General features: G+C 41.5%; 61 protein-coding genes (2 of these 61 cut by a window edge). 36 read left to right on the plus strand and 25 right to left on the minus strand.

The genetic code is table 11. From position 1 onward, the window contains the following. The 4 genes in view from F0342_RS14555 to F0342_RS14570 are tightly spaced (at most 47 nt apart) and all read left to right on the plus strand, a layout consistent with a single transcriptional unit that may run on beyond the window. Positions 1–545, plus strand: the 3' portion of a protein-coding gene (locus tag F0342_RS14555) for a GNAT family N-acetyltransferase (RefSeq protein ID WP_149156696.1). The gene continues 10 nt to the left of window position 1, outside the view; 545 of the gene's 555 nt are visible here — the last part of the coding sequence; its start codon lies off the left edge, out of view; it ends in the stop codon at positions 543–545. Next, positions 517–1866 carry a lysine N(6)-hydroxylase/L-ornithine N(5)-oxygenase family protein gene (locus tag F0342_RS14560; RefSeq protein ID WP_149156614.1) on the plus strand — a complete coding sequence of 450 codons (1350 nt, stop codon included), beginning with the start codon at positions 517–519 and terminating at the stop codon, positions 1864–1866. Before F0342_RS14555 ends, F0342_RS14560 begins: the two co-directional genes overlap by 29 nt. 38 nt (positions 1867–1904) lie before the next feature. Further along, positions 1905–3725: an IucA/IucC family protein gene (locus tag F0342_RS14565; protein ID WP_149156615.1), complete on the plus strand. Its 1821-nt coding sequence runs from the start codon at positions 1905–1907 to the stop codon at positions 3723–3725. Positions 3726–3772: 47 nt separating this feature from the next. Beyond that, entirely contained in the window at positions 3773–5002 is a 1230-nt protein-coding gene (locus tag F0342_RS14570) for an aspartate kinase (protein WP_149156616.1), read from the plus strand. Positions 5003–5203: 201 nt separating this feature from the next. Here F0342_RS14570 and F0342_RS14575 read toward each other — a convergent pair whose 3' ends face one another. Beyond that, positions 5204–5959, minus strand: a complete 756-nt coding sequence (locus tag F0342_RS14575; RefSeq protein ID WP_149156617.1) for a sugar phosphate isomerase/epimerase family protein — start codon at positions 5957–5959, stop codon at positions 5204–5206. Between the two features lie 12 nt (positions 5960–5971). Continuing rightward, entirely contained in the window at positions 5972–6406 is a 435-nt protein-coding gene (locus F0342_RS14580) for a MarR family winged helix-turn-helix transcriptional regulator (protein ID WP_223145722.1), read from the minus strand. A 172-nt stretch (positions 6407–6578) separates the two neighbouring features. Here F0342_RS14580 and F0342_RS14585 point away from each other — a divergent pair, with 172 nt between their 5' ends. The 3 genes from F0342_RS14585 to F0342_RS14595 all read left to right on the plus strand — a co-directional run bounded on the left by F0342_RS14585 (position 6579) and on the right by F0342_RS14595 (position 9201). Beyond that, entirely contained in the window at positions 6579–7784 is a 1206-nt protein-coding gene (locus tag F0342_RS14585; RefSeq protein ID WP_149156618.1) for an MFS transporter, read from the plus strand. A 188-nt stretch (positions 7785–7972) separates the two neighbouring features. Further along, positions 7973–8422: a flavodoxin gene (locus F0342_RS14590; RefSeq protein ID WP_149156698.1), complete on the plus strand. Its 450-nt coding sequence runs from the start codon at positions 7973–7975 to the stop codon at positions 8420–8422. A gap of 17 nt (positions 8423–8439) precedes the next feature. Then, entirely contained in the window at positions 8440–9201 is a 762-nt protein-coding gene (locus tag F0342_RS14595) for a PD-(D/E)XK nuclease family protein (RefSeq protein ID WP_149156619.1), read from the plus strand. A gap of 42 nt (positions 9202–9243) precedes the next feature. Here F0342_RS14595 and F0342_RS14600 read toward each other — a convergent pair whose 3' ends face one another. Next, complete coding sequence (locus F0342_RS14600) at positions 9244–9519, minus strand: hypothetical protein (protein WP_149156620.1); 276 nt, start codon at positions 9517–9519, stop codon at positions 9244–9246. Between the two features lie 143 nt (positions 9520–9662). Between F0342_RS14600 and F0342_RS14605 the strand changes: the two genes are divergently transcribed. Beyond that, positions 9663–9818: a DUF1540 domain-containing protein gene (locus tag F0342_RS14605; RefSeq protein WP_082051198.1), complete on the plus strand. Its 156-nt coding sequence runs from the start codon at positions 9663–9665 to the stop codon at positions 9816–9818. Positions 9819–9917: 99 nt separating this feature from the next. On the opposite strand, the gene F0342_RS14610 is transcribed toward F0342_RS14605, so the two are convergent. Then, the gene (locus tag F0342_RS14610) at positions 9918–11120 is read right to left on the minus strand and encodes an MFS transporter (protein ID WP_149156621.1); all 1203 of its coding nucleotides are present in this window, start codon (positions 11118–11120) and stop codon (positions 9918–9920) included. Positions 11121–11411: 291 nt separating this feature from the next. Between F0342_RS14610 and F0342_RS14615 the strand changes: the two genes are divergently transcribed. Further along, on the plus strand, positions 11412–12479 hold the full coding sequence (locus F0342_RS14615; protein WP_149156622.1) for a nuclease-related domain-containing protein: 1068 nt from the start codon (positions 11412–11414) through the stop codon (positions 12477–12479). Here the strand turns inward: F0342_RS14615 and F0342_RS14620 are convergent. Beyond that, positions 12429–12743, minus strand: a complete 315-nt coding sequence (locus F0342_RS14620; protein WP_149156623.1) for a winged helix-turn-helix transcriptional regulator — start codon at positions 12741–12743, stop codon at positions 12429–12431. The genes F0342_RS14615 and F0342_RS14620 overlap by 51 nt on opposite strands. A gap of 151 nt (positions 12744–12894) precedes the next feature. Between F0342_RS14620 and F0342_RS14625 the strand changes: the two genes are divergently transcribed. Next, the gene (locus F0342_RS14625; protein WP_149156624.1) at positions 12895–13296 is read left to right on the plus strand and encodes a DoxX family protein; all 402 of its coding nucleotides are present in this window, start codon (positions 12895–12897) and stop codon (positions 13294–13296) included. 15 nt (positions 13297–13311) lie between these two features. Continuing rightward, complete coding sequence (locus F0342_RS14630; RefSeq protein ID WP_149156625.1) at positions 13312–14160, plus strand: VOC family protein; 849 nt, start codon at positions 13312–13314, stop codon at positions 14158–14160. Positions 14161–14280: 120 nt separating this feature from the next. Here F0342_RS14630 and F0342_RS14635 read toward each other — a convergent pair whose 3' ends face one another. The 3 genes from F0342_RS14635 to F0342_RS14645 form a co-directional block, all read right to left on the minus strand. Beyond that, on the minus strand, positions 14281–14535 hold the full coding sequence (locus tag F0342_RS14635; protein WP_395940690.1) for a spore coat protein: 255 nt from the start codon (positions 14533–14535) through the stop codon (positions 14281–14283). Between the two features lie 184 nt (positions 14536–14719). Continuing rightward, positions 14720–15262 (minus strand): DUF6944 family repetitive protein, encoded by a 543-nt coding sequence (locus F0342_RS14640; RefSeq protein ID WP_149156626.1) that lies wholly within the window; start codon positions 15260–15262, stop codon positions 14720–14722. Positions 15263–15320: 58 nt separating this feature from the next. Next, the gene (locus F0342_RS14645) at positions 15321–16403 is read right to left on the minus strand and encodes an MBL fold metallo-hydrolase (RefSeq protein WP_149156627.1); all 1083 of its coding nucleotides are present in this window, start codon (positions 16401–16403) and stop codon (positions 15321–15323) included. Between the two features lie 163 nt (positions 16404–16566). Between F0342_RS14645 and F0342_RS14650 the strand changes: the two genes are divergently transcribed. The 5 genes from F0342_RS14650 to F0342_RS14670 are packed head-to-tail and all read left to right on the plus strand — an operon-like array spanning position 16567 to position 20667. Continuing rightward, a complete protein-coding gene (locus tag F0342_RS14650) occupies positions 16567–17085 on the plus strand; it encodes a DM13 domain-containing protein (protein WP_149156628.1) in 519 nt (172 codons plus the stop codon). Between the two features lie 13 nt (positions 17086–17098). Further along, positions 17099–17806 carry a response regulator transcription factor gene (locus F0342_RS14655; protein ID WP_149156629.1) on the plus strand — a complete coding sequence of 236 codons (708 nt, stop codon included), beginning with the start codon at positions 17099–17101 and terminating at the stop codon, positions 17804–17806. Continuing rightward, positions 17796–18845, plus strand: a complete 1050-nt coding sequence (locus tag F0342_RS14660; RefSeq protein WP_149156630.1) for a HAMP domain-containing sensor histidine kinase — start codon at positions 17796–17798, stop codon at positions 18843–18845. Before F0342_RS14655 ends, F0342_RS14660 begins: the two co-directional genes overlap by 11 nt. Beyond that, the gene (gene msrA, locus F0342_RS14665) at positions 18845–19987 is read left to right on the plus strand and encodes a peptide-methionine (S)-S-oxide reductase MsrA (RefSeq protein WP_149156631.1); all 1143 of its coding nucleotides are present in this window, start codon (positions 18845–18847) and stop codon (positions 19985–19987) included. The genes F0342_RS14660 and msrA overlap by 1 nt, the downstream gene beginning before the upstream one ends. Next, positions 19984–20667, plus strand: a complete 684-nt coding sequence (locus tag F0342_RS14670) for a Crp/Fnr family transcriptional regulator (protein ID WP_149156632.1) — start codon at positions 19984–19986, stop codon at positions 20665–20667. Before msrA ends, F0342_RS14670 begins: the two co-directional genes overlap by 4 nt. 520 nt (positions 20668–21187) lie before the next feature. Here the strand turns inward: F0342_RS14670 and F0342_RS14675 are convergent. Together F0342_RS14675 and F0342_RS14680 are read right to left on the minus strand one after the other, a co-directional pair. Then, positions 21188–21604, minus strand: a complete 417-nt coding sequence (locus tag F0342_RS14675; protein ID WP_149156700.1) for a VOC family protein — start codon at positions 21602–21604, stop codon at positions 21188–21190. 132 nt (positions 21605–21736) lie between these two features. Next, on the minus strand, positions 21737–22159 hold the full coding sequence (locus F0342_RS14680) for an organic hydroperoxide resistance protein (protein ID WP_149156633.1): 423 nt from the start codon (positions 22157–22159) through the stop codon (positions 21737–21739). Between the two features lie 175 nt (positions 22160–22334). Between F0342_RS14680 and F0342_RS14685 the strand changes: the two genes are divergently transcribed. Beyond that, entirely contained in the window at positions 22335–22763 is a 429-nt protein-coding gene (locus tag F0342_RS14685) for a MarR family winged helix-turn-helix transcriptional regulator (RefSeq protein ID WP_149156634.1), read from the plus strand. 81 nt (positions 22764–22844) lie between these two features. Here F0342_RS14685 and F0342_RS14690 read toward each other — a convergent pair whose 3' ends face one another. Both F0342_RS14690 and F0342_RS14695 read right to left on the minus strand, forming a co-directional pair. Next, a complete protein-coding gene (locus F0342_RS14690; RefSeq protein WP_149156635.1) occupies positions 22845–23381 on the minus strand; it encodes a flavodoxin family protein in 537 nt (178 codons plus the stop codon). Between the two features lie 168 nt (positions 23382–23549). Further along, positions 23550–24005, minus strand: coding sequence for a hypothetical protein (locus tag F0342_RS14695; protein ID WP_149156636.1), 456 nt, complete (start codon positions 24003–24005; stop codon positions 23550–23552). Positions 24006–24095: 90 nt separating this feature from the next. Between F0342_RS14695 and F0342_RS14700 the strand changes: the two genes are divergently transcribed. From F0342_RS14700 to F0342_RS14715, 4 genes are all read left to right on the plus strand, one after another. After that, a complete protein-coding gene (locus F0342_RS14700) occupies positions 24096–25547 on the plus strand; it encodes a DEAD/DEAH box helicase (RefSeq protein WP_149156701.1) in 1452 nt (483 codons plus the stop codon). A gap of 198 nt (positions 25548–25745) precedes the next feature. Then, positions 25746–27326, plus strand: a complete 1581-nt coding sequence (locus F0342_RS14705) for a long-chain-fatty-acid--CoA ligase (protein WP_149156637.1) — start codon at positions 25746–25748, stop codon at positions 27324–27326. 183 nt (positions 27327–27509) lie between these two features. Beyond that, positions 27510–28367 carry a dimethylarginine dimethylaminohydrolase family protein gene (locus F0342_RS14710; RefSeq protein ID WP_149156638.1) on the plus strand — a complete coding sequence of 286 codons (858 nt, stop codon included), beginning with the start codon at positions 27510–27512 and terminating at the stop codon, positions 28365–28367. Between the two features lie 173 nt (positions 28368–28540). Next, positions 28541–29923, plus strand: a complete 1383-nt coding sequence (locus F0342_RS14715) for an alkaline phosphatase (RefSeq protein WP_149156639.1) — start codon at positions 28541–28543, stop codon at positions 29921–29923. A gap of 67 nt (positions 29924–29990) precedes the next feature. On the opposite strand, the gene F0342_RS14720 is transcribed toward F0342_RS14715, so the two are convergent. Further along, positions 29991–30170 carry an H-type small acid-soluble spore protein gene (locus F0342_RS14720; protein WP_149156640.1) on the minus strand — a complete coding sequence of 60 codons (180 nt, stop codon included), beginning with the start codon at positions 30168–30170 and terminating at the stop codon, positions 29991–29993. Positions 30171–30278: 108 nt separating this feature from the next. Then, positions 30279–30419, minus strand: coding sequence for a hypothetical protein (locus F0342_RS24920; RefSeq protein ID WP_188048561.1), 141 nt, complete (start codon positions 30417–30419; stop codon positions 30279–30281). Between the two features lie 189 nt (positions 30420–30608). Between F0342_RS24920 and F0342_RS14725 the strand changes: the two genes are divergently transcribed. The 3 genes from F0342_RS14725 (at position 30609) to F0342_RS14735 (ending at position 34500) form a co-directional block, all read left to right on the plus strand. After that, the gene (locus tag F0342_RS14725; RefSeq protein WP_149156641.1) at positions 30609–31607 is read left to right on the plus strand and encodes a permease; all 999 of its coding nucleotides are present in this window, start codon (positions 30609–30611) and stop codon (positions 31605–31607) included. A 14-nt stretch (positions 31608–31621) separates the two neighbouring features. Continuing rightward, positions 31622–32524 carry a TIGR03943 family putative permease subunit gene (locus F0342_RS14730; protein ID WP_188048562.1) on the plus strand — a complete coding sequence of 301 codons (903 nt, stop codon included), beginning with the start codon at positions 31622–31624 and terminating at the stop codon, positions 32522–32524. A 551-nt stretch (positions 32525–33075) separates the two neighbouring features. Continuing rightward, positions 33076–34500: an esterase/lipase family protein gene (locus F0342_RS14735; protein ID WP_149156643.1), complete on the plus strand. Its 1425-nt coding sequence runs from the start codon at positions 33076–33078 to the stop codon at positions 34498–34500. A 63-nt stretch (positions 34501–34563) separates the two neighbouring features. On the opposite strand, the gene F0342_RS14740 is transcribed toward F0342_RS14735, so the two are convergent. Then, a complete protein-coding gene (locus F0342_RS14740; protein WP_149156644.1) occupies positions 34564–34878 on the minus strand; it encodes a thioredoxin family protein in 315 nt (104 codons plus the stop codon). 124 nt (positions 34879–35002) lie between these two features. Here F0342_RS14740 and F0342_RS14745 point away from each other — a divergent pair, with 124 nt between their 5' ends. Then, entirely contained in the window at positions 35003–36043 is a 1041-nt protein-coding gene (locus F0342_RS14745) for an oxidoreductase (RefSeq protein WP_149156645.1), read from the plus strand. Between the two features lie 43 nt (positions 36044–36086). Here F0342_RS14745 and F0342_RS14750 read toward each other — a convergent pair whose 3' ends face one another. The 4 genes from F0342_RS14750 to F0342_RS14765 form a co-directional block, all read right to left on the minus strand. Then, the gene (locus tag F0342_RS14750; protein WP_149156646.1) at positions 36087–37184 is read right to left on the minus strand and encodes a Ger(x)C family spore germination protein; all 1098 of its coding nucleotides are present in this window, start codon (positions 37182–37184) and stop codon (positions 36087–36089) included. Next, entirely contained in the window at positions 37181–38269 is a 1089-nt protein-coding gene (locus F0342_RS14755) for a GerAB/ArcD/ProY family transporter (RefSeq protein ID WP_149156647.1), read from the minus strand. The genes F0342_RS14750 and F0342_RS14755 overlap by 4 nt, the downstream gene beginning before the upstream one ends. Positions 38270–38286: 17 nt before the next feature. Continuing rightward, positions 38287–39792 carry a spore germination protein gene (locus F0342_RS14760; protein WP_149156648.1) on the minus strand — a complete coding sequence of 502 codons (1506 nt, stop codon included), beginning with the start codon at positions 39790–39792 and terminating at the stop codon, positions 38287–38289. 202 nt (positions 39793–39994) lie between these two features. Further along, positions 39995–40960 (minus strand): ABC transporter substrate-binding protein, encoded by a 966-nt coding sequence (locus F0342_RS14765; protein ID WP_149156649.1) that lies wholly within the window; start codon positions 40958–40960, stop codon positions 39995–39997. A 230-nt stretch (positions 40961–41190) separates the two neighbouring features. Here F0342_RS14765 and F0342_RS14770 point away from each other — a divergent pair, with 230 nt between their 5' ends. The 5 genes from F0342_RS14770 to F0342_RS14790 are packed head-to-tail and all read left to right on the plus strand — an operon-like array spanning position 41191 to position 45111. After that, complete coding sequence (locus tag F0342_RS14770; protein WP_149156650.1) at positions 41191–42177, plus strand: FecCD family ABC transporter permease; 987 nt, start codon at positions 41191–41193, stop codon at positions 42175–42177. Between the two features lie 3 nt (positions 42178–42180). Next, positions 42181–43236: a FecCD family ABC transporter permease gene (locus F0342_RS14775; RefSeq protein ID WP_149156651.1), complete on the plus strand. Its 1056-nt coding sequence runs from the start codon at positions 42181–42183 to the stop codon at positions 43234–43236. Between the two features lie 15 nt (positions 43237–43251). Next, positions 43252–44070 (plus strand): ABC transporter ATP-binding protein, encoded by an 819-nt coding sequence (locus F0342_RS14780; RefSeq protein ID WP_149156652.1) that lies wholly within the window; start codon positions 43252–43254, stop codon positions 44068–44070. Then, complete coding sequence (fhuF, locus tag F0342_RS14785) at positions 44067–44825, plus strand: siderophore-iron reductase FhuF (protein ID WP_149156653.1); 759 nt, start codon at positions 44067–44069, stop codon at positions 44823–44825. Before F0342_RS14780 ends, fhuF begins: the two co-directional genes overlap by 4 nt. 19 nt (positions 44826–44844) lie before the next feature. Beyond that, entirely contained in the window at positions 44845–45111 is a 267-nt protein-coding gene (locus F0342_RS14790; RefSeq protein WP_149156702.1) for a DUF2573 family protein, read from the plus strand. Positions 45112–45294: 183 nt separating this feature from the next. On the opposite strand, the gene F0342_RS14795 is transcribed toward F0342_RS14790, so the two are convergent. Next, positions 45295–45642 carry a spore coat protein gene (locus tag F0342_RS14795; protein ID WP_148970081.1) on the minus strand — a complete coding sequence of 116 codons (348 nt, stop codon included), beginning with the start codon at positions 45640–45642 and terminating at the stop codon, positions 45295–45297. Positions 45643–45658: 16 nt separating this feature from the next. Further along, positions 45659–45922: a hypothetical protein gene (locus F0342_RS14800; protein WP_149156654.1), complete on the minus strand. Its 264-nt coding sequence runs from the start codon at positions 45920–45922 to the stop codon at positions 45659–45661. A 316-nt stretch (positions 45923–46238) separates the two neighbouring features. Here F0342_RS14800 and F0342_RS14805 point away from each other — a divergent pair, with 316 nt between their 5' ends. From F0342_RS14805 to F0342_RS14815, 3 genes are all read left to right on the plus strand, one after another. Further along, the gene (locus F0342_RS14805) at positions 46239–47156 is read left to right on the plus strand and encodes a proline dehydrogenase family protein (protein ID WP_149156655.1); all 918 of its coding nucleotides are present in this window, start codon (positions 46239–46241) and stop codon (positions 47154–47156) included. An 85-nt stretch (positions 47157–47241) separates the two neighbouring features. Next, positions 47242–47757 carry a GNAT family N-acetyltransferase gene (locus F0342_RS14810; RefSeq protein ID WP_149156656.1) on the plus strand — a complete coding sequence of 172 codons (516 nt, stop codon included), beginning with the start codon at positions 47242–47244 and terminating at the stop codon, positions 47755–47757. A 164-nt stretch (positions 47758–47921) separates the two neighbouring features. Further along, complete coding sequence (locus F0342_RS14815) at positions 47922–49385, plus strand: potassium/proton antiporter (protein ID WP_149156657.1); 1464 nt, start codon at positions 47922–47924, stop codon at positions 49383–49385. A 136-nt stretch (positions 49386–49521) separates the two neighbouring features. On the opposite strand, the gene F0342_RS14820 is transcribed toward F0342_RS14815, so the two are convergent. From F0342_RS14820 to F0342_RS14830, 4 genes are all read right to left on the minus strand, one after another. Then, entirely contained in the window at positions 49522–50148 is a 627-nt protein-coding gene (locus tag F0342_RS14820; protein ID WP_149156658.1) for a YczE/YyaS/YitT family protein, read from the minus strand. Positions 50149–50360: 212 nt separating this feature from the next. Continuing rightward, on the minus strand, positions 50361–50501 hold the full coding sequence (locus F0342_RS24925; protein ID WP_188048563.1) for a hypothetical protein: 141 nt from the start codon (positions 50499–50501) through the stop codon (positions 50361–50363). A 68-nt stretch (positions 50502–50569) separates the two neighbouring features. Further along, a complete protein-coding gene (locus F0342_RS14825) occupies positions 50570–50707 on the minus strand; it encodes a YuzL family protein (RefSeq protein WP_148970075.1) in 138 nt (45 codons plus the stop codon). Between the two features lie 71 nt (positions 50708–50778). Further along, positions 50779–52380 (minus strand): bifunctional metallophosphatase/5'-nucleotidase, encoded by a 1602-nt coding sequence (locus F0342_RS14830; RefSeq protein ID WP_149156659.1) that lies wholly within the window; start codon positions 52378–52380, stop codon positions 50779–50781. Positions 52381–52624: 244 nt separating this feature from the next. Between F0342_RS14830 and F0342_RS14835 the strand changes: the two genes are divergently transcribed. From F0342_RS14835 to F0342_RS14845, 3 genes are all read left to right on the plus strand, one after another. Next, entirely contained in the window at positions 52625–55009 is a 2385-nt protein-coding gene (locus F0342_RS14835; RefSeq protein WP_149156660.1) for a 3-hydroxyacyl-CoA dehydrogenase/enoyl-CoA hydratase family protein, read from the plus strand. Between the two features lie 37 nt (positions 55010–55046). Next, entirely contained in the window at positions 55047–56225 is a 1179-nt protein-coding gene (locus F0342_RS14840; RefSeq protein ID WP_149156661.1) for an acetyl-CoA C-acetyltransferase, read from the plus strand. Between the two features lie 69 nt (positions 56226–56294). Further along, positions 56295–57671 carry the 5' portion of an acyl-CoA dehydrogenase family protein gene (locus tag F0342_RS14845; RefSeq protein WP_149156662.1) on the plus strand. It continues 408 nt past the right edge of the window, so 1377 of the gene's 1785 nt are visible here — the first part of the coding sequence; it begins with the start codon at positions 56295–56297; its stop codon lies off the right edge, out of view.

Below are 57671 nucleotides of genomic sequence, written 5' to 3' on the forward strand. Positions count from 1 at the left end.
AGATCCAATTCAAGAAAATAGATTTTGACAAAGATGTAAAACGTATTCACAAATGGATGATGGAGGAGCATGTCCATCCATTCTGGAATTTAAATTTACCATTTGAAAGATTTCAAGACCATTTGAAAAAAGCTTTGTCTGATTCACATCAAACCCTGTACGCAGGGTATCTTGACGGCGTGGCAATGAGTTACTGGGAGGCCTATTGGGTAAAAGGCGACGTGGTGGAGGAAACGTATGCTCCTGCTCCTTTCGATCAGGGTGTGCATCTGTTAATTGGAGAGAGGGAGTATCTTGGTAAAGGACTTTCCCTGCCATTATTACGAGCGATGGTTTCGTATCAGTTTCAAGTAAAGATGACTACTAAAGTCGTAGCGGAGCCGGATATTCGTAATGACAAAATGATCCATGTTTTTGAAAAGTGCGGTTTTAAACCGGTTAAACCGATCACTCTCCCAGACAAAACCGGACTGCTAATGTTTTGTGAGAGAAGCGAATTTGAAAAGAGGTGGCTGAATGAAGGACTTCACGAACACATCAAATGAATTATATGACGTCATCGGAATAGGATTGGGTCCGTTTAATCTAGGGTTAGCCGCCTTATTGGACTCTGTACCCGAAGTGAAAAGTGTATTTCTGGAGAAAAAGAAAACCTTCAATTGGCATCCGGGAATGTTGATTGACGGAACGACCTTACAAGTGCCGTTCTTTGCTGATTTAGTCAGTATGGCAGATGTACGAAGTGATTACAGTTTTCTCCGCTACCTGGAGGCTCATAACCGCTTATATCACTTTTATTTCCTGGAAAAATTTCACATCCCAAGAAAAGAATATAACCATTATTGCCAATGGGTGAGTGAGCAGTTGGATACTTGCCGATTTGGAATGGATGTTCAAGGGGTTGTTCCAGTCCAATTGGGAAGTGGGGACAGTGTATATGAAGTCACCGTATGGAATGATGCCCTTCAACAAACAGAGACTATGTTTACGAAACATCTCGTACTTGGAATTGGTTCTGTTCCTTCCGTACCTGAAGCATTTCAGGAAATGCTGGGGAAAACCGTATTTCATAGTGCCGATTATTTATCCAATAAGGAGATATGTGCAAATGCTGAATCCGTTGCCGTGATTGGATCCGGCCAAAGTGCAGCCGAAGTGTTTCTCGATGTAGCCAAAGAGCAGGAGAATCAAGGATTTTCACTGCAATGGTATACACGTTCAAAGGGATTCTTCCCGATGGAATATTCAAAACTGGGCCTTGAGTATTTTTCGCCCGATTATACCCGGTTCTTTTATCAGCTTCCACAGGAAAAGAAGGATTGGCTCCTAAAGGAACAAGATCTTCTTTATAAAGGCATCAGTTCAGAGACGATAGCCGATATATATGATTATTTATATGATCGATCCGTTGGGAACGAGGAGCCGAACATCGCCTTGCAGGCCATGACAGAGATCGTCGGCATCGAAAAGACGGAAACGTGCTTTGAGCTGCTTGGCTATCATCGGATCATGGATGAACATTTCGTTGATAAGGCAGATATCATCATTCTTGGAACGGGCTACAAGCCTGCATTCCCGGGATTCCTTTCGAAAATGAAAGAATGGATTGCCTGGGATGAGTGTGATAGATACAAAGTCAAGGAAGATTATCGATTAGAAACCTTTGTAGAAGGTCCGAGTGAAATCTTTGTGCAGAACGGTGAAATGCATACTCACGGAGTCGGGGCACCTGATCTTGGACTCGGTGCACACCGTAATGCGATCATCATCAATACCATAACAGGAAGAGAAGTATATCCGGTTCAAAACAAAAATGTGTTTCAAACCTTTGGAACGAAAGCAGCGCACATTCCGGTTCCTCTCTGATACAAAGAAAATATAGACTAAGTGAAAGAAGGGATAATATGTTATTCAGTGAAGAAATTCAACGTGTTTTTAAGAGTGATAGCTGGAAGAAAGTAAACAAGAAATTGATAGGTAAAATGCTGTCTGAGTATATGTATGAAGATATGATCCGACCAGAAATCCTCTCAGAAGAAGGAGAGGATATTGAATATTCCCTGCAGGTCACAGATTCCAAGCACTATCACTATATCGCACAAAAACGATTGTTTGATAGTTTCGATGTGAAATGGATGACGGTATATATCGTTGAAAATGGAGGAAGAAAGGAAGCTGATAGTGCAATAGAGCTATTGGTCGATCTCCAGGAGGTAATCGGGATGTCATCTGAGACGGCAGGGCATTTAATCAAGGAAATGAACAGTACGTTAATAGCGGATGCCCATCTTCTTGAAAAAGAAACCAAAACATCGGACGAACTGATTCTTGAAGACTACGCTACCCTCGAAGGTTATATGACAGGGCACCCATGGATTACATATAACAAAGGGAGAATCGGGTTCGGATATGATGATTACCTTGCCTTTGCTCCTGAACATCAGAAAGAGGTCAAGCTTTCCTGGATTGCTGTTCAAAACGACCTTGCATCTTTTCAATCGGTGGAAGGATTGGATTATCAAACGTTGATCGCTGGTGAACTGAGTGAGGAAGATCGAATCCGTTTTGATGAGATCGTCAAACAAAATGGAAGCGAACCATCGGAATACTATTTCTTGCCGGTGCACGAGTGGCAATGGAAAAACACACTGATTCAGAATTTCCCCGAGGAACTGGCCATGGGCCGAATCATTCCTTTAGGAGAAGGAGAAGACCGCTACCTTCCTCAGCAGTCGATCCGCACATTTGTGAATCGAACGAACAAAGATAAGCATCATGTGAAGCTTCCGATGAGTATATTGAACACCCTTGTATATCGGGGATTGCCATCTGAACGAACCGTGATTGCTCCTAAGGTGACAGAGTTCATTAAAGGAATGGCTGAAAAGGATCCATTTTTAAAAGATGAATGCCGGGTCATCCTGCCAGGGGAAAATGCCAGTATGAATGTAAATCACCGCTATTATACACAATTAAAGCAGGCTCCTTACCAATACTTGGAAATGCTTGGAACCATATGGAGAGAAAGCATCTATACGTATTTAGAAGACGGCGAACAAGCGATTACACTGGCTGCCTTATTGTATGAAGATCATAACAATAAACCGTATGTTGTCAGTTTAATTGAACAATCAGGTCTGGACTCAGAAGAATGGATGAAGCAATTTTTCAAAGTCGTAATGGATCCTCTCCTTCATTACCTCTACCAATACGGAACGGTATTCTCTCCTCATGGACAAAATACGATTGTCGTGTTGAAGGAGGCAAAGCCTCACCGTTTAGCGATTAAAGATTTCGTTGATGATGTCAATATTTCAGATCAGGATTTTCCGGAGCTGCAAGGGCTATCAGCTGAATTTAAAGCGGTCCTCCGAACAGAGCCGCCTGAAGGGCTTACACAGTTCATCTTCACAGGTCTCTTTATTTGTCACTTGAGATACTTGAGCAACCTGTTAAAGAACAATGAAGTGATGGAAGAAGAAACATTCTGGGGTCTCCTTGCTGACTCAATAATCAACTATCAGGAACGATTCCCGCAATTACAAGAACGTTTCAAGCTATTTGACTTCTTTAAACCTGAGCTTACGAAATTATGCCTGAACCGGAACCGTATGGTGGACTACGGATACTCTGATGACGATGACCGCCCACATGCTTCCGAATTCGGGAAAGTAACAAACGCTTTGGCTGCATTTAAAATAAACCCGACTGTTGGGTCAATCTGATCCTCTAATCAATAGCGATAATTTTTAAATAGAAAGGCGGCTCACCTTTGAGTACAGTTGTTGTGCAGAAATTCGGTGGAACCTCTGTTGGTTCTACCGAGAGAATAAAACGAATGGCAGACAGAGTCATACAGGAGAAGGAAAAAGGTCATGACGTCGTTGTAGTCGTTTCTGCAATGGGGAAAACCACCGATACACTTGTAAAGTTAGTTAGTGACATCACAAGTGAACCAAGTAAGAGAGAGATGGATATGCTACTGTCAACAGGTGAACAAGTAACGATTTCCTTACTGACAATGGCTCTTCAACAACAAGGGGTGGAGGCCATTTCTTTCACAGGATGGCAGGCTGGCATCCGAACGGATTCCATCCTTGGAAATGCTCATATTCAATCCATTGATACAGGTCGCATTCTAAACGAATTGGAGAATGGTCAAGTGGTGGTGGTCGCAGGTTTCCAAGGAGTCACGGAGGGTGGGGACATTTCCACTTTGGGAAGAGGAGGATCCGATATCACGGCAGCTGCTCTTGCGTCCGCGTTAAAGGCAGATAGGTGTGACATCTATACGGATGTCGACGGAGTATACACCTCAGATCCAAGGTATGTTCCCAATGCTTCGAAAATCCCTTCCCTTTCCTATGAAGATATGCAGAATTTAGCCTCCATGGGAGCAGGTGTACTACATCCAAGGGCGGTTAAACACGCGAAAAAATATGGAATTCCTCTCTATATAAAATCCAGCTTTGAAAAGGGAAGGGGGACCATGATTCATGGAAAGGCAAAACAGACTGGATTCCCCCCTGTGATTGGTGTCACATTTGAAGTGGATATCAATCGATTAGAGGTCTTTGATTGTAAAAATATTGAGGGTTTCCAAGAAGCAATAATGTGTGAACTGGCCTCACATCACATTCAGGCCGATGTTTATAAACAAAGCTGTAGAGACTCATTATCCTTATTGGTCAAGGAACAAGAGCATCAAGAGGTATTAACGATTTTGGAAAGAGAGAAAGAGAATTGGAAGTACTCACGAATTGAACGAAAAGGAGGTCTATCTAAGGTCTCGGTAATCGGGCAAAATATTAAATCACAGCCGGCCATAAAAATGGAAATGTGCAAAGTTTTATTGGAAAATGCCGTGAGAGTGAAATTAGTAGGTGAATCTGCTATTAGCGTTACGGCAGTCGTTGAGAGAAGCCAGGTCCAGCTGGCGGCAGAACGTTTGCACACCGGGTTTGGATTGGATTATGAAGCCGTGATGATGGCTTCAGTGTGAATCAAAGGCACTTGTAACCACTATGTTAGGAGCCATGTACTGGTCAAATTAAAAGATGGAGTTCCTTCTTTATAATATTTTTAGTGAAAAAGGGGAAAAAATCGAGTTCATCAAAACCGATTTTTCCCTCTTTTTTCACGTGGATAAGATAAGATTCAACATCATTTCCTGGGAAAAGATGTTGAACCTTGTCAGTTGAGATCAGATTTTGTTATGTCGCAGGTATTCAAGACTCATCCTGACGCTGTCAAAGGGAGGAATCCTGGACTCGTCCTGTTCGACGATCCACCAGTCCACATCATTATGTACGCCATTGTCTAAGACAGAAACAATGTCCACACCACCCGCACCTAATTCAGCAAAAAATCGTTCTCCGTCCGTCGTCATATCTTTTAAATGAACCAGAGGGGTCCTTCCCTGGTAGCGTTTCAGCCAATCAACCGGACTTTCACCAGCATAGGTCAGCCAATAAATATCAAACTCCGCTTTGACCCAATGGGGATTGGTTTCAGAAAGAATCATGTCAAGTGCTGTTTTCCCGTTGGACAGTGTGGATAATTCGAATTCGTGATTGTGATAGCACAGGGTAATCCCTTCTTGTAAACACCTTTCACCAAATGAGTTAAGGTCATCGACTAATTGCACATAATGTTCCTCAGTTCTTTCTTCAGGTAGCAAATACGGACACACAATAAAGCTACTCCCAAGCTCGTGCTGATCGTGAATCACTTTGCTCACATCACTTCTTAGGTCCTTTAGCGGTATATGACTGGAAGCGACCCGCAGTTCCAACTGATCAAGTGTTTTTTTTAGCTCTTTAGCTGATAGCCCACCATATCCTGCCAGTTCTACCCCTTCATAGCCTATTTCGGCCACCTTTTGAAGTGTTCCTGTAAAGTCTTTTTCCAACTCATTTCGCAATGTATACATTTGCAGGGCAATCGGAATTTGTTTCATCTTCACTCACTCCTATCCTCTTGTCATGTTCTCATTGATTTTAGATAGAACGCTTTTATATACTTCTAATTCCTCCTCAGAAATTCCTTTAAGAAGGGTCTCTTCATATAATGCTTCTATAAATGGAGAAAGTTCATCCTTCGCTTTCATCCCTTTCTCAGTGATGAAAATAAGGAATGATCTTCTATCATCAAGGTTTCTCTGTTTGTAGATCAATTCCTTCCGTTCCAAAATGTCTAAGATCCTCGTTACGGTCGGCTGATCCTTTTCAGATTTAAAGGCCAGTTCTTTTTGACTGATTCCATCCTGCTCCGCTAATCGCTTCAACACAGTCCACTGCTCGGGTGTCACATCAAATTCCTTCAGATGAAATGTAAGGAATCGAACAATATTCTTTACAGTATGGCTTGTATACAAGCCAATGGATTCATCACGGGACATCGTCATTATTTTTCACCTACTACATTCAATTTCTTCTCCTTATCATACATGAAATTCAGAATGATTTGAGAGGTTCTATAAAAGTATTTCAATATAGTTGTTACAACAACTATATTTACAAATATACATGTTATAGATATAATTAGTATAGCAACTAATTGAGCGAAGGAGATTTTTTATGAGTCATTCCAACCAAACAACTATATGGACACGGCCATTTTTTATGGCATTAGTGAATAATTTTTTTATATTTTTAGTTTTCTATTCGTTGTTAACCGTCCTGCCACTTTATGTGATAGATGAACTTCACGGAACGGAAGGGGAAGCGGGTCTCGCTACAACGATTTTTTTACTTTCGGCCATCATTGTTAGGCCATTCTCGGGGAAAATCATTGAACTGTTGGGAAAGAAAAAGACGCTGATCATAAGTGTCATGCTTTTTGGGGTTTCATCATTCATTTACTTCTGGGTGAATGATTTTTATCTTTTAATGGGGCTTCGTTTTTTTCATGGAATTTGGTTTAGTATTGGTACGACGGTTTTAGTTACGATTGCCGCAGACATGATCCCTCCCCACCGGAAAGGGGAAGGGCTTGGTTATTTTGCCATGTCAATGAACGTGGCCGTGGTAGTCGGTCCGTTTATTTCGTTAGCACTTATTCAATGGATCCCTTATTCAACGTTGTTTATGGGTCTAGCCTTTGTCATCGTCATCGGATTCCTTTGTTCATTCGGTATTCAGGATTCGGAGGACAATGAGGTGGAAGCAAATATGTCGGGACGATTAACCTTTAAGGATTTAATAGAAGTTAAAGCGATTCCGATTTCCCTTGTAGGATTCTTAACATCATTTGCTTACTCCGGGATCATGTCGTTTATATCCGTCTATGCGAAGTCTGTCGGTCTATTCGAATCCGTCAGCTTATTCTTTGTCGTCTTTGCGGCCGCTATGCTGTTATCGCGACCTTATACAGGACGCTTATATGACAGGTCAGGACCGAATGCTGTCATCTATCCGTCACTCATTATTTTTGCCAGCGGTTTGATTCTTTTGAGTCTCACTCATTCCGTCCTTTTATTATTGGTTGCAGGAACGCTTATCGGACTTGGCTATGGTGCTTTACTTCCGAGTTTTCAAACCATTTCCATTATGGCTTCCCCTAAGAAGAGAACAGGGCATGCGACCGCTACGTTCTTTATCTTTTATGACCTTGGCATTGCCGTTGGATCGTTTGTATTGGGAGTCATTTCATCCCAGTTTGGCTTTTCTGCATTGTATATCATTTGCAGTGGAGTGATTTTCGTCACGATTGTGGTTTATAAAGTAATAACCAACCGTGTAAATGATGATGAAATTCAGAAGGCGAGGGTATTAGAATTGTAGATGAATGGGGAATAAGGCATCTCTCATTAGAGGGATGCCTTTTTTTATGTGGTCTAATTGAGAATAATTTTCAATTAATTATTGACAAATAGCAGGAAAGTTTGTATGGTTTACTTATAGTGATAATGATAATTATTATCAATTAGGTATAAGCGTATTGGAGGTTTATCATGACCAATAAAATTGTAATGATCTATGCAAGCATGAGTGGAAATACAGAAGAAATGGCGACGGCTATCGAAACAGGTGTGAAGGAAGCCGGAGCTGAAATCGATGTAATTGATATAAATGACTGTCCGAATGTTCACGTCCTTGAGGAATATGGCGGAATCCTGTTAGGTGCGTATACCTGGGGGGATGGAGAACTTCCTTATGATTTTGAGGACTTTTACGATGATATGGATGACGTGGATTTAACGTCAAAGGTTGCCGCAAGCTTCGGTTCCTGTGACTCATTTTATCCTAAGTACGGGGCAGCTGTGGATTTATTAAATGAGAAATTGCAAGAAAGAGGAGCCCGATTGATTCAAGATGGTTTGAAAGTGGAATTAACCCCAGAGGATGAAGACGTGGAGGCGTGCAAAGAATTTGGGCGTACATTTGCTAGTGAGCTCTTGTTTAGTAAACATGAGGACTAGAGAAAGGAGAGGCACTCGTGAACTATTCGCTTTCGATTAAAACATTATCGGATATACATCTAAAAGAATTCATCAATTGTCCCCACAAGTTTTACTATCACTACATCCAGCGTGAAGAAGCAAGAAAAGTTGAATGGAAAAAAGTTATGCAGTTCATTGTGAACCAAGTGGTGAAGGACGTCTTTATGCTTCCCGTCAAAATGAGGACGCCCATCAAAGCACTTGAAATCATCGAGAAGCACCTTTCCTCTATTAAAACAAACATCTTTGATTCGAAGATTGATTATTACTTAGTGGTGGCGAAAGTGACGGATTACTTAATGCAGGACTTAACGCAGAACTATGGGACATTACCACCTCTGTTTATAAATGAAAAGTTTCGACAATACTTTGAAGAGCTTGAAACTCACTTATCCCTCACGATAGAAGTGGCAGAATGGGAACAAGAATCGTTCACAGTCACCAAGTATCTTGTCGATACAAATCACGAAATGATTACCTTGTATTATTATTTGACGGTGGTTTTCTGTGAAAGATCATTTGGAAGACTTCCTTCGTCGATAAGAATCGTTTCCTTGTTAAATGGAGAAGAATTTGTCCATTCCCCGTCACCGACAGAAATGAAAAAAGGTTTGCATTACATAGAGAAATTAAAAGATATGTTGTCTGCACCACTATCATCCAGTACCAAACCGAACGGGGAAGTATGTTTGAGCTGTCCTTTTGTGGAGGTTTGTGCAAATAATGAGATAGAGTTTCTTTTTCAAAAAAAGCATTAAACAGAAGAAGAGGACTTACCATATTTCGGTAAGTCCTCTTTTTCATTCAATTAAAGCGGATGCTGATTGTTTATCAAAATTTATTCGGGAAACTTTTTTCTCATTTTTAAACAATATATAATGGGCGGTGGCAATTTTTTCTTCAACATAATCAATAGAGAAAGTCCCTGATGGATCTGTAAGACTCCCAATTGCACGGGATAAATGATCGATCACATGCTTTAAATGTTCTGTCCTCTTCAATTCATTATCAGAATTCATTTGATCCATGATTTCAAATGCAAGATTTTGAACATGATACAGACGCCTTTGCTCCATACTGAAGATTCTCCCTTCTTATCAAACATATCTCTTTGATTATATGGTGAAAGCTTCAGATATATGATGATTTATCTCCATAAATCAGGTATGAAACAGGGTGGAAAAGTACACTCTAAAGATAATAAGGGAGGTGTTTGAAAATGGCACAAGACGTATTATGTGAAGTAAGCAACTGCAAATACAACCGTGAAGGAAAGAAGTGCTCTGCAGACCAGATTTTCGTAGTCAGTCATAAAGGAAACAAAGCTCACAACAGTGAAGAAACAGATTGTAAAACATTCGATCCAGGTATGTAATGGAAGAGAAGGCAACCATAGGCGTGGTTGTCTTCTTTTTATATAGTATTGATAATAATTCTCATTCTTATACAAAAAAAGCTCACAAAAGTGAGCTGATCAACTTGCCTGTTCCGAAAATGTGGTCGTTTTGAGTTGCCGGTATCTTGAATAGAACAGTCCCGTCATCAAAAGGGACAGTAATCCGAATAAAACCGTCATCATTTGGAGTCCAACGAGATCCAGCAGCAATCCTGTGAGAAGGAGCACAACCTGGAAAATCAGTCTGTCTAGCATATTACGGAACGAGAAGAAACGGCCGTGAAATTCTTTCGGTATTCTAGTCTGAAAAATCGTGGCAGCAGTCGGGAAGAAACATCCCACTGCAAATCCAAACACTGTAAACGCAAGCACTGACATAATCGGACTGGTTGCAAAATAAAGAATCATTTGCGCAATCCCGATGATAAAGCTAAAAAAGAATAATATTTTATAGGGTGACGTTTTTTCACCCATTTTCTTAACGGCAAAAGCACCTGTCATAAAGGCAATCCCTTCGGCAGTATAGATCCAACCTTTAATCGCTGAACTATCCTGAAGCTCGCTGATATTGATGACCATTAAGTTGAACCCGCCGATAAACAAGAGAGGAATCAACGTCATCACAAGAGTCATAAATACGATCGGAAGCCCTTTGATAACAGGAAAGACTTCTTTAAATCTTGCCCCTTGTGGTTTTTCACCTTGTTGAGAGGTGTTCGCCGTTTCTTCAATTGATAAGAACCAGGTCATCACAAATAGTGCCAGATACGCTACTAATGAGAGAACGTATACCAATGTTAAAGATATGATCACCAATAGGACGCCTGCTAACGCTGTCCCAAGGATCCTTGAGAGCGTGGCAACATTCATATGAACCCCATTCATTTGCAGTAAATCCTTCTCTTTCACCACCATCGGAATGGCAGCTTGCAGAGCAGGAAAATAGAAAGCAGCAGAGATTTGAATGCTCACTAAGAATAATACCATCCATAACACCGAGCCGGTATCAATCGCAATCAACATGAAAATAACACTTAATGCCCTTGTGAAGCCTGAGATGAGCATCACCGTTTTTTTATTTGCCTGATCCGTTATTCTGCCGGCTAAAGGTCCAACAGCAAGCCCGGCGAGTAGCCCGGAAGCGAGAATCACCGATTTTAGAAAATCGGAAGGCACCTTTTCCTGCATGAACTCCAGATTACCGATGATCCCTAACCACAATCCGAGACCAGCTATAAATTCACCAATCAATAATATCCATACATTTTTATTTTTCCACATATAGGTCCGTCCCTCGCAGTCGAATTATTTCGCTTCTCTAAATATACTATGGCGGGAGGGGAATGGGAATGATTTTTTTGGTGGGGAGTGATGTAGTTATCTGGAAGAAAAGGCAGTTCGCTGATAAAATTGAGATTTCGCTGATATAACTCGAATTTCGCTGATATATCGGAAATTTCGCTGATAAAAGTAAAATTCCGCTGATAAAAATAATATCCCATCATCTAGAAGCAGGATTTTCTGTAGTCCGAGGAGAATACACGTAATATAAATCCCGATTGGAGTGATAAAATGATCGAAAAAGAACGAATCATCCCTCGAATTATCCTCATTTTGCAAGCTTTACTCCGCCGACTTCCCCTCAACCATCCAAAACTGCACATGATATCCGAGGAACTTGGTAAGAGAATGGCTGGATTCAAAGGAGAGACAGCTCTTGATTACACTTTGAGTTTTTTAGACTCCAAAAAATACTACATTCTCCACGATCTCAGAATCCCCCACAAAGACAGCTTTTTTCAAATAGACACCCTACTCATCTCAACTAAATTCATCCTCAATATTGAAGTTAAATACCTTGCTGGCACTGCTTATTTCGACCCAATCTTCAATCAACTTATTCAAACAAAAGATGGTATTGAATCAGCTTTACCGGACCCTACGATTCAAATCAAAAGACAGGAAAGCCAGCTATTGAAATGGTTAAAAAAGAACGGACTCCCCGCCATCCCCATATACTCTTGCATAGTCATGAGCAACGATCGTACAATCATAAAAACCGCTCCAGCTAACAAAAACCTTAATAAAATCGTCATTCATCGCCATTCTCTATTGGACAAGGTGAAATATATTGAGGATTCTATTCGACAAGAGAACGTCACTCCTAAAGATGCGAAAAAATTAATTCGTACATTAAAAAGACAACATAAAGAACCTAATCCCCCTGTCTTAGAGCGATATAACATTACAGAAGGAGAACTGTTAAAAGGGGTCATATGTGAAGTTTGCAATCATCGGCCGTTAGTGAGAAAACATGGGAAATGGTTGTGTATGAAATGTAATAGTGAAAATATTAATGCTCACATCCAAGCCTTTAAGGACTATGAACTTTTGATCGGACCTACCATAAGTAATGCGGAACTAAGAAAATTTTTAAAAATCAATTCCTCTCATGTAGCAAAAAGACTCCTCCAATCCCTAAACTTCCCCACAACCGGCACCAAAAAAGGAACACAATACATCCTATCATTCAATGAAGATCAATCCAAAAAAGCGAAACAAAAAACCCGCCAACAATCTGACGGACTTTCATTCCTTCTCAATCCACTCCTGGGACCACTTCTCTATATCTTTCATTAAAGGCTCTAAAGAATACCCTTTCTTAGTTAGTGAATATTCAATACGCACGGGTGTTTCCGGGTAGACGTCTCGCTGTACGATGCCTTCTTCTTCAAGGTCCTTCAGACGCTCTGAAAGAAGTCTGCCACTGATGCCGATTGAGTCTTTGATGGTGCAGTTTCGTTGTGGACCGGTAAGCAATTGATAAATGATGAGTGCTGTCCATCGTTGACTTAAGATGCCGATGGCTTTCTCGAACCTTGGACAAATTTCTGACTGATTCATTCTGTCAATGCCTCCTTCTTTGTCAATAGTATACCACATCATCACCATATTAGTAATTTAATTACTTGACGAAATTAAGTTATTAAAATATTATAAGTTACATAAAGTAACCAACTTTAATAAAATAACATAAAGAAAGGAAGCATATACAATGCTACAAAATCATTTAATAGGAGCACTCATTTTAAGAATATTTTTAGGAATGACCTTCTTCATTCACGGTTTGACTAAGTTCCAGGGGGGGATCGAAAATACGGTCGGTTTCTTTCAAAGCTTAGGACTGCCAGGGTTTGCGGCTTATGTAGTTGCCATCATTGAACTGGTCGGTGGATTGGGCATGATTTTAGGGATTGGTACTCGTGTCGTGGCTGGATTATTTGCGTTAATCATGTTGGGAGCAATCGTAAAAGTGAAATTAGCTGCAGGTTTCTTAGGGAATGGACAGATGACCGGGTACGAAATTGATTTGGCACTGCTTGCGATCTCTTTATATTTTGTCGTGGCTAAGGAATCATCGTTCTCATTAGATCAGAAGTTTTCACAGCTAAAATGAAACGGAGGAATAAAGATGAATTATCATACAGAACCACATACATTCGTTGGGGAAGTAAATATAAAAGTTGAAAACTTAGAGCGCTCTATTTCCTTTTACCAAGAAGTAATCGGATTTAAAGTACTGGAACGAACAGAGAGTAGAGCGACTCTGACGACAGATGGTATCCACCCATTACTATCTCTGGAACAACCGGAAAGTGTTACACCTAAGCAGCCCAGAACGACAGGATTATACCATTTTGCCCTGTTGTTGCCGAATAGAACAGATCTGGGAAATATATTAGAACATCTAATAAAGCTAAATATTCAACTGGGATCTTCTGATCACCTGGTCAGTGAAGCTCTGTATTTATCTGATCCGGATGGAAATGGAATCGAGATCTACAGGGACCGTCCTTCATCGGAATGGACATGGAATGGCAATCAGGTAAAGATGACCGTTGATCCAATAGACGCAAGGGGGATATTGGATGAGGCAATGGGACAACCGTGGGAAGGACTTCCTGCCGATACGGTCATGGGACATATCCATCTGCATGTTTCTGATTTGAGATCAACAGAGGTATTCTACGGGGAGGGACTTGGCTTCGATGTAGTCAGTCGATTCGGGAGTCAGGCACTATTCATTTCAACAGGTGGATATCATCATCATATTGGACTGAACACCTGGAACGGGGTAGGAGCTCCGAGACCAGCTGAAAACAGTGTGGGCTTAAACTGGTTCACCCTACACTTTCCAACCGAAGAAAAACGCACCGCCATCATCCGAAAGCTTGAAATCATTGGAGCATCCATTCAGGAACAAAACGGAAAAATTTTAACCGAAGACCCATCAGGCAACCGAATCTATTTAAGCGTGTAAGAGAAGAGGGACGGACCTCACATTGAGGTCCGTCCCTCTTGATGGATGAATCTAAGGAATACCTTAAAAGGGAGCCTAAGCGCACTGAATGTGGCGCTGGCTCTTTTTTGTATGATTTTATTAATAATAATAAGGGTAAGGAGGATAACCATAGTAAGGTGGAGGATATCCGTATCCATATGAGTATGGACTCAATAATGCAGCTCCAAGCAGTCCACCGGCGAGGCCACCTAAAAACGGGTTGAATCCAAATCCAAACGGTCGTCTTCCAAACCCACCAAAGCCAGGTCTGCCAAATCCCACTCGTCCGATCGGGCGTCGTACATCATGATAATTGACAAATGTTTCATTGCTTACAGTGTGAAAATCATTCAAAACATAAACCTCCTCTCTATCTAGGTTATGAATATTCACCCCGATTCGAAATGGACTGGGCATTAACCCATCTAGAGAGATTTTGTGAAAATAGGCTTATGACAATTCTTTGATTTTTAATATGAACAGCAGCTACTAACCTTGGTTGCTTCACATTCATACATGTCGAGTATGTAAAACAACTTCAGGAGGAAGATTCCTTCGTTTGAACCAATGCAGAAATGACTGAACCGATTGCCTGGATCCAGCTTCCCACCACATTGATATTCCCGCTGTCCCTTTCATTTAACTCAAGGATATCTGAGATGGCCTGTAGGGAGTTACCGATAATCTGAAGGAGATTGCCGTAAATCGAATAAAGCTCTTCTAATGTATGTTCTTCATTAAATGAATCGGCCAGGGCTGCTCCTCCACCCAATGCCTGGAGAAGATTTCCTTTAATATTCAACTCTTGCTTTGTTATGTCATTAAACTTAATCAGTATGCCGGCTATAACAGTGACGTTTCCGATCGCTTGAATTTCATTTCCTGCTTTCGTCAGGGTGAAATCATCAATTGCATCTGCCGCTAATGCATTTCCCGTTGCTTGCAGTTCATTTCCTACGAGATTGAACGACTGTAGAGTATCTTCTGGAATGCTTTTTATAGGGGTACTGCCAATAGCGGCAAGGACTGTTCCGATTGCCGCAACCCATGCTCCGAACGTGAGTTTTTGTTCATTGCTCATAGTATAATCGCCTACTTTAAAGTTCTTAGATATTGTATACAACTAGGCGATGGTTGGTTCATTCCCACCATATTGAAGAGGGGTAGGAATCACCTTCTACTGGAAAAGTTTCTCCGATTCGTGGGGTAACAACATGAACCCCTTGTTCTGCGCCGCTTTTCGTCACTCTCATAATGGGATCAGTCCATTCATGAAAAGATAATGTGAAAGCACCCCAATGAATGGGCAGAAGCCACTTCCCCTTCACATCAAGATGGGCTTGTACAGTCTCTTCCGGGCACATATGTATCGGTGCCCATCTGGGATCATATTGACCACATTCCATCAGGGACAAATCGAATGGTCCATAAACACTGCCGATTTCTTTGAAATGCGGGCCGTATCCACTATCCCCGCTAAAAAAGAGTCTGGAAGAGTTCCCGATGATACACCATGAACACCATAAGGTGGCATTACGATCATGTAAGCTTCTGCCGGAAAAATGTCGTGCGGGGGTACAAGCCAGAGTAAGTCCACTCCACTCAACCTCTTCCCACCAATCAAGCTCTACAATGTGATCAGAATGGATTCCCCATCTCTCAAGGTGACTCCCTACCCCGATGGGAACGAAAAACTGCTTCACTTTGCCTCGAAGCTTTTGAATCGTGCCATAATCCAGATGATCGTAATGATCATGCGAAAAGATCACAGCATCAATAGATGGGAGATCATCCATTTGAAAAGGAAGATCTTTGCTATACCGCTTTCCGCCAATCCAAGGAAACGGGGATGGAGCTCGACCAAACATGGGATCAAGAAGTAGTCTATTCCCATCAATCTCAATAATCGATGCTGAGTGACCAAACCAGGTTACATTCGTAACGGAATGAGGATGTTCAAAGGAGGGAAATCCGACTCTTGGAATATCGGTATCAGGTTTACGGTTGGCATTTCTTTTCATAAGATCCCGAATCATTGTAAGAGACGTGGAAAAACTGGTATCCATAGAAGTTGGGATGGGATTTTTAAATGAGCCTTTTGAATGCTGTGGAGATGACCGTACACGTTCAAGAGAAGGCTTCTCACCAAATGCAGGATAAAACCGGATAACCAGGAAGGCAATCACGATCATAGCGGTAAGCAAAAATATAGATATTAGCATGGATTCTGCTCCTTTTCATTCGATATCTTTTACTATCTCAGATATGCTTTCGACTGTCCAAAATGAAGGCTGTGTCACATTTAAGAATTATTTAAGATTTCCGTTAAGAATCCATAAGGTTTGTTTATTAAACTATCGTTAATCATAGTGAGAGGATGATCAAATGAAAAGATGGATGATTGGAATAGCTGTAGTAGGAGCTTTGGGAGTAGGATGGTGGCTGATTTCTCCGTTATTTTTAGATAAGGTGGTAAACGAAGCGCCTGTTTCATCGCCTTCTGGCTCAAATATGAAAGAACAAGAAGAGAATACTATGAAAGAAACGGATTCATCTTCGCCAGAAGAAATAACAAACGATACAATAAAAGTAAATGAATTAGTCGGGACCTTTCATGGAGCAGATGAAAATCACGATGCAAAAGGAAAAGTGAGTATATCAGAAAAAAATATCCGTTTGGAAAATTTTGAAGTGACCAATGGACCCGATCTTTACGTTTACTTAGTGGAAGCAGGTAAGGAAACAAAAGAAGGGATTTCACTGGGGGAATTAAAGGGGAACATCGGCAATCAAAATTATGAGATTCCAGGAGGTCATTCTGTATCATCAGGAATGGAAATTGTGATTTGGTGTAAACAATTTAATGTGGATTTCGGTCGTGCTGAGTTAGGTAAGGCAATATAAAGGAGAGTAAACCATGGCAAACAAAGTGCTGTTAGTAGATGATGAAGAAAATATTGTGGATGTATGCTCACGGTATCTCATGAGGGAGGGGTATGAAGTGAGTACTGCCTCAAACGGATATGAGGCAATCGAACGATACAATACGTTCCAACCGGACATCGTGATCCTGGATATTATGATGCCTCAAATGGATGGGTGGCAGGCAGCTGAAAAGATAAGGGAAGACAGCGACACACCCATCATCATGCTGACAGCACTGGGGCAGGAGAAGGATAGGATCTATGGGCTGACGATCGGTGCGGATGATTATGTGACAAAACCTTTCAGTCCCCGGGAATTATTGCTCCGGGTCAAAAATGTATTAAGAAGGACCTGCTCAGCTTCAAAACGGGAAAAGCAAAGGGAGGTTCTTAAGTGGAAAGGCTTGCTCATTGATAGGGATAAGCGAAAAGTAGTCGTGTCAGGGAAAGAAATCGAGATGACCGTGAAAGAATTTGATCTATTAACCCTGTTAGCAGAGCATCCTTCACAGGTGTTCTCTAAATCCCAGCTGCTCGAAACATTATGGGGATATGAATATTTAGGTGATGCCAACACAATCAATGTTCATATTCGCAGGTTAAGAGAAAAAATAGAAACCAATCCTTCTGAGCCCCAATGGATAAAAACCGTGTGGGGAATAGGTTATAAGTTTGAGGGGCAGCAGCGTTATGAAAATTAGAACCCTCCTTATTTTAGCCAACACGATTTCGCTCTCCGTAATCTTAGTATTTCTCACAATCTCGTATGTTCAGATGTTTATCTCAACCAATATCATCATCCTGCTTTCCCTTATTACGCTTGGAGCGGGGATCCTATCCTTTGCCGTGAATTTGATGATCACATCGCCTTTGTTGAAATCTGTCAAGCAGATGAGCAATGAAGCAGAGCGGATGGCTATGGGTGACTTTAATGTGAAGGTGACAGAGGCAGGACCCCAGGAAATTAAAAAGCTTGCTGCTAACTTTAATCATATGTCCACTAAAATAGAAGAAATGTTCGACGAATTAAGGGAATCAGAGAAGTTCAAGAGTGAACTGATCGCTAATGTTTCCCATGACCTCAGAACACCTTTATCATCGATCCATTCTTTTGTTGCCGCTCTGAACGATGACATTATTGAAGATCCTGAAGCACGGAAGAGATATTACGAGACCATTCTGTCAGAAACCGAAAAACTGGGTCTATTAATTGAAGAAGTACTGGAGTTTTCACAGTTGGAAAACAGGAAACTGTCATGGAATCCGCATCCGACACCAATCGATAAACTCCTGGTCGAAACCATTCAGCAGTTCGAAAGGGTTTTACAAGAGAAGCAAGTTGAAGTGAAAGTGCAGTACGATGAAGATTTACCTCTGGTTCCTTTAATGCCTGTTCAAATCAAAAGAGTGATGACGAACTTTATACAAAATGCCCTATCCTTTTCTCCTGATCAGACGTCACTTGCAATTAAAGCAGGAAAGGATGGAGAGACGATGAACTTTTCAGTTACAGACGAAGGAAAGGGGGTTCCCCTTGAAGAACAGGCATCGATCTTTCAGCGTTTCTATCGGGTAGAGAAGTCCCGTAACAAAGCAGGAGGAGGGTCTGGCTTGGGGCTGTCCATAAGCAAAGAAATTGTTGAACTTCATGGTGGAGAGATCGGAGTCGAAAGTGATGGTGAGTCGGGCAGCACCTTTTGGTTCCGATTGCCTTTAGAAATGAGAAAGGAGGAGAGATGATGAAAAAAGTGATGATTGGAATCGGTCTGTTGCTGGTAGTGAGTCTGGCGGCTTTTTTCGGACCTAAACTGTATGCAAGCATTACCCAGAAGTCTTTGGGAAGTGAGCCGGTAAAGACAGATATAGTGGATGAAGAACATGCGGTTGCGACTTTTGCAGGAGGATGCTTCTGGTGCATGGAACCTCCTTTTGAAAAATTGGATGGTGTGTATTCCGTCATTTCCGGATACACAGGTGGCGAGGAAAAGAATCCAACCTATGATGAAGTTTCCACGAAACAGACGGGTCATGTGGAAGCCGTTCAAATTGAATATAATCCCAAAGTGATCACATATGAGCAACTATTAAAGATTTTCTGGAGACAAATCGATCCTACTGATAATGGTGGTCAATTCGTCGACCGGGGTCCTCAATACGTGAGTGGTATCTTCTATCATAATGAAAATCAGGAGAAAGTAGCACAACAATCAAAACAGGAGTTAGCAGACTCAGGGCGTTTTGAAGAAGAGATCGTCACAGAGATACAGCCTGCTACCACCTTTTATAAAGCGGAAGAATACCATCAGGATTATTATAAGAAGAATGAATTAAGCTATAAGTTTTACCGAAACAACTCAGGGAGGGATGACTTCCTTGATGAAGCTTGGGGAGAGGACCTGAACATCAAGCTGGATACGAAGCCTCTTTATCCTTCCTTCACAGGCGAAGAACTAAAAGAAAAGCTTACGGATATCCAGTATAAGGTAACCCAGGAAGACGGGACAGAGAAAGCATTTGATAATGAATATTGGGACAACAAAGAAGAAGGGATCTATGTGGATATCGTTTCAGGGGAGCCTCTCTTCAGCTCTAAAGATCAATATAAAAGCGGAACCGGGTGGCCCAGTTTCACGAAGCCCCTAGCAGAAGAAAACATTGTGGAAGTCGAAGATCGCACACTATTTATGGTTCAAACAGAGGTAAGGAGTAAATACGCAGACTCCCACCTGGGGCATGTGTTTGATGATGGTCCTGAGCCAACAGGTTTAAGATATTGCATGAACTCAGCAGCCCTTCGATTTGTCCCGAAAGATGAGTTAGAAGATCAAGGCTACGGAGAGTTCGTTTCTCATTTCGAAAAAGTGGAGGGGGAGTCGTCATGAATGGCGCAACTTCATTACGATCTGCTTCAGCCATGAGTGATCTTCCAGGAAGGCTCGCAAACTACTCAAAAAAAGAAGTAATCTTTCAACCTTTTTCACTTAGTCAAAATCTGTACAGGATTCAATCCGGGAAAATAAAGCTATATAAGCATGGTGAGGATGGACGCAAAACCATCCTCACCATGCTGGGTGAGGGAGATTTCTTCAGTAACATAGCGCGTTTCAGCTTAGACGACGAGGGAGTTTATGCAGAAGCTATCGATGAAACGATCTTAAGGATCATTTCTCTTAAACAACTGGATAGCTTAAGTGTATCGCAACCTGCTTTTCTTTCAGAGCTCTTCTATACCCTCAATCAACATATGAAACAACGAAACATGTTCCTCGAACGCATCATGTACGCACCTGTTAAAAAACGAATTCTTTACCTCATGTCATTTCTTATGAAGAACTTTGGAGAAAAGCAAGGGAGATTCATGAAATTAACGGTCCCCCTTACCCACCAGGACATCGCAAGCTTCATTGGCTCTACAAGAGAAACTGTGACCAGCCTCACAAAAGAACTGATAACAGAAGGACACATCCAAAAAAAAGATAAGCACTATCTTGTGATGGGAGGAGGCTGGGACAAAACTAAAAAACCACCAAATAAAGACGAACATTTCAGTGTAGGCACTTAATACTGCTAATGATTTCCGTGCAAGACTACGCTTTCCGCGGGGTCTCACATAAGCTACTCTTCCCGCAGGAGTCTTCGTCTTGCACTCCAATCAACCGCTAGAAAGAGCTACATCTAAATGTCCATTTGAACAAATTAAAAACCCGAACTAATTTGCCACTTAGAATGCAAATTAGTTCGGGTTTTAGTTAGGCTAAAACACTTTTGTCCCAGCCTCCTTATATTCACCTGTCTAATTTAAAGATGTCTGCGTCTTGATTTGGACGGTTTAAGGTGAGACCAAGGAGGATGTTAGATCCGAGCATACTGTATACCGTGCTGTTTCCACCGTTGCCTAATAAGTAATATGTTCGTTCTTTTTCAGGGTTCTTTCCTATATAAGGGAGGTTGTCCAATGATTCACTGAAATAACTTAAGTGGGATTTATTTAAATGAAGGAAATTGAGATATGACGTGGTTTCAATCGAAAAAAAACGGCTACTGCATGGATTATGTAGGTTGAAGATGCAGTAGCCAATGAATTATTTTTGTTTTTTCGTATAATTCAAGTCCCAATTGATTCCATAAGGATCTTTCACCTTTGCATATATAGCGCCCCAGAACGTGTCTTGAAGCTCCATAACTACCGTTCCTTTATCAGTTAAACGGCTATAGTATCTATTGATTTCCTCTTCACTTTCCAGCTCGAGAACAAGTGATATATTGTTCCCTACCGTGGGCTGGTGACCGGGAAAGCTATCTGACATCATAAAGGAAAGCTCTCCTTTTTTAAAGTGAGCATGCATGATTTGGTCAGCTATTTCCGGTGGACTGGGGTAATCTGCCTCGCCAAAAGTCTGAACTGCCAATACTTCCCCTTCAAAGACTTCTTTGTAATAGTCTAATGCTTCTTTCGCTTCGCCACTAAAACTAAAATAAGGTGTAGCCTGTTGTTTCATCATTTCTCCACTCCAGTTCGTATGAATTTTATTACATCTTTATTATAGTCCAAACAGATGGAATATAACAAGAACAAATGTTCGCATTTATAGAAAAAAAAGATAGGCATTTAACTGCCTATCCACGATTATTTATAATAATTCAGTATTTAATTCAACATCGATATTGCCACTCGTTGCTTTAGAGTATGGGCAAACTCCGTGTGCCTTATCGACTAATTGCTTCGCTTCATCAAATTCAACACCACTTACTGCTACTGTTAACACAACGCCGAGTTTGAATCCACCATCTGTATCTTTTCCAAGGGAAACCTCAGCTGCTACTTTTGATTCAATCTTTTTCTTTTCTTGACGGGCCACTAAGTTAAGAGCGCTATCGAAACAAGCCGCATATCCAGCTGCGAACAATTGTTCAGGATTCGTTGCCCCTTCTGCTCCAGAACCCCCAAGTGATTTAGGCATAGCCAATCCAACATCCAATACTCCGTCACTGCTTGTTACTTTTCCTGCGCGTCCACCCGTTGCTGTTGCTTTTGCTGTGTATAATGCTTCCATTTCATTCACTCCTCAATTGTATTTTATTGTGCACAATTTAATATTACAAAATTAATTCTAACGACTTTGTTTTTGAATGTCAACAATTAAATTGTGCACAATTTAATTTGATAATTGATATCTTTTTTTGTATGATAATCTCAGGCTAGTTTGTTCAAGAAAGGAATACGCATGTATGAAAGATCCATTATTATTAGAGAATCAAATATGTTTTAAGATCTATACAGCTGAGCGGGAGATTACCAAGTTATATCGAGGGCTACTTGAAGAAATAGGTGTGACTTATCCGCAATACCTTGCATTGTTAGTGCTTTGGGAAGATGGAACGGTATCTGTAAAAGAATTAGGTCGGAAATTGTTCTTAGATTCGGGAACGTTAACTCCGATGCTGAAAAGAATGGAAGCAAACGGGCTTGTTGAGCGTCATCGTTCCGTAAAGGATGAACGGAGTGTAATGATTTCCCTTACTGAAAAGGGAGAAGCAATGAAATGTAAAGCAAGTTGTGTTCCCACAAGGTTACTTGAGCGGTTGGAGATGGATGGGGAAGAGCTGAAGAGCTTAGACCAGACATTGACGACGATATTGGGAAGACTCCAGGAATAGCTTCTGAAGAATTCTGGCGAATAGTTTCCTGATTTAGTTCTCATTAACAAAAAAAGATGATCCCTCAAAAGGGATCATCACTCATTTAAATAATGTATTCCAACGCTCAGCTTTTTCAAGGGCCGCTAAGTCATTCACGATCTCTCCAGGTTTTACTCCGGCACCAATCATATAATCAGCAAATTCCATGTTCACGAATTCAAAAATGTAATTGAACTGCTGTACAAGGGGCAATCCTTTAATATTGGCAGAGCTTCCTCCGGTTATCACAACGTACGCTTTTTTCTTCGTAAGCTCTTCCTTTAAGTTAAATCGTTCATCACGTAAATATTGACTCCATCGATCAAAGAAATTTTTCATCGGACCACTCATTCCATACCAATAGAGGGGTGTCGCAAATAGTAGTACGTCATGTTCTTCCATCAATCCAACGAGTTGTTCGTAGTCATCATCGACAGGAGAGAATCCGCCTTCTGAATGTCTTAGGTCTTCGATTGGTTCAATATGCAGGTCGGCAAGAGATACGACAGTGTGATCGGTTCCTTCAACGATCTTTTTTGCAAGGTATTCTGAGTTGCCGTTTTTGCGTGTACTTCCTAAAAGAGCTAATACTTTCATCAATCAACACTCCTCTATGAATTAAAATTTACAGTAAGGTCACTTTTTCTAATATTCCACATAGAGACATACCTTGTCACGGTGAAAGGGTGAGTGGGGATCATTTCTATAATAATTCTGTCAAAAGCACCAAACAATCAACTGTTTGATGTTATATGAGACCTCTTGTTATCTTCTCCGAAACCCTTCCTCACGTAAATACAACGCAGCTTCATCGTATCCGCCAAAGCTGTCCTCCAAGTTATCGCCGGCATAAATATTCCAGCGGTCATCTTCTTCGATCAGCATGAGGGAATGCCCTTCCATATCCTTCCACACCTGTTCCACCGGAGGTACGCTTTCTTCTTCTGTTGACAAATGATCAATGGAAGCCCGAATGATTTCGCGCAGTTCATCACCTGAAAAATCACGGATATTCACGAGACCTTTTTGATTTGCGTCATATTCGGGAACACTACCCGTATAAACAAATCCGTTTCCGTTCGGATGCAAGTGATACACGACGGTGGTTTTTTCATAGAGACTGTCTTCGAAGTGGAAATTTACCCGATTCAGTGAGACGTCCTTACGTGTTAGTTCAGAAAAATCTTCTATGATAGTTAATTTATCTTCAAATGTCAGCATTATTACTCCTCATTTCATTTGCGATTTTCCCATTATAACATAGTGCCCTATTTTCTAAAGAGGATTAAAGGTATAATGGGGTACAAAGAGGTGACCCCATTGAATGATTTTACATCCTTAGGAATTGAGCCTAAGTACGTGAATGCGTTAAAAGAACAATCGATTACTGAACCAACACCGATTCAGAGCGAAACCATCCCTGTTTTATTAAATGGTGAAGATGTGATTGGACAAGCACAAACCGGAACAGGCAAAACGATGGCTTTCCTGTTGCCAATGCTCGCAAAAATTGATCCGGCGAGAGATGAGATCCAATCTCTTATTGTGACTCCGACGAGGGAGCTCGCGATTCAAGTAACCGCTGAGTTAAATCAGATTCTTTCTTCTACTGAAGATGACATACATGTATTAGCTGTGTACGGCGGACAGGATGTAGAGAAGCAAATTAAGCGACTGAAGAATAAGGCGATTCATATCGTGATTGGAACGCCTGGACGATTGCTTGATCACGTTCGCCGGGAGACTGTGGACCTTTCAAATGTATCGTTTTTAGTGTTGGATGAGGCCGATCAAATGCTCCATATCGGATTTTTTGATGAAGTCGAGTCGATCATACGCGAGACGCCGTTTACTCGTCAAACCGCGCTATTTTCTGCGACGATGTCAAAGGATATCCGTAAGATCGGAAAGCGCTATATGAACAATCCACATAATGTACAGATTCGTGAAAAAGAAAAAATTGTACAGGAAATTGAGCAGGAAATCGTGGAAACGACGGATCGCCAGAAATTAGATGCCCTCAGTCAAACAATTCATGACGTCCAGCCTTTTTTAGGCATCATTTTCTGCAGAACCAAAAGAAGGGTCAGCAAGCTACTGGGAGATCTGAAAGCGAGAGGATTCCTGGTGGATGAACTGCACGGTGACTTATCTCAAGCGAAAAGAGAAGGAGTGATGAAGAAGTTCAGAGACGCGAAACTTCAGCTTCTTATCGCGACCGACGTGGCGGCTCGAGGCCTTGACGTTGAAGGAGTCACTCATGTGTTCAACTATGATATCCCTCAAGATGTGGAAAGCTATATTCACAGAATCGGACGTACGGGCCGTGCCGGAAAAGATGGGCTTGCCATCACCTTTGTTGCTCTAAAGGATAAGCAGGATCTAGAAATGATTGAAAAAGGCATAGGCCGTTCATTGCCTCGTCGTGTCGTGGAGGTCGCTCCTTCTAAGGAAGCCGCCAATGTCCATAAGGAATCCAATGAAAGTGCGAAGGAAAGACGTGAAAAGAATATCCAAGCGAATAAAGATCGAAAAACAAGGTCTCCACGTGGAAGACGGTCTCGTAACAGTGAAGGTGGTGACTCTTCGCGCAGTCGTCGATCGAGAAGGGAAGAATCATCATCCCGGCGCAGTGGAGACTCAGCCAGTCCCTCAAGAGACAGACAGTCCAGACCAAGTGATCCTGGAAAATCCAGAAGAAACGACTCCAGCGGAAAAAGAAACAGCCAAGGCAAATCTTCTTCAAATAGAAGAGGCCGCTAACCTATAAGCATGGTGACCAATGTGTCATCATGCTTTTTTTATAGAAAAGAATGGTGAACTATCCCTCATCAAAATACTGAACCTTTTAAAATCAGAACGCCAACATTAAGTTTCAGAATATTCCCAATTGATCCTTTGAATCTGCTAAAATAATGAATATAAATAGTCATTAACTAACAGAAGGGGTGGGTTGTACATATGCATGTACCTTTAGTGTTAACGGATTTTTTAGATCGGGCAGTCGAGCAATATGGAGAAAAGGTTGCGATTATTGACGATGTGAAGCGTTTGACATATAAGCAGCTGAATGCACGTGTGAATCAACTGTCTAAAGGACTAATGGAATTCGGGATTGAAAAAGGGGACAAGGTTGCGTATCTAGCTCCGAATACAACTGAGATGCTGGAGGGGTTCTATGGGGTCTATGGTGTAGGAGGTATCATGACGCCACTTAATACGCGCTTAAAACCTGCGGATTATCAATTTATCCTGACTCATAGCGAAAGCAAGGCATTATTTGTGGATGAGGAACTTTATCCGCTGGTGCAGCCGATTTTGTCTAAGGTGCCGAATTTAAAGCATATTGTGATCCATGGTGAGTCAAGAGATGGACATCCCGGATATGACGAGTGGCGCGGCTCTTTCAGCGACGAAGCCTTCGATCGCGTAGAACTGGAAGAAAGTGATATCGCTTCATTATTATATACAAGTGGAACGACAGGGGATCCGAAGGGAGTATTGCTCACTCACCGGTCAAACTATCTGCACGCTCTATCATCCATGCATCATTTACGGGTTTCCGATCAGGACACTTTACTTCACGTGCTGCCCATGTTCCATGTGAACGGATGGGGATCTCCTTTTTACTATACTGCCAACGGTGCGACCCAGGTGATGCTCAGAAAAGTAGACCCTGAGATGATTTTAGATAAAGTCGAGAAGCATGGCGTAACGGTTATGCATATGGCGCCGACTGTTCTGAATATGCTTCTGGAGAATTATCCGAACAGGGAGCGGACTATTGGACAATATGTTAGGGTTGTCATTGCCGGATCTGCCCCTCCACCGGCTTTTGTAAGAAAGGTAGAAGAGGATCTGAATTGGGAGTTCATCCAGGTGTACGGAATGACTGAAATCTCTCCACTTATCACTACGTCCATCCTGAGATCTTCAGAACAGGACCGACAAAAGGAAGAAAAGTACCGGTTAAAGGCGAAAGCCGGTTACAGTATGATAGGCAGCAAGGTGAAAGTAGTAGATGAGCTCGGAAGTGAAGTGTTCCATAACGGGAAAGCAATTGGAGAAATCGTTACCAGAACGAATACAGTGATGGAAGGATACTATAAAAATCCTGATGCCACCAATCAAGCCATTCGAGATGGATGGCTGCATACAGGTGACATGGCGACCGTTGATCAGGATGGCTTCATAGAAATTGTCGACCGGATGAAAGACGTCATCATTAGCGGGGGAGAAAACATCTCTTCTATTGAAGTAGAGGGGGCTCTTTATGAGCATGATAGTGTCCTCGAAGCAGCCGTAGTAGCCATCCCCCATGAGCGTTGGGGAGAAGTGCCCCATGCAGTGGTTGTTATCAGGGAGGGCCATAGCCTAACGGAAAAGGAGCTTATCGAATTCAGCAGAGAAAAGCTCGCCCACTTCAAATCACCTAAGAGTATTACGTTTGCAAAAGAATTACCTAAGACCGCTTCAGGAAAAATCCAAAAAGTTGTGATTCGAAAAGAATTCTGGGAGGATCATGACCGAATGGTTCATTAATGGAAGGAGGCATGTAGCAGAGAGGCATGCCTTTTTCGGTTGGACAAAAGCCTTTATTTCTTAAATCCTAGAGCCCGTCGTCCCTGTTTAGGCTTCTTTAGCATAATTTATAAAAAGGAAGTTTTATCAGCATAATAAGAGGGAAAAGTAGTTTTTAAGAGTATACAAATGGAGGGCGTAAAGATGAGTTTGAATTCCCCGTTGGTTCCCAATCAAAAAAACCATTGTTCCAATGAATATGGAAAGTTAAAGAAAGTGATCGTTGTTTCACCTGAAAATATGCAAATAAATGAAATCATAAATGAGACTCAAAAGCATTTCTTAAAGGAAAATATCAATATAGATAAAGCGGTTCTGCAGCATAAAAATTTTGTTGATACGTTAGAGAAAAATGGTTCAGAGGTCATTCACCTTCAACCCTCACCGGAGTTTAATGAACAAGTCTTCACAAGAGACATCGGTTTCACGATTCATGATCAGTTCTTCGTTGCATCGATGAATACCGATGTCAGGCGAGGGGAAGTGAAGACGTTGAGGAATTGGCTGGAAATGAATGAAGTGCCTTATAATGAACTTCTTCATTCCATTGAAGGAGGGGATGTGCTCGTTGATGAGCATAATATTTGGATCGGAGTGAGTGGACGGACGAACCAATTGGCCATCCAATCTTTACGAAATCAGCTCCAGCAATTTACCGTTCATGAATTGCCTTTAAAAGAAGGGGTGCTTCATTTAGATTGTGTATTTACAATCATTTCAGAGGAATGGGCCCTTGTATATCCACCGGCCTTTTCTAAAGAGGATCTTGAAAAGATCAAGACACATTACAATACCATCACTGTAACGGATGAAGAGCAATTCCAAATGGGCCCTAATGTATTGGCAATCGGAGAGGGGAAAATCATCAGTCTTACTCAAAATCAAGATTTGAATGAACGAATCAGATCAAATGGTTTTGAAGTGATTGAACTGGACTTATCCGAAATCATCAAGTCAGGCGGATCATTCCGTTGTTGTACGCTTCCTATGGTTAGAGAGTAGACGAGGTCTTATTGACTATGAGATGAATAGATTCATTAAAGAAAAACAGGTGACTTTTCACCTGTTTTTCTCCATTTACATAAGCTTTACACCCCTGTATTCCTTTTGCAAATAACTCTTCATACTTCCCCTTTATCCTACAAATGTATTCGAAATTACAGGAGGTAGGGTAAATGAAGAAATCAATGAAGAAAATTATTCCATTAGCAGTTGTGTCAACATTGGCTTTTGGAACTGTAATAGGGATGAATCAGGACAATTCAGAAGCAAAAGCGAAGGATTCCAAGAATGGTAAAGCTAAGAACGTCATCTTTATGATCGGTGATGGAATGGGCGTACCTTACACAACGGCTCTTCGCTATATGAACGACAATCCAGAAACAGTTGAAATGGAAAAAACGGCATTTGATCCTTACCTTGTCGGATTACAATCCACTTATCCAGAGGATGAGAAAGAAAACGTAACAGACTCAGCAGCAGCTGCGACAGCGATGAGCGGTGGAGTCAAAACATATAATAATGCGATAGCAGTCGATAATGATAAAACCGATGTTAAAACCGTATTAGAACAGGCGAAAGAAAACGGTATGTCTACAGGAATTGTAGCTACATCAGAAATCACCCATGCGACTCCAGCATCTTATGGAGCCCATGAAGAGCAGCGTAAAAGCGAAAATGCCATTGCGGATGACTACTATGATGAAATGATTAACGGCAAACATAAGATTGACGTCATGCTCGGCGGAGGGACGGACTTCTTCGAACGTGATGACCGAAACCTTGCTGAGCAGTTCCAGAAAGATGGATATAGCTATGTGAAAACTGCTAAAGAACTAAAAAAAGACGACAACAAGCAAATTCTTGGTCTTTTCTCTGAAGTTGGAATGGACAAGATGATCGACCGTGATAAAGAACAGCCAAGCTTAGCTGATATGACGACTGCTGCACTCGACCGTTTAAAAGGTGACAAAGACGGATTCTTCCTAATGGTGGAAGGAAGTCAAATCGACTGGGCTGGTCACGATAATGATGTAGTCGGGGCCATGAGTGAAATGAGAGACTTTGAGAAGGCACTTGAAGAAGTAAGGGACTTTGCGAAAGAAAATGGTGAAACATTGGTAGTTGTTACAGCAGATCATTCTACAGGGGGAATCTCGATTGGTGCAGACGGTGAGTATAATTGGGATCCGACACCGATTCAAGCTGCAAAACGCACTCCTGACTTTATGGCAGAACAAATTGTAAAAGGTGCTTCAGTGGAAGAAACATTAGCTGAAAACATCGACCTTGAGTTAACGGAAGAGGAAATCGCTTCTGTGAAAGCAGCAGCAGAAGAAGAAGGCGATCAAACCGAAATCGATAATGCCATCGAGAAAATCTTCGACAAACGTTCAGGTACTGGCTGGACAACGGATGGACACACAGGAGATGACGTTCCTGTGTACGCATTTGGTCCACAAAAAGAGAAATTCTCGGGTATGATCGATAACACAGATCAAGCGAAAATGATCTTTGAATTATTGAAAAATAAAGGGAAAATCAAAGATAAAAAATAAGCTTATTTTAGATTAGACCATGCTTGCCCCTCCTTTTGGGGTGTGGACTGCATGGTCTTTTCTTCGATTATACTTCTTCTAAATCTGAAACACTAACTTCAGAGCGTTCTTCTAATGGTCCCCGAAGATGAACAACGGCTGTTTTTCCATCATCATTAACAGAGTCAATCCATACGGACGCATCTTTATATTTTACTTCAATATCAGCTGAAGAAGATAAAATCTGTTTTACTCGATTAGAATCCATTCCTCATTTCCTCCTTATATTCTATTTTCATTGGTTAGTGTGTCCTTTTTTTAGAGAAAAATTATAAATAACAAAAACCTGCCCGATCTTCTATCGGACAGGTTTTTGTTATTTCGTTTTGTTGCGCTGATCTTTATTATGTTTATTTCCCTTACTGTTGTCTCCACTCGTAATTTCAGTAGCAAACTCCGTCGTTCCACGCTTAGGTGAATTTTGATTTTCACTGCCTTTGTTGTTCTTTTTCGTCATATCATTTCCTCCATTCTACTCGATTCATTTGTAGTTTTTGAAGTTTAACAAAAGGTTATGCACAAATAGAAATGTTAAAGAAAGATTAAAAAATAAATTAGCATAGTTTTTTGGGACAAGAATAAGTTATAATATAAAACGAAACGATTACGATTAAAAATGTAAACTTAAGAAAGGAAACTTAAATGAATGAATTCTTTAAGGAGTTTTAATCAAGAGATGACAGGGATACTATTATTCATGTTATTTATTGTTCTTTTTTTAGCGGGAGATTGGGTGAAAGATTATATTCCGGACGAGTTTCTTACTTCTTCAATGGTGAATGTCATTACGATATTCCTGAGCATCTTGCTAGAAGCAATCCCTTTTATCTTAATTGGTGTCTTCGCATCCGCACTTATTCAAGTCTTTGTTTCTGAAAGTCTATTACAAAAAATTATTCCGAAGCGCTTCCCATACCTGGCTTTGTTTCCTGCAGCTGTGGTGGGAGCATTGCTTCCTGTTTGTGAGTGTGCCATTGTACCGGTGGCAAGAAGGCTGATTAAGAAAGGGATGCCTGCTCATCTTGCGATTGTCGTCATGGTAACGGCGCCTATTTTAAATCCGATTGTTTTCGCTTCTACTTATTATGCGTTCCAAAATAATATGACGGTTGTCTTTGGAAGGATGGGAATTGCTTTAATAGCTGCCTTAATCATTGGGGCACTATTGTACAAGTTTTATGGAAAGAGAAACCCGCTTATACAGAAAGAGCATAATCACGAGCATCATCATGATCACACTTCCAATAAATTAATGCAGACGATCGTGCATGCGAGTGATGAATTTTTTGACATGGGTAAATACCTTATCATCGGAGCATTCGTTGCAGCAGGATTTCAGACATATCTTGATAGAGAACTGTTAGTGGGGATAGGGACGAATGAGGTACTGGCTCCGGCAGTCATGATGGGGTTTGCTTATATTATTTCATTATGTTCGGAGGCTGATGCATTCGTGGCGTCGTCGTTCGGCAGTATATTTTCTGCTTCGTCCATTTTGGCCTTTCTAGTATATGGTCCGATGATTGATTTCAAGAATACTTTATTGATGCTTGCATACTTTAATAAAAAATTCGTACTGACCTTTATTGGGGTCGTGACGATTGTTGTGTATACATGCACATTGGTATTCCAATTTTTTGTATAAAGGAGGCGGAAGATATGAAACCATCGATACAATTTCATACATTAATCCGGGGAATCATCTTAATCGGATATGCTCTTTTGGTATTGAAACTATTCTTAACGTTTAATTTGCAAAACTTTGTCGCACCCAAAATGCATGGATACATGTATTTCGCTCTAGGGGTTTTCATTCTCCTGGGGGCGATCCAAATCATCCGGGGTACATCTTCAGCTTCTGCAAAAGAACACCATTGTGATTGTGAAGGTCATGAACTGCCGAAAGGATTCATTCGATCGAGCATGGTATATGCCCTATTTATTTTTCCAATTGTGGTTGGGTTCCTGCTGCCGGATAACTTATTAGATAGTTCCGTAGCAGCTAAAAGAGGGGTGAAAGTAGGGAATAGTCTATTTTCAACGCCGCCATCCAGTGAACAAAAAGGGTTAGATCAAAATGAGAGCACTGGGAAAAGTTCCACTGAAACTGAGCCCACCCTCAGTCCGTATGATGAGTTTCCTGTGGAAAAGGATTTCGACAAGTTGAAAGAAATCGTAAATAAAAGAGAAAAAATAATCGTAAGAGATGAACAATATATTCAAACATTAAGTATTGTGGACGAAAAGCTGGGCGATTTCGTCGGAAAAGAAATTCAGCTTACAGGCTTTGTGTATAAAGATGAAGGATTTGCAGAAGATGAAATGGTGATTTCCCGCTTTACCGTTACCTGCTGCGTAGCAGATGCTTCTGTTTATGGGTTGTTGGCACGTGATTCAGAACTGAGTAAACTTGAACCCGATACGTGGATTAACGTGAGTGGCGTAATCGATAAGGTGGATTTCAATGGTCAGGAAATGCCGGTTCTAAAAAATCCTGTTTTTGAAGTAATAGATCCGCCTGCTAATCCATATGTAGAGGAGTTCTATATTAAAATTGAATAAATTAAAAAAATCCTTACTTTTGTGTAAGTGAGGGTTTTTTTATAAAATTCAAATCGTGATCATTTTGATTAATGGACAGGGAAGTAATAGAGAGATATTAGATGCTTTTACGGTGGAAGGATGATAGACGAATAAAAGCCAGGCGCTATAATAAACGCTCCTGGCTTTTATCATTTGTTTTCTAGTGCTTTCTTGATTGTTTGAATGTTTTCTTACATCAGAGATAGATAGTCCATATTTTCATCGATATCTTCTTCCGTTAATACGGAAAGGCTATGAACTTTAAGTGCTGAACAATCTTTGTGATTCGAGGAGTTATATTTTGCTCGAAAATAACATACTTTATTTGATATTCTTTTGCTGTTTCAATCAAATCTTTTAATTCCTTTTGCGAGGGTTCATCTGTAGGCATTACGTTTTATGAAAGTGGTCTACTGAATATGATCAGAACATTGAGATTGTAACTTTATTCCTATATTTAACATTACTACTGATATTTTGAATCTTCTAAACGATAATGAAGATAGGATATTGAAAGGGAGGTAAAGAAATTGCATGAGAAAATGGATGGGACTCAGAAAGCGTCAGGAATTCCGGGCAGGTGGTTTGTGGATGAAGCAGCAGACGGGTCGGAGGGCTATCCGATTTTATTTATTCATGGGATTCATGCCTCGTCAGACACGTGGATACGAGAGAATGATCTACAGGAATTCACACGGAAAAATGGGCACCAAGCAGTTTTTATTGATTTGCATCCAGACGAAGATATGTGGAAGAATGGGCAGCTTTTAGTGGGAAAGCTTCGTGAGATTTACGACTATTTTAAGAGGAAGGTAGTGGTTGTCGGGCATAGTAAAGGAGGGATCGATGTTCAAACAGCATTGGTTCATTATGGTGCTAGACCATATATAGAGAGGGTCATCACTCTTTCGTCTCCTCATCATGGATCAGAGCTTGCAGACCTTGCTTATAGTAAATGGGCAGGCTGGTTATCCGATGCTTTAAGAAGTAAAAATAACGCCGTGTTTTCCTTGCAAACGGGATATATGAAATCTTTCCGCACCCAGACGGACGAACTTGAACTTGCAAAAGCCACCCCATTCTATACATTCGGTGGTACAGGATGGGGAGGGGTGAATTCTGAACTGTTTTGGGGCGGGTTATACTTAAGCCGATTTGGACAAAGTGATGGAGCGGTGCTGGTAACAAGTTCACGCCTTCCTTATGGGGATGAGGTGCGGGTCCAAGACTGGTCTCATACGACAATAAAAGAAGGCGGAGAGATTTTCCCTTATTTGAAGGAACTCTTAACAGAAGAGGTGCAAGAGTTATCCTATGCTGCCGTGAGCGAGATTGCTAAAGATGGAGAAAAATCGGTCCTACATAGAGGCGGGGGATTTGTGGGCGTTGGAGTGGAGAAGTTTTCAGTGGAGGAAGAGGTAGAGAAAATCTCTGTGGACTGGATCAGTGATCAACAGGCTACTATCTATGAGCTCATTAGTCCAAACGGGCAAGTGTATAAACAGTTTATGCTTACGGAAGATGCGACAGGCTTTTTACCGGGTGCCTATCATCATTCCATTATCATTTCAAAGCCACTTTTAGGGGAGTGGGAAATGAGGGCATATAATAGTCAAAGTGAAACATACCTGCTGACCATTCTGTTTAAGAAAGGAATTAGTAAGGGGGAGAAACAGCTGGCGTGGGATGGAGAACATTTAATGGTTTCATGGAATTTATACGACAAACCTGTAAAGAAAACATATACCATTCACCATATTCCAACGAAGAGCGGGACCAAAAACCAAACCACCCTCATTACAACTGAAGATCTATCTTCTCTGCCCCTTGCTGAATTTGAAGAAGGAATCCATAACATCACGATTGATATAGAAGGGGAAACCCAGGAGGGGAACAAATTTCAGAGAACGATTATTCAAACGGTTTATGTAGATGGAAAGGGGAAAATCTATTAATTGTTTGAGGTGCCATTAAATGCAAGGTCCGTCCCTATGTATATCTAGGGACGGACCTCTAAGTTATAATGCGCTTAGGAATTCTGTTACTTGTTCTGGTGTTTTGGCGTTGGCACTGTGCAGGTGCGCTATTTTTTCGCCGTTTTTGTAGACAAGCAGGCTTGGGATGCCCATGACGTCATATTTTTCGGCGATTTCAGGAAATTCGTCTTTATTGATGTCGTACCATTTATATTGACCGAACTCTTCCATGATCTCATCCATGAACATATCCATACGACGGCAGTCAGGACACCAGTCAGCGTGGAATTTCACGATCACCGGATCTGCCGAAGTAATTAAATCTTCAAAGGTTTCTTTGTTTTTGATTGCTTGCATGTTGATAACCTCCCTTTTTCATTATTTTATACAAAACATCAATCAATTGTAAAACGAATCATTTTTCGTCTGAACGTGTACATGATAATATGAGAATACAATTTGAAAGAAAAAGGTGACATTTATGCAACCGATTAACGTTGGAATAGTAGGATACGGTTTTTCTGGACAAAGCTTTCATCGTCCATTACTTTCTCACTTAGAGGAATTTCATATCGAAGCGGTGCTTTCTTCTGATGAAGAGAAAGTGCTGAAAGACATTGAGGGCGCGACTGTGGTTTCTTCCCTTGACGATTTACTTCAACAAGACATTGAATTAGTTGTGATCACAACGCCAAACCATCTTCACTACTCCATGATTAAGCAATCATTACTTGCTGACAAACATGTAGTGGTAGAGAAGCCATTTGTGACGAATAGTGTGGAAGGGGAAGAACTGTTAGCTTTAGCGAAAGAGAGGGGCTTGCATCTTACCGTATTCCATAATCGCCGATGGGATGCTGACTTCTTAACCATTCAAGACTTACTTGCAGAAGATGCTTTAGGACAAGTCTATACATACGAAGCTCACTTTGATCGTTTCCGCCCGACTATTAAAGATCGTTGGAAAGAAAATAAAATGGAGGGAGCCGGCGTGTTATATGATTTGGGTTCCCACCTTCTTGATCAAGCACTCACCCTGTTTGGTACACCAAAATGGGTGCAGGCAGATGTGTTCCCGCAAAGGAATCCGGAAAAAGCGGAAGACTATTTCCATATTACACTGGGTTATGACGTATTGAGAGTGCAACTGTACTCCCGTTCTATTGTCCTTGATCCAGGACCCCGCTATCAGGTTCATGGATTAAAAGGAAGCTACGTGAAGCATGGAATGGATCGTCAGGAAGACGATTTGAAAGCAGGGAAAAATCCACTTGATGAAGAGTGGGGATTGGAAGTTGAAGAAAACTGGGGTACACTGACAACCCTATCTGGTGATGAAGTGACCTCAGAAGTCATTCCTTCTGAAAAGGGGGATTATACCCAGTTCTATCTGGGGATATATGAAACCTTAAGGGGAAACAAACCTCTTCCGGTAAAACCGGAGGATGCATTACACGTGATAAAAATCATAGAAGCATGTAAAGAAAGTGCAGAGAGCAAACGAGTTGTTCATCTGAAATAGAGTAGAAGGGCTCCCCACAATAGGGAGCCTTTCTTTATAGAGGCTATTCTACTGTACCAGCTTCTAAGATCTGAACTTTTGCGTCCACATTGAATTTCACACGGGGATAAATGCTTTCTTTCCATTCTTTAATATCAAATCCACGTACCCCGTGTTTTTGATTTTGACCGATGCCGACAGGGTCGATGCCTAATTCCTGAAATTCCTTCAGCATGGTTAAGCATTTTTCTTCTATATCTTTTTCCATTTTTTTCTCAACTTCCACTACTTTATCAGGAGTCAATTTTTTTCCTGTGTACTCTCTGACAATCCCTCTGATCTTAATTTTTATAGTGACTTCAACGGGGTCTGTTTTGTGTCTTACAATGATCTTGTGCTTGGAACTCAGGCTTGTCACTGAAGCCTCAACGTTTTTTTCTGCTTTATCAGGCTTTTTCCCTAATTTAACGATATGATGTCCCTCTGCCAGTTTATCTACCAACAATTTAAAGAAAAACATATCGTCAGCAGGAATCTTTTTAACCATTTTATCTTTTTTAAAGAGTGCAACACCTGTAATGGCTATACTTTCGTTAGAAAGCTGCTTCAATATAGGGAGATAGGCTGTTTGTCCTTCTTGGAAATAATTAAAAAGAAATAAATGTAAATTTGTTTCTGGTAACTCTCTTCGGTTAATGTTGTGTGTAATCAGGTTAGAAATATACGTTCCATTGCCCCTTAAGCCATAATTACCTTTGAGCAGTTCCCCTGCTTCTCCTTCTACTATCGTTACATATAGCCTTGCCCCAACACTCGCGTCTCTTTGCAGGGAATCTCCGATATCGATGATTCCTTTCTTTGCTAGTTTTTCTCCTATCAACACGACATCCAAGCTTCCTCTTACAAGGGGCTGTTGAGCCTTCCTTGCCAATTTTTCAAGTACTTCTCGTGTAGAAGATGCCTCAGCAGAAAGTGTTCCATTCTGGATTGACTTATCGGATAAGTAGATAGGAAAGAGTGATGTACCTCTTATTATATTTTCATCAACATAATCATAGGCTTTTCCGGTTTCAACATACAAATCGTCGAGAATTTCCTTTTCTACACATCCCGATAGGAGCAAAGAACAAATGAGTAAAATGATCAAAGAAAGTTGTTTCATTGTTTTTGTCTCACCTTCTTCATGATAGTCACCAGTACTAAGAGAACAGGTATGTAAATAAAGTTGAAATAAAAACCGATTTCTCCTGAAATCGTATTCAAGAAATTAATCTGTTTACGATCAGTGATAAAAGTTAAGGTGCATAAACAGAGAATACAAATGATGATCAAGGCATGACGATGTCTCAAAGGAGTCATTCGCTTAATGGTCCTGCTGGCACACCAGAGAGTTATGCACGCGTTGGGCAGAATCACTAAGCACCAATTTGCGATTCCGATATATTCAAAACGTTCAACAAAGGGCATTTCTACGATCTTCCACATAGAAAGTGTGGCCCAAACGGTCTTTTCTAATTGCTTTTGACTGAAAAATGCAAAAGAAATGATGGCAATTATGGTGTATATGGTTGATGTTGTAAATAGCCCCCAATGAGCATATTTTTGAGACTTTCTCGCATCTTTAATATAAGGATAGAGCATCAGTATGGATTCGTATCCCAGATAAGTAAGTGACATATTTTTTGTTGAGATTAAGAGATCTTTGATGCTGTGATCAAATACCGGTAAAATGTTTCTGAAATCTGCGTATTTAAATGTAAACGCAAAGGTTAAGAGCAAATAACTCGGCAGGATCGTTCCAAAAAAAGCTGCCCCTGCGATCGTACGAACCCCGCCATTTACGATATAGTACACAATTATCAGGAAGAAAAAGGAAAATATAAAGGTGCTTAATCGCGGATACATCCATACTTGCAATACCTCGATATATGTTCTCAAAATTGTTACCACCAGCAAACTAAAATAGAGGGCAAATAATAAGTTGAAAATATTCCCAATCCATTTTCCGAAAGCCAAGGTATGAGCAGATACAAGGTCCCCTCCAGATTTTTCTAAAATAAGGTACATAAGGAACATGAGAATATGAGTGAAAATTCCTGCCAGGATGACAGAAATCCATCCATCATATCCCGCATTCATCGAAATGATTCGTTGGAACCCCAGAATACCTGCCCCGACTTGAATGGAATGTATGAGAAAGAATACAAGGAAAGGGGATATTTTTCTTCTTTCTGGAATGGTTTGCATCTGATCACCTCCGACCTTTACTCGTCGATATCTAGCTTTTTCTTTCCTTCAGATGGACGGAATCTGAAGGGTTTCTTCGTTCTTAAAAATTCTGGACGTCCAGCTTGTTTACTAAAAGGGAAACGGATCAGAGCGTCTTTCAGATCCTTCATTCTCGGTGGATAGAGAGGCTCCAAGAATGGTCTTCCCAAGGAAGTTAACTGTAATAAATGTCCCATTAGTAAACAGAAACAGAAAACAATGCCTACTAATCCCCATAGTTGTGCGAACAACAAGAAGGGGAATCGGAGCAAACGGATCGTATTACCCATGCGGTACACGGGAGTCGTAAAGGAAGCAAGGGCAGCAAGGGCAACTAAAATGAGCAATACGTTACTTGTAATCCCTGCCTCAACAGACGCGGTCCCGATTACGATCCCTCCAACGATACCGATCGTTTGACCAACCTTGGTTGGAAGTCGGGCTCCTGCCTCACGCAATAATTCAATCGTTAATTCGAGAAATAGCGCTTCTAATATAGGAGGCAAAGGAATTTCTTGTCTGGAAGTCACAAGTGTGGCCATTAAATCCTTTGGAATGAGTTCATAATGATACGTAAGCGCAGCAACGTAAATCGGTGTAATCAAAATCGAAAATCCTACTGCAAAAACACGCACTAGACGGAGGAATGAGGCAATGAAGTAATTCAAGAAATAATCCTCATATGCATTAAAAAACTCGACGAGAGTAGTCGGTCCGATCAAGGCATGCGGAGAACCGTCTACCATAACGGCGACTTTTCCCTCCACCAGTACAGAAGCGACACGATCCGGGCGTTCTGAATCCAATAGCTGGGGGAAAGGGGAATTGCTATTATCGGCAATGAGCTGTTCAATAAATGAACTATCCATGATTTGATCAATATCAACGGCTCGTAAACGTTGACGCATCGTATTTACATTTGCTTTATCCACTAATCCATCAAGATAGACCAGGGCGATCCTCGTGTGAGTCAGTTTTCCAATATTGAATTCCTCCACCAGCAGTTCTTTAATAGGAAGTCTCTTACGGAGAAGATTCAGGTTGTCACTGAGTGATTCCACAAAGGCCTCTTTCGGACCAACCACACTGAACTCCACTTCCGGTTGGGAAACCTTTCTCCCCATTTCATTCTTCGTAGCGATGAAGGCGAATTTTCGGTTGGAGGCATCCATCGTTAACAAGGTATATCCGTTAAAAAGCTTTTGTTCAATTTGAGCTTCATCTTTGGATATCTCTATATCCAGTACAGGAACCAATGTCTTTAAATCATCAAATGTATGAAAGTCTTTTGAAAGTAAGGAGGGAAGAACATCTTCCTGAAGAATCTTCCCATCAATCAGAGTGGTAATGAAATGCAAACTGAATTTGGCCCCTGTATGAGGGTTCTGATAAAAAGCTTGTTTATAGTCAGCCGATTTCTCAGCTTCTTGTTTAAAGTTTTCATAGGTCTGTTTGTTCTTCGTGTCATCGGTGTTTTTCTTGTTCTTAAAGAATGGAAACATACTTATCCCTCATGTTCGATGTTTGGTCTATCCTGTAGTGTTTCCGAAAATAGGAGAATTATGAAAAAGGATGGGGGAAGTGGGAAAAAAAGTTAAGATCTGTTGAATGATAAGAGGGGATGAGTTCGAGGTGGATCAATCCGAGTTGGGAATGAAATAAAAAAGACTGGAGAAGGGAGATCCCTTTTCCAGTCTCATATCGTTATTCCTGCTCCAGGAAAAACTTCTCGATATCATCAAGCATCGCATTTGCTGCCACAACACCACCAGCAGTGTTCCAAATAGCATCACTTACTTCATATACCTTGTCTTGTTTTGCTACTTCAAGGTTTTGGAATAGAGGATCGTTCAGCCACTCTTCAGCAAGCTTGTTCGCTTCTCCATCGCCAGTTTCATATGTGAAGTAGAATAATGCATCTCCGTCCATCGCCGGGATGCGCTCTTTTGTCACACCTGTTTCAGCGAAGTCATCAACATCCTGACCTTCAGGACGGGCGAATCCTAATTGATCCAGGATCACACCTGAGAACGAGTCTTTATGATAGATACGTACGTCACCTGCTAAAAAGCGGACCATAGAAACTTCTTGGTTTAATTTGTCTCCAAGCTTACCTTTAATTTCTGCAATTCGCTGGTCATACTCAGTTAATACTTCTTGACCTTTTTCTTCTTTGTTAAGTGCTTTAGCGTATAATTCAAAGTTCTCTTTCCAGTTACCGCGTAAAGTTTCAGCCATAACTGTTGGAGCGATGTCTTTCAGCTGATTGAATTGTTCCTCTTGACGCATTTTGTTCCCGATAATAAGATCCGGTTGAAGTTTTGCAATGGCTTCCATGTTTAATTCGCTTTCAGTTCCTACTACTTCCACGTCTTTCATATCGTCTGTAATATGATCGTACCAAGGATCACCTGTCCAGGATTGTACGGCACCAACAGGGGTCACGTCCATAGAGAGAAGAGCCTCTGTTCCTTCATTTGTAAGGATGACTACCTTCTTAGGAGTTCCTTCGATTTCAGTCGTACCCATGGCATGTTCCACTGTATAGGTTTCTTCTTTTTTATCATCGTTCCCTGCAGAACCTTCTTTTTCTTCTTCTTTATTACCGCAAGCAGCTAAAAATAGAAGTGAAGCGATAAGTAATAAAGATAATAAACTTCTTAATTTCATATGTATGAATCCTCCTGAAAATAATATATGGTTGATAATGATTATCAATTACACTTTTTATATTAGATGAGAAGGTTTTCATTGTCAACACTTAAATGATAATGATTTTCAAAATCATTGACGGTTGTTTCATTCTTCTTTAAAATAGTAATGAAAGAAAAAAACGTGAAAATTAATAGATTTTCCTTTCCTGATTGAATTTCAATTAGGGATAGAAAGGTTAACAAATAATGAAAACTCAAAAACAATTTCTTCTGTTTATTGGAACCATTCTTATTCTCATAGTGTGTATAGGAATCAGCATTGTCTACGGGTATACGGATACGTCGTGGAGAATAACACTTGAAGCGTTTACCAACCCGGATGGATCGACTGAGCATATCGTGCTCCAGACAATCCGCTTACCGAGGGCGCTTATTGCTGCGACAGTAGGGGCGTCCCTCGCAATTTCAGGAGTCCTGATGCAAACCTTGACCAAGAATCCGTTAGCATCTCCCGGTATTTTCGGGATTAATGCCGGTGGTGCCTTTATGGTAGTAGTGGCAGTTACGTTATTTGGTGTAACCAATCTTCAATCCTTTACGTGGCTTGCGTTTCTAGGAGCAGGACTGGCTGCCGTCGGAGTATATGTCATCAGCTCCGTCGGGAATAACGGCTTGACTCCCATGAAGCTGACGTTAGCAGGGGCTGCCATAACGGCAATGTTCTCTTCATTTACACAGGGTTTGCTTGTACTGAATGAAGCAGCGTTAGAGCAGGTTTTGTTCTGGCTTGCAGGATCTGTTCAAGGAAGAAGTCTTGCCATATTAACCGGAGTATTTCCTTATATCGTGGTGGGCTGGATCCTTGCGCTCATGTTGGCAGGAAAAATGAATATACTTGCCATGGGAGAAGATGTTGCCAAAGGGTTGGGACTTAAAACAGCCCTGATCAAATTTATCGCATTACTTGTGGTCGTGCTCCTGGCAGGAGGTTCCGTAGCCATTGCAGGACCAATAGGATTTATCGGGATTATCATCCCCCATCTTGCGAGAAAAATCATCGGGGTGGATCATCGCTGGTTGATCCCTTACTCAGGATTACTCGGAGCGATTTTACTATTGGCCGCTGACATTGGAGCCCGTTACATCATCATGCCCCAGGAGGTGCCGGTTGGTGTTATGACAGCCATTATTGGTGCGCCATTCTTCGTGTACGTTGCAAGGAAGGGGTTTTAACCGATGAATAAGTTTATTGGGAAACGCTGGCTTCAGGACCGGGTTTCTATGCTCGTTGATATATCTGCAATGAAGAAAATCATGATATTAGGCGTCATCACTTTACTCGTCCTTATTATGAGTACGGGAATAGGTGACATGAAAATAGCACCCTGGAAGGTCGTAAGCGTCTTCTTTGGAGGCGGAACAAGTTTAGAACAGCTTGTTGTTACATCATTTCGTCTTCCAAGGATTATCATTGCCTTGTTAGCCGGGATGGCATTGGCCGTTGCAGGCGGGATTTTGCAAGGAATGATCCGAAACCCGTTGGCGTCCCCGGACATAATCGGGATCACCGGAGGGGCGGGTGCGGCGGTCGTCACTTTCCTGACCCTTTTCAGTAATGATGATAATACCTTGATGGTCAGTATAAAATGGATGCCTGTTGCAGCATTTATCGGTGCAGCTGTCATTGCCTTTTTAGTCTATTTCTTGGCATGGAGAAAAGGTGTATCCCCAGTCAGGCTCGTATTGATCGGAATCGGGATATCAGCTTTGACACAAGCATTGACTACATTGCTTATGATCCTCGGCCCTATATATAGAGCGAGTCAAGCTAATATTTGGATTACAGGTACGGTTAACGGATCCGACTGGCAGGATGTGTGGATTCTGCTTCCCTGGAGCCTGATTTTTATATTGTTGAGCTTTTTTATCACCCGTCAATTGAATATCCAGGAACTTGGGGAAGAAATCGCTACAAGTGTTGGAGGGAACGTTCAGAGACAACGCTTTTTACTTCTCCTTATGTCAACGGCTTTAGTGGGTGGAGCGGTTGCCTTCGCAGGGGGGATCGGCTTTGTGGGTCTGATGGCTCCCCATATGGCAAGACGAATGGTAGGATCATCTTTCGGTGCATTACTTCCCGCAGCTGCCTTTATTGGTGGTATTCTCGTGATGGTGGCAGACCTGATAGGCCGAACGTTATTCCTTCCCTTGGAAGTTCCAGCCGGTGTATTTACCGCAGCGATCGGAGCACCTTATTTTATCTTTTTATTATTTAAAACACGAAATTCTTAAAGGAGATGGCCATTAATGAGTGACATTTTACAAACGAAGGATTTAACTCTATCTTACGGGGAACGAACGATCATTGATGAACTGAATATTGACATTCCAAAAGGGGAGATTTCTGTCTTCATCGGCGGAAATGGATGCGGTAAATCCACTCTACTTCGTTCCATTGCCAGATTACTTAAGCCGAAACAAGGTTCGGTTCTGTTGGATGGGGAAGCAATCTCTCGTTTATCAACGAAAGAAGTCGCTCGTAAAATGGCCATTCTTCCTCAATCGCCAACGGCACCAGAGGGATTGACCGTCCTGCAGCTGGTAAAGCAAGGTCGGTATCCTCACCAAACATGGCTCAAGCAGTGGTCCCATAAGGATGAAGAAATTGTCCAGGATGCACTGAAGGCAACGAAGATGGAGGAGCTGCAGCACAGGAAAGTGGATGAACTTTCAGGGGGGCAGAGGCAGCGTGCATGGATTGCGCTGACTCTAGCACAAGACACCGGCATCATCCTGTTGGATGAACCCACTACTTACTTGGATATGACCCATCAAATTGAGATTCTCGATTTGTTATTTGAACTAAATGAGAAAGAAAAGCGAACCATCGTCATGGTCCTTCACGACCTTAATTTAGCTTGTCGCTATGCCCATAATATTGTCGCCATCCGTGATAAGCAAATTTATGCCCAAGGGAAGCCTGAAGATGTGATTAGCTGTGAACTCGTGAAGAATGTATTTGACATGGATTGTCAGGTGTCCCGAGATCCTTTGTTTGGAACCCCGTTATGCATCCCATTTGGTAAAGGTCGTTGCATTCTGAATGCTGTGGGTGAGACGGGATGAATGACCTCACTCGGGGGCAGTGGGACACTCTCAAGAAATATCGTTTTCATAGAGAGTGGGATCCTGCTTTTGAAGGGGAAGGGGCAAGCTCTTTCTTAGGGGAGAGTAATATGAAAGCCTATCTAACCGACAGGCTTTCGGCAATCGGGACAGATGATCCTAAGGTAGCAGCGTCCTTATTCATGAAACGCTATGCTTTCATAGCAGCAATGGGATTAATGGCGATGACGTATTGGAATAAGAAATTAAACCTCAAGCCTGAGAACCTGACCCTGGTGGATGGGGACAAGAATGGATTATGGATGCCTCAGTTTTATTTGAAAGATGCAATCGTTACTGAATTCACTTCCACCAGGGAGAAAGAGGAATTTATTCAGTCGATCTTTCGATATCATCTTAATGGAGTGATACAGTCGTTAAAGAAAGCGACAAAGCTGTCAAACCTAATTCTTTGGGAAAATATCGCTGTCTATGTTTTCTGGATTTTCGAGAATGAAGATGTTCTTTTAAACGAAGGAATGAGAGAGCATCGCAACGAACAATTCCGCCAGCTGCTGTCTGATGAAAACAGCCAATGGTTCGGACAGTATCATAAAAATCCATTGGCACGTTACTATACTGGAAAAGTAAATGTAGAAGCTGTGACGGAAAAGGTTCGTGTTCGTAAAACCTGTTGCTTCTCCTATAGAATACAAAATGGGGAGCAGTATCGTTGTAAAACATGTCCGCAATCCTGTCGAGTGAAAAGGACATAGCTCTCACAAGGAGGTTATGATATTGAAAGAATTTCCCGAACAGTTTGATGCATTGGTAGAAAAGTACACTGAGCTTTTAGTAGGTGATACCGATTCGGATAAGAAAGAAATGGTCACCCAATACGCTCTCTACTCCTTCATCGCGAAAAACATGCCTGCACTCGTGAAACACTGGAATTCTTTATACCCTGAAGGTAAGGATGAGATGAAGCGGATCGTCAGAGAGATAAAAGAAATGAATGAAGCCCATCGTGCCGAAATGAATGGGAAAAAGAAGGAAGAATAAGTGGTTTTTATCAGGAAAGTGCCCTTTTTTGTTTGAAAGGGTACTTTTTTATTTGAATTTGTCCGGGATGTCGATTTACACGAATTCAATGGATTGATGACTCGATTATTGACATTTGGATACCAGGCACACCCCACGCGCACTTCCCAACAAAAAAGGCAGACCAGAGTCTGCCTTCTGACATTATTGAACCTGACCGCCATACCCATAAGGAAATTGAGAAGAATACTGCTGGTGCTGCTGATAGGATTGCTGAATCTTTTGACTGTCGGCTGCTTCAAGCTTGTACCAGCCTTTGCGGAACATTTCATTGTATAGCTCACGTTGAGCATTTTGTGTTTCGTTAAAAATCGTCAGCAGATCTTGATAAAGCGCTTGATGACTCGCTTCGTTCAGAGCTGTACAGTAAGAAGCGGTCATGTATTTTTCGTGAGACAGCACATCCGTTATAAAGTCTCGATCATTCATCTGTGGCGTTTCCGGTACTTGTGTTTGCGGGTTTTGGATTTTTTGCTGATTCTGTTGATTCATGTAAGGGGACTCCTTTCTACATCATGTTTTGGTTTTGATTAGTCGTATTCAAATGTGCCAGTAGTTGTTGGTAGTGACGTTGATGCATCTGTCCGCATTTATCCAACTCAGCTTTAATCTCAGTATCCTGACAATGAGCTGCTGCAAAATGGCACTTCTTCATGGCATTAAGATTCCATGCAAGCATGTCATTTAAATATAAAGAATCTTTTGTTGTAAGCAATTGCGGTGGTTCCGTATAGGCTTGCTGTTGGCTTCCTTGTTGAGGTTGTTGTTGCATATTCTTTTCCTCCTTTTCAATCTTTTAATATCCTTTCATTTGTATGATCGATAGGTAATATTACCCTGTATACGACCCCTTAAGAAAGTTTTATAATCATAGGGCAAAGGTTATTTTTCCTAATGCTCAACATGATTATTCACGTATTTACAAATTCCGATAATATTCTACTAAGAAAGTATTGAAAGTATATTCAAAACGTTTAAAAGGTGATAAAATGTTGGTAAGTATATAGTAGTATGAACGTTTTCTTTTTTAGTAATAAAGAAAACGTTTTCATAGTATGATATATATGTTTTTTCAGGGGGTAAGCAACATGGAGCAAGCAATGCGTAATTTCTTTTTATTCCTTTCAAAAAATAAGCCGATGACGAAGCTGGCTAAGAAATATGGCCTGCGTTTTGGAGCCGGCCGATTCGTTGCAGGATCTTCCATTCTGCAGGCAGTTGAGGTTATTCGTGACCTGAATAGTCAGAATCTTGTTGTAACGATTGACTATTTAGGTGAGTTTGTGGACAATGAGCGTGAAGCAAACGAAATGGCTCTTGAATGTGTAGAGGCTGTTCGTGCGATCGGGAGAGAAAACCTAAAATCTCAATTATCCCTGAAGATGACATCGATGGGGTTGGATATTTCCGAAGAGGTTGTCATGAAGAATATGAGGTTGATTCTTGATGAAGCAACCAGACAAAATGTATTTGTGACCATTGATATGGAAGACTATTCCCGCTGTGGAAAAACCATTGACATCTTCAAGCGCTTAAAGTCAGAGTATGATAATATCGGCACGGTAATACAAGCCTATTTATATAGAACAGAAAAGGATATGGATGATCTGAATGCGTATTCCCCCAATCTGCGTCTAGTAAAAGGGGCCTATAAAGAATCACCTGAAGTTGCGTTTCCCGAGAAGAAGGATGTAGACGATAATTTCAAAAAAATTATTAAAACTCATCTGTTGAACGGCAATTATACGGCTATTGCCACTCACGATGATGAGATGATCGATTATACGAAGAGACTCGTGGAAGAGTACAACATCCCGCGTGATCAATTCGAGTTTCAAATGCTTTTTGGCATTCGTGTAGAGCGTCAGCATGAACTGGTCAAAGAAGGCTATAAAATGCGTGTATACGTTCCATACGGTACGGATTGGTACGGATACTTCATGAGAAGACTGGCTGAAAGACCGGCAAATGTCGCCTTTGTTCTAAAAGGGGTCATGAAGAAATAATAATAGTAGATAGTATAAAGACTCTATGGATGTTCATGGAGTCTTATTTGTTTATTCGTAATCATGGGAAGGAGGTTAGGGAACAATGAAAATCGTCCCGTTTCGAGTGGAAGGAAAGTATTTCAAGAAAATGATCAAGCTTTATTGCCAACTCTTTGTGGTGGATCCTGCCGGCATGGAACAACAGTTTAAACGTCATTATACGTACCCGCGTTTTGAAGGGTATCTCGCTATTGTGGGTGATGAAGTTGCAGGATACGTATATGGATATTCCTCTGAAAAAGGGCAATATTACCACGAACTCTTGTCCCGTCATTTACACCGGAATCGTGAGTGGATGGAGAATTGCATGGAGCTGGTCGAACTTGGTGTTCATCCCGAGTACAGAGGAAAAGGTATTGCTAAACGACTGATGGGAATATTATTGCAGAATAGAAGAGAGGAAAGAGCACTTCTTACGACCCGCAAGGATAATCAATCAGCCATTGACTTTTATCATTCTCAAGACTGGAAAACCCTTCGTGATGGATTCTTTCCAAATGTCCCACATGAATATATCATCATGGGTAAAACTTTAAGCAGAAAAGACAGGAGTCGTTGATTTCCACTCAACTTCTGAACAGTTATGAAGGAAATGGAGTTCATCCCGCTTATATTTTCAGAATTTAGATAAGTATGGTTACGGGCAAGGCTTTTTTATTGTTACGTTATTCACAATATTATATAATAAAAGAGAATAATCTTCATGAAATAAGAGGCGATAAAATGGAAATTACCATTGATAACTTGACTTTACTGCTTGGCCTCTTGCTTTTAGTCGGTGTTGTAACCGCTAAGTTCTCCACTCGATTAGGCGTTCCCTCCCTTATTTTATTTATCATCGTAGGTATGGTACTAAATACATATTTCTTCTTCGATAATGCTCCAATGACACAATTCATCGGAACACTTGCTTTAATCATCATCCTGTTTGAAGGTGGACTTCAGACGAAATGGAGCAATGTGAAAAGTGTCTATAAACCTTCATTATCACTGGCAACCATTGGAGTCATTGTGACTACAATTTCGATTGGGGTGGCAGCAAAATTCATCCTCGATGTAAGCTGGCTGGAAGGGATGTTATTCGGGGCAATCGTTGGTTCAACGGACGCTGCAGCGGTTTTCTCCGTTTTAGGGAACAAAAACATCAAACCGAAAATCTCTTCTACACTGGAAGCAGAATCAGGCAGTAATGACCCGATGGCAATCTTTTTGACGGTAGCTTTTTTGCAATTGATCCAATTTCCCGGATTAAATCCTGCTACCTTGATTTTAAGCTTTTTTTGGCAAATGGGTATGGGGCTGGTACTTGGACTGGCGCTGGGATGGGCATCTGTATGGATCATCAATCGGATTAATCTTGATTCCTCCGGTCTGTATCCGGTTCTGTCCATTTCACTGGCTATCTTCACATACGCATTTACGAGCATACTTGAAGCGAGCGGACTATTAGCTGTCTATATCATGGCCATCGTAGTCGGAAATCAGGAATTGACCTACCGACATTCGATTGTCCGCTTTAATGAAGGATTTGCCTGGATGATGCAAATCGTCATGTTTATCCTGCTGGGTTTATTGGTTTTCCCTCAGCATTTGCCAAGCATTGCGTGGCAAGGAATTGTCCTCTCGATTCTATTGATTGTAGTAGCGAGACCACTGGGAGTGTATTTAAGCCTTGCCCTGGCAAAGAGCTTCTCGGTAAAAGAAAAATTCTTCATTTCATGGGCAGGTTTGAAAGGTGCGGTACCAATCGTATTGGCAACGTATCCAATGGTGGCCAATATTGAAAACAATGAAGTCATCTTCAACGTTGTGTTTTTCGTTGTTCTTCTATCCGCTCTGATCCAAGGAACGACCATTTCACCTTTAGCCAACTACCTTAAGCTTGCCGGAGAGGAAAGGCCTCCTATCTCTCACAGCATAGAACTCGTTTCAATCGGAAAGACAAACAATGAAATGCTTGAAATTCTCATTAACGACGATGCCTATATTACAAACAGGGCGATTAAGGATATCAATCTCCCTGAGAAAACCTTGATTTCAGCTGTTATCCGAAACAATGAACTTATCACTCCAATGGGAGACACCGTTATCAAAGCAAACGATACACTTTATGTGCTTGCAAATAAGAGTCAGAGAAAGCGTATCAATGAGCTTTTGAATTCTAAAGGGGGATTAAGTTCCACATAGACAGAACTATTACCTGTTCTCTCTTCAGATGCGGAGCCGACACGAGCCCACTCATCCAAGATGATTAACAACCTTTCAATAAGTCACTAAATAAAAAACGCAATCTTCCACTTGGAAGATTGCGTTTTGTTATTGATTAGTCAGCAGAAACGGCTGCTTTCCCCATTGATTTTCTCTCAAAGAGCTGTTCGAAAATCGGGAAGCTATATTGAACCACGAATCCTAATAGGAGCGTAACAATGATTGTGCCGATTCCAATATCACCCTTAAACAGGAATGCCAGTGACAGAGCAAATCCTTCACTAATGATACGTGAATTACGAAGATTTAATCCGAAACGCGTATGGATTGCCACCATAAGTGTATCCATAGGGCTTGCCGGAAATTTAGCCTGTAAGTAAATCGCAATCCCAAGCCCCATTGTCAAAATTCCCGAAGCAAGGGCGAACAGCTGATTCATCAGCATCTCAGGCGCATAGTTATTAAAGACCACCAGTAACCAAAAATCAATCAAAAGGCCAATCACAAGAATGGATCCCGCTGCCAATACATCAGGCTTCTTTTTCATAATAAGAGCATTTAGTCCGATCAATACGATCCCATTTATGAAAACAGCGGTTCCAACCGTAATCCCAAACATATTCGATTCCCCAACGGCCAGTGCATCCCAGGCAGAGGCACCCAAACCAGATTTAATAATCAAGGCAACCCCCATAGTCAAAATAAAAAGTCCAATCGTAAAAAACATAAGTCTGCGCGTCATTAAATAGTCTCCTTCTCTGTAAACGTTCTCATTACTGTACATTAAAAAACAGACGAGCTACTTTAAGTGGTGCTGATAAAGTAGGAGGTCTGACAACTTGAAAATTTATATTCTTAGTTTACTGTAAAAGTGGGGACAAGGCAAAGTTAATTTTTGTATGGGAGGAGAAAAAGTTTGGGGAGTGTTATTGGGGGGGTGGTGTGTGTGGTTAGCTAAATTTGTCGAACGGTCGATATATTGAAAAAACGGTCGATAAATCCGGATAACGGTTGATAAATCGAAATAATGGTCGATAAATCCAAACAACGTTCGATAAATTTCCGCAAGTCCTTTAAATCTCCTTTTAACGTCAATTACACACCACCATTCCACGCAAAAAAAGCACCCGATCAACAAAATCAGGTGCTTTCTTCCTAACTTGCTATGGTTGTTTCTTAAATTGATTGTTTTGACTGTTTCTTTTCCCGCCGCCGGCCATCTCAACGGTAGGACCTGCGTCACCCTTCACGCTTGCTGCACTCACTCCAGCCTTTGAAGGGTTTTTCTTATGCTTAGCCATGTCGAACACCTCCATTACTAAGATTCCCTTATCCATATAGAATTATGAGTGAGAAAGAAGAGGGACGGACCTCAAAATGAGGTCCGTCCCTCTCCATCGACTACGACTTTCCAATTGTGGTTACAGGCAGCTTTTATGGTTTGATGATTAAGGAAGTAATCAGCAATCAACTCGGTCATGTCGATTTGTATTTCTTTAATGATCTTCTTGTTTTTGAACATGTTGTATTCTCCGCCGCCTCCTGCACGATAATTGTTCATGACGACTTGGAATTTCTGATCTTCTGCTAAGGGTTCCCCATTGCAGAAGAGGGAGGTAACTCGTTCTCCTATTGGATGGCTGATATTCAACACGTAGTCAATTCCTTCCCACATATCATAATTATAATGCTGAGGTTTAGGGGTGGAGAAATCCGGGTTCACACAAAGCGACCCTGCTTGGTTTACAGCAAAATAAGATGCCGAACGCTCAAGGGCAAGACGTATGTCCCTACCTGTCAGCTCAAGAACGGTTAAGGTATTGGGATAGATGTAGTTAGACACGATGTCCCTCAATGTGACAATATTAGGTAGTCCTTGTTGGGATTCACTAAATAGTGCAGTTGCTGAAATGGAAACGTCCGCTGCCTCCATTTGGACGCGCTGGATGAACTCAATGAATGGATGTTCCTTAATACGAGCCTCGAATGTATCTTCTATTTGCATATTTCCTTCGATTTTACCAATGGGCTGGTCCAGCCAGGATTGTGTTTTGCTTTCAATGTCACCGGCAATGGAAAGGACCTTTATATCGGCCTCAATGCCATCCATTGAAATGACCTGAGGCTCTTTGTTTATAATAGTCCATCCTTGCTTATTACGTTTTAACGCAATCGTTACTTTTCCGATGCTCTCACCATGCATTCCCGGCTGAACGATTGAAACACCATTGATGGTGCCGGCAAGTTTTCTGTGTTGATGACCAGTCAGCAGCACATCGATTCCTTTTACTTCCTGACAAATTTTGTAGCCCTGGTTTTCACCAGTTTGTCGTTCAGTTGGTGAACCGGTTTGAATTTCCTTTTCAAAACCCCCATGATACGAAACAATCATCACATCAGGTTTTTCTACTGTGTGGATGTAGGAAACCCAATTCCGGGTTGAGGTAAAGGCATCTTCAAATGACACATCGACAATGTGAGAGGGATTTTCCCAATGTGGAATATAATGTGTCGTTACACCAAGTACAGCTGCTTTCACCCCATTTGGGAACACTTTGATAAAGTAAGGGAGTCCGAACAATGGCTTCATGGTCCCCTTATGGAGGATGTTAGCGGTTAAAAAAGGATATTCTGCTTCTTGATGAGCTTTATGTAAGGGTCCCACCCCATAATTGAATTCATGATTACCGATCACGGCTGCATCATAATTTATTTCATGTAAAATTGAAACAAAAGGGTTTGGCAAATGACGAGCTTGTTTCATATAGTAATGAGTAAGGGGGGTGCCTTGATAGAGATCCCCGTTATCAATGATCAATACATTGCAGGTTTGGTCTTGTATTTCTCTTATATAGGTAGCGATTTTACCTAATCCAACCGTTGCTTTTTTCTTAGTTCCATATAAGTAAGGGAATATATGACCATGAATATCACTAGTTTCAAGTATCGTGATAGATGTCGTCTGCTTTTTCATTCGATCCTCCATATCCATGAACTTTTCAGTACTTATTGTGTTATCAAGTTTACATTATACGGAAAGAACATGACACAGTAAAAACATCAAAGTTTTTGTAAAATTTATCATTTTTAGTCTTTTAAATATTGCGATATTTTAGAAAATCATATATATTAGATGTAACAGGAACTCATTCGAGTCTTTTTTTTGAGTAAAAAATGAATGAGTATTCATTCAAAGTGTGTAAAAGGGGGAAATACCATTGGTTCGTAGAATTCAGAAAGCCGCAGTGTTAGGATCAGGAGTCATGGGTTCAGGAATTGCCGCTCATCTTGCAAATATCGGCATCCCGACAATGTTATTAGATATCGTACCAAGAGAATTAACCGACGAACATAAAGCAAAGGGACTGACAGAAGAGAGCAAGGCGTTTCGTAATCAATTTAGTGAAAACGCTTTAAAAAAGCTCTTTAAACAAAAACCGGCTCCATTGACATCAAAGCAAAATGCTTCACTCATAACAGCAGGCAATTTCGAGGATGATCTTCAGAATATCGGGGATTGTGACTGGGTGATTGAGGTAGTCGTTGAGAATTTAGATATCAAGAAGAAAGTGTTTGAACAAGTGGAACGCTACCGTAAACCGGGTAGCATCATCAGTTCAAATACATCCGGGATTTCAATCGAGGCTATGTCAGAAGGGCGAAGCGATGATTTCCAAAAGAATTTCTTAGGCACGCATTTCTTCAATCCGCCTCGTTACTTAAAGCTTCTTGAAGTGATCCCAACGAAGAAAACGGATCCGGAAGTAGTCAGTTTCATGAAGACATTTGGTGAAGACATTCTTGGTAAGGGTGTCGTGATGGCAAAAGATACACCAAACTTCATTGCAAATCGCATCGGAACGTATGGATTGCTCATCACTGTTCAAGAAATGCTGAAAGGCGGTTATTCTGTAGGGGAAGTTGATTCCATCACGGGACCAACGATCGGAAGACCGAAAAGTGCCACTTTCCGTACACTTGATGTGGTCGGACTTGATACATTCGCACATGTAGCGAAGAATGTATACGACCAAGTGGAAGGTGAAGAACAGAAGGTGTTTGAAGTACCAGCCTTCATGCAAAAGATGCTTGAAAATGGCTGGCTCGGAAGCAAGAGCGGACAGGGCTTCTTCCTGAAACAAGGAAAAGAGATCCTGGAGCTTAATCCTGAAACGATGGATTATCAGCCACGTCAAAAGCTGAAAACCGCTTCACTTGAAATGGCGAAAAATGAAAAAGGATTAAAGAATAAAATAAAATCACTAGTGTATGCGAAAGATCAAGCAGGCACGCTCCTATGGAATATCGTGTCCCCGGTGTTAAACTATTCAGCCCAGCTGCATGGTGAAATCGCCGATGATATCGTAGGCATAGACCAGGCCATGAAATGGGGCTTTGGATGGGAAATGGGACCATTTGAAACATGGGATGCAATCGGTGTTGAAAAATCTGTTACTCGCATGAAAGAAGAAGGCCTCATTGTACCTGAGTGGGTAGAAACGATGCTTGCTGAAGGTCACTCCTCTTTCTATAAAGAAAAAAATGGTGAGCGTTACTTCTATCACAATGGAGACTACCAACTTGTAGAGCGAAACCCGAAGGCAATCGACTTAAAGGCGCTTAAGAAGCAAGGGAATCTGATCAAAAAGAATTCCGGAGCAAGCTTAATTGATATCGGTGATGGAATCGCTCTTCTTGAATTCCATTCTCCAAATAACGCCATTGGATTAGATATTACGCAAATGATTAATTTTGCAGTTGATGAAGTAGAGAAGAATTATAAAGGACTTGTCATCGGAAACCAGGGCAAGAACTTCTGTGTAGGAGCAAATCTTGCCATGATTCTTATGGAAGCACAGGATGACAACGTATTTGAAATCGATATGGTCGTCAGGCACTTCCAGCAGGCGATGATGAAGATCAAATATTCAACGAAACCAGTAGTAGCAGCGCCATTCGGTATGACATTAGGCGGAGGGAGCGAAGTCTGCTTACCGGCTGCCCACATACAGGCTTCGATGGAAACCTACATGGGCTTAGTGGAAGTCGGAGTTGGATTGATCCCTGGTGGCGGCGGAAACAAAGAGCTTTATATGAAGCACTTAGCCAATCTTCCAAATGGAGTGGAATTCGATCTTCAAAAAGTAGCCAATAAAGTATTCGAATCGATTGCTATGGCGAAGGTTTCCACATCTGGTGATGAAGCAAGGGACAACAACTTCTTAAATAAAGCAGATGGAGTAAGTGTAAACAATGATCATCTGTTATACGATGCAAAACAGGCTGCACTAAGCCTATACGAAGGTGGATATTCAGCACCGATCCGTAAGAAAGTACCCGTTGTGGGTGAAACAGGATATGCAACCCTTCTTCTTGGAGCTCAATCCATGCTTCAATCAGGATTTATTTCAGAACACGATCTGATGATCGCGAAAAAGCTTGCCTACGTAATTGCTGGCGGGAAGGTTCCATACGGCACAGAAGTAGACGAACAATACTTGTTGGATCTTGAAAGAGAAGCATTCCTGAGTCTTGTTGCTCAGCCGAAATCACAGCAAAGAATGCAGCACATGCTTGTAAAAGGAAAACCATTACGCAATTAATCAGCGTTTATACCATATTAGAAAGCGGGGAAATTTCATGCGCGAAGCAGTCATTGTTGCTGGTGCAAGAACACCAGTCGGAAAATCAAGAAAAGGATCATTGGCACAGGTGCGACCAGATGATCTTGGGGCACTTGTAGTTAAAGAAACCCTCAAACGTGCAGGAAACTATGAAGGCAATATCGATGATCTGATCATCGGATGCGCGATGCCTGAAGCAGAACAGGGGTTGAACATGGCAAGAAATATCGGTGGTCTTGCGGGCCTGCCTGATTCAGTACCGGCAATCACGATTAACCGTTATTGTTCATCCGGATTGCAATCCATTGCTTATGCTGCAGAGAAAATCATGCTTGGGCACTCTGATACAGCGATTGCAGGTGGAGCTGAATCCATGAGTCTTGTTCCCATGATGGGGCACGTAGTCCGTCCAAATGCCAAGCTCGCAGAAAATGCGCCTCAATACTATATGAGTATGGGACATACGGCTGAGCAGGTGGCAAGAAAGTTCGGTGTATCCCGTGAAGATCAGGATGCATTTGCGGTAAGAAGTCACCAAAAAGCGGCAAAAGCGATCGTTGAAGGAAAATTCGAAGATGAAATCGTACCGGTTGATGTGCTTCATCGTTCAGTAAGCAATGAAAACAAACTGGTCGAGAAATCATTCCAATTTTCAAAAGACGAAGGTGTACGTGCTGAAACAAGCTCTGAAGTTCTGGCTAAGTTACGCCCGGCCTTCAATGTGAAAGGGTCTGTAACAGCAGGGAATTCTTCACAGACAAGTGACGGAGCGGCAGCGGTCATGGTGATGGATCGTGATAAAGCCGGATCCCTTGGTCTTCAGCCTATGGCGAAATTCAGAAGCTTCGCCGTAGCGGGAGTGCCACCGGAAATCATGGGAATCGGTCCAGTCGAAGCGATTCCACGGGCATTGAAAATGGCAGGGTTGGAGCTTTCGGATATCGGACTTTTTGAGCTGAACGAAGCATTCGCTTCTCAATCCATCCAAGTCATTCGTCAGCTGGGACTAGATGAAGTAAAAGTGAACGTAAACGGTGGAGCCATCGCTCTTGGTCATCCACTGGGCTGTACAGGTGCGAAGCTGACCCTTTCCCTCGTACACGAAATGAAACGCAGAAACCAGCAATTCGGAATCGTCACCATGTGTATCGGGGGCGGAATGGGCGCAGCCGGCGTCTTTGAATTAATAGGTTAATGGGAGGGACGGACCTCGAATACCGAGGCCTCCTACTCCTTCAAAATAATAATTTTAGGGGGATTCGAAATGGCGAATCAAACAGAAAAGCTGATCAAGGGTGGAAGTTTTTTAATTGAAGATGTAAGCTGTGAGCAAGTCTTCACACCGGAGGAATACTCTGATGAACAAAAAATGATTGCCAAAACAACCGAGGATTATGTGTTAAATGAAGTGGTACCTGTCATCGATAATCTTGAAAATCATGAATTTGACCACTCCGTTCGCCTGTTAAAAGAAGCAGGGGATCTTGGACTTCTGGGTGCAGATGTTCCTGAAGAGTACGGCGGATTGGGATTGGATAAAGTAAGCTCGGCACTGATTGCTGAAAAAATGTCCCGTGCAGGCGGATTCTCCATCTCTCATGGTGCACACGTTGGAATCGGGTCACTGCCAATCGTTCTTTTCGGAAACGAAGAGCAAAAGCAAAAATACCTTCCTCCACTAGCTACTGGTGAAAAACTGGCAGCATACGCATTAACGGAGCCCGGTTCAGGTTCAGATGCGCTGGGTGCTAAAACGACAGCAAAATTGAATGCAGAAGGTACTCATTACATTTTAAATGGTGAGAAGCAGTGGATCACAAACTCTGCATTCGCTGATGTATTCGTTGTGTATGCAAAAATCGATGGGGAGCATTTCTCGGCGTTCATCGTAGAAAAAGAGTTCCCTGGCGTTTCAACTGGCCCGGAAGAGAAGAAAATGGGTATCAAAAGCTCATCTACACGAACATTAATTCTGGAAGATGCTGAAATTCCAGTGGAAAACCTTCTTGGGGATAGCGGGAAAGGTCATATCATTGCTTTCAACATTTTAAACATCGGCCGTTACAAATTAGGGGTAGGTGCTGTCGGAGCGAGTAAACGTGCATTAGAGGTAACGGTACAATACACGAATCAACGTCAGCAATTCAAAACACCAATTTCTGCTTTCAACCTGACAAAAGAAAAACTGGCAACAATGGCTTCTAAATTATACGCAGCAGAAAGCTCAGTTTACCGTACAGTAGGATTGTTCGAGGATCGTATGAGCAAGCTTACGGATGAGGAAGTGAAGAACGGAACTGAAGTGGCAAAATCGATTGCAGAATACGCGATTGAGTGTTCGTTGAATAAATTCTTCGCAACAGAAGTACTGGATTATGTAGTCGATGAAGGTGTTCAACTTCACGGAGGATACGGATTCATGCAGGAATACGAGATTGAAAGAATGTACCGTGACTCCCGTATCAACCGTATTTTTGAAGGAACGAATGAAATCAACCGCCTTCTGGTTCCTGGCACTTACCTGCGTAAAGCAATGAAAGGTGAACTTCCATTACTTCAAAAAGCACAGGCCCTTCAAGAGGAATTAATGATGCTTATGCCTGAAGAAGTAGGAGATGAGCCGCTTGCTCAGGAAAAATAC

It is taken from the genome of Bacillus sp. CH30_1T (assembly GCF_008364765.1).
In the GTDB taxonomy this organism is placed as follows: Bacteria; Bacillota; Bacilli; order Bacillales; family Bacillaceae_B; genus Rossellomorea.

Excerpts from the sequence above, each read along its gene's own strand:
- F0342_RS14560 (WP_149156614.1), top strand. The coding sequence starts at position 517 with ATGAAGGACTTCACGAACACATCAAATGAATTATATGACGTCATCGGA.
- F0342_RS14565 (WP_149156615.1), top strand. The coding sequence starts at position 1,905 with ATGTTATTCAGTGAAGAAATTCAACGTGTTTTTAAGAGTGATAGCTGG.
- F0342_RS14575 (WP_149156617.1), bottom strand. The coding sequence starts at position 5,959 with ATGAAACAAATTCCGATTGCCCTGCAAATGTATACATTGCGAAATGAG.
- F0342_RS14580 (WP_223145722.1), bottom strand. The coding sequence starts at position 6,406 with ATGACGATGTCCCGTGATGAATCCATTGGCTTGTATACAAGCCATACT.
- F0342_RS14585 (WP_149156618.1), top strand. The coding sequence starts at position 6,579 with ATGAGTCATTCCAACCAAACAACTATATGGACACGGCCATTTTTTATG.
- F0342_RS14590 (WP_149156698.1), top strand. The coding sequence starts at position 7,973 with ATGATCTATGCAAGCATGAGTGGAAATACAGAAGAAATGGCGACGGCT.
- F0342_RS14600 (WP_149156620.1), bottom strand. The coding sequence starts at position 9,519 with ATGGAGCAAAGGCGTCTGTATCATGTTCAAAATCTTGCATTTGAAATC.
- F0342_RS14605 (WP_082051198.1), top strand. The coding sequence starts at position 9,663 with ATGGCACAAGACGTATTATGTGAAGTAAGCAACTGCAAATACAACCGT.
- F0342_RS14610 (WP_149156621.1), bottom strand. The coding sequence starts at position 11,120 with ATGTGGAAAAATAAAAATGTATGGATATTATTGATTGGTGAATTTATA.
- F0342_RS14615 (WP_149156622.1), top strand. The coding sequence starts at position 11,412 with ATGATCGAAAAAGAACGAATCATCCCTCGAATTATCCTCATTTTGCAA.
- F0342_RS14620 (WP_149156623.1), bottom strand. The coding sequence starts at position 12,743 with ATGAATCAGTCAGAAATTTGTCCAAGGTTCGAGAAAGCCATCGGCATC.
- F0342_RS14625 (WP_149156624.1), top strand. The coding sequence starts at position 12,895 with ATGCTACAAAATCATTTAATAGGAGCACTCATTTTAAGAATATTTTTA.
- F0342_RS14630 (WP_149156625.1), top strand. The coding sequence starts at position 13,312 with ATGAATTATCATACAGAACCACATACATTCGTTGGGGAAGTAAATATA.
- F0342_RS14640 (WP_149156626.1), bottom strand. The coding sequence starts at position 15,262 with ATGAGCAATGAACAAAAACTCACGTTCGGAGCATGGGTTGCGGCAATC.
- F0342_RS14645 (WP_149156627.1), bottom strand. The coding sequence starts at position 16,403 with ATGCTAATATCTATATTTTTGCTTACCGCTATGATCGTGATTGCCTTC.
- F0342_RS14650 (WP_149156628.1), top strand. The coding sequence starts at position 16,567 with ATGAAAAGATGGATGATTGGAATAGCTGTAGTAGGAGCTTTGGGAGTA.
- F0342_RS14655 (WP_149156629.1), top strand. The coding sequence starts at position 17,099 with ATGGCAAACAAAGTGCTGTTAGTAGATGATGAAGAAAATATTGTGGAT.
- F0342_RS14660 (WP_149156630.1), top strand. The coding sequence starts at position 17,796 with ATGAAAATTAGAACCCTCCTTATTTTAGCCAACACGATTTCGCTCTCC.
- msrA (WP_149156631.1), top strand. The coding sequence starts at position 18,845 with ATGAAAAAAGTGATGATTGGAATCGGTCTGTTGCTGGTAGTGAGTCTG.
- F0342_RS14670 (WP_149156632.1), top strand. The coding sequence starts at position 19,984 with ATGAATGGCGCAACTTCATTACGATCTGCTTCAGCCATGAGTGATCTT.
- F0342_RS14675 (WP_149156700.1), bottom strand. The coding sequence starts at position 21,604 with ATGAAACAACAGGCTACACCTTATTTTAGTTTTAGTGGCGAAGCGAAA.
- F0342_RS14680 (WP_149156633.1), bottom strand. The coding sequence starts at position 22,159 with ATGGAAGCATTATACACAGCAAAAGCAACAGCAACGGGTGGACGCGCA.
- F0342_RS14685 (WP_149156634.1), top strand. The coding sequence starts at position 22,335 with ATGAAAGATCCATTATTATTAGAGAATCAAATATGTTTTAAGATCTAT.
- F0342_RS14690 (WP_149156635.1), bottom strand. The coding sequence starts at position 23,381 with ATGAAAGTATTAGCTCTTTTAGGAAGTACACGCAAAAACGGCAACTCA.
- F0342_RS14695 (WP_149156636.1), bottom strand. The coding sequence starts at position 24,005 with ATGCTGACATTTGAAGATAAATTAACTATCATAGAAGATTTTTCTGAA.
- F0342_RS14705 (WP_149156637.1), top strand. The coding sequence starts at position 25,746 with ATGCATGTACCTTTAGTGTTAACGGATTTTTTAGATCGGGCAGTCGAG.
- F0342_RS14710 (WP_149156638.1), top strand. The coding sequence starts at position 27,510 with ATGAGTTTGAATTCCCCGTTGGTTCCCAATCAAAAAAACCATTGTTCC.
- F0342_RS14715 (WP_149156639.1), top strand. The coding sequence starts at position 28,541 with ATGAAGAAATCAATGAAGAAAATTATTCCATTAGCAGTTGTGTCAACA.
- F0342_RS14720 (WP_149156640.1), bottom strand. The coding sequence starts at position 30,170 with ATGGATTCTAATCGAGTAAAACAGATTTTATCTTCTTCAGCTGATATT.
- F0342_RS24920 (WP_188048561.1), bottom strand. The coding sequence starts at position 30,419 with ATGACGAAAAAGAACAACAAAGGCAGTGAAAATCAAAATTCACCTAAG.
- F0342_RS14725 (WP_149156641.1), top strand. The coding sequence starts at position 30,609 with ATGAATTCTTTAAGGAGTTTTAATCAAGAGATGACAGGGATACTATTA.
- F0342_RS14730 (WP_188048562.1), top strand. The coding sequence starts at position 31,622 with ATGAAACCATCGATACAATTTCATACATTAATCCGGGGAATCATCTTA.
- F0342_RS14740 (WP_149156644.1), bottom strand. The coding sequence starts at position 34,878 with ATGCAAGCAATCAAAAACAAAGAAACCTTTGAAGATTTAATTACTTCG.
- F0342_RS14745 (WP_149156645.1), top strand. The coding sequence starts at position 35,003 with ATGCAACCGATTAACGTTGGAATAGTAGGATACGGTTTTTCTGGACAA.
- F0342_RS14750 (WP_149156646.1), bottom strand. The coding sequence starts at position 37,184 with ATGAAACAACTTTCTTTGATCATTTTACTCATTTGTTCTTTGCTCCTA.
- F0342_RS14755 (WP_149156647.1), bottom strand. The coding sequence starts at position 38,269 with ATGCAAACCATTCCAGAAAGAAGAAAAATATCCCCTTTCCTTGTATTC.
- F0342_RS14760 (WP_149156648.1), bottom strand. The coding sequence starts at position 39,792 with ATGTTTCCATTCTTTAAGAACAAGAAAAACACCGATGACACGAAGAAC.
- F0342_RS14765 (WP_149156649.1), bottom strand. The coding sequence starts at position 40,960 with ATGAAATTAAGAAGTTTATTATCTTTATTACTTATCGCTTCACTTCTA.
- F0342_RS14770 (WP_149156650.1), top strand. The coding sequence starts at position 41,191 with ATGAAAACTCAAAAACAATTTCTTCTGTTTATTGGAACCATTCTTATT.
- F0342_RS14775 (WP_149156651.1), top strand. The coding sequence starts at position 42,181 with ATGAATAAGTTTATTGGGAAACGCTGGCTTCAGGACCGGGTTTCTATG.
- F0342_RS14780 (WP_149156652.1), top strand. The coding sequence starts at position 43,252 with ATGAGTGACATTTTACAAACGAAGGATTTAACTCTATCTTACGGGGAA.
- fhuF (WP_149156653.1), top strand. The coding sequence starts at position 44,067 with ATGAATGACCTCACTCGGGGGCAGTGGGACACTCTCAAGAAATATCGT.
- F0342_RS14795 (WP_148970081.1), bottom strand. The coding sequence starts at position 45,642 with ATGAATCAACAGAATCAGCAAAAAATCCAAAACCCGCAAACACAAGTA.
- F0342_RS14800 (WP_149156654.1), bottom strand. The coding sequence starts at position 45,922 with ATGCAACAACAACCTCAACAAGGAAGCCAACAGCAAGCCTATACGGAA.
- F0342_RS14805 (WP_149156655.1), top strand. The coding sequence starts at position 46,239 with ATGGAGCAAGCAATGCGTAATTTCTTTTTATTCCTTTCAAAAAATAAG.
- F0342_RS14810 (WP_149156656.1), top strand. The coding sequence starts at position 47,242 with ATGAAAATCGTCCCGTTTCGAGTGGAAGGAAAGTATTTCAAGAAAATG.
- F0342_RS14815 (WP_149156657.1), top strand. The coding sequence starts at position 47,922 with ATGGAAATTACCATTGATAACTTGACTTTACTGCTTGGCCTCTTGCTT.
- F0342_RS14820 (WP_149156658.1), bottom strand. The coding sequence starts at position 50,148 with ATGACGCGCAGACTTATGTTTTTTACGATTGGACTTTTTATTTTGACT.
- F0342_RS14825 (WP_148970075.1), bottom strand. The coding sequence starts at position 50,707 with ATGGCTAAGCATAAGAAAAACCCTTCAAAGGCTGGAGTGAGTGCAGCA.
- F0342_RS14830 (WP_149156659.1), bottom strand. The coding sequence starts at position 52,380 with ATGAAAAAGCAGACGACATCTATCACGATACTTGAAACTAGTGATATT.
- F0342_RS14840 (WP_149156661.1), top strand. The coding sequence starts at position 55,047 with ATGCGCGAAGCAGTCATTGTTGCTGGTGCAAGAACACCAGTCGGAAAA.